The 57,671-nt window shown below is 41.1% G+C and carries 55 protein-coding genes (2 of these 55 cut by a window edge); 18 read left to right on the top strand and 37 right to left on the bottom strand.

Annotated elements, in window-relative coordinates:
* The 5 genes from ASG46_RS18465 to ASG46_RS18445 all read right to left on the bottom strand — a co-directional run.
* A protein-coding gene (locus tag ASG46_RS18465; protein ID WP_007501691.1) for a response regulator transcription factor crosses the window boundary here: on the bottom strand, positions 1–699 show its 5' portion. The gene continues 30 nt to the left of window position 1, outside the view; only the first 699 of its 729 coding nucleotides appear in the window; it begins with the start codon at positions 697–699; its stop codon lies beyond the left edge, outside the window.
* A 187-nt stretch (positions 700–886) separates the two neighbouring features.
* On the bottom strand, positions 887–1,825 hold the full coding sequence (mdh, locus tag ASG46_RS18460) for a malate dehydrogenase (RefSeq protein WP_007501693.1): 939 nt from the start codon (positions 1,823–1,825) through the stop codon (positions 887–889).
* A 34-nt stretch (positions 1,826–1,859) separates the two neighbouring features.
* Positions 1,860–3,131 carry an NADP-dependent isocitrate dehydrogenase gene (icd, locus tag ASG46_RS18455; protein ID WP_008346060.1) on the bottom strand — a complete coding sequence of 424 codons (1,272 nt, stop codon included), beginning with the start codon at positions 3,129–3,131 and terminating at the stop codon, positions 1,860–1,862.
* 146 nt (positions 3,132–3,277) lie between these two features.
* On the bottom strand, positions 3,278–4,396 hold the full coding sequence (gene citZ / locus ASG46_RS18450) for a citrate synthase (protein ID WP_008346063.1): 1,119 nt from the start codon (positions 4,394–4,396) through the stop codon (positions 3,278–3,280).
* A 375-nt stretch (positions 4,397–4,771) separates the two neighbouring features.
* The gene (locus ASG46_RS18445; protein WP_007501699.1) at positions 4,772–5,236 is read right to left on the bottom strand and encodes a DUF441 domain-containing protein; all 465 of its coding nucleotides are present in this window, start codon (positions 5,234–5,236) and stop codon (positions 4,772–4,774) included.
* Between the two features lie 100 nt (positions 5,237–5,336).
* On the opposite strand from ASG46_RS18445, the gene ytvI reads away from it, so the two are divergent.
* Entirely contained in the window at positions 5,337–6,455 is a 1,119-nt protein-coding gene (gene ytvI, locus ASG46_RS18440) for a sporulation integral membrane protein YtvI (RefSeq protein ID WP_008346068.1), read from the top strand.
* A 24-nt stretch (positions 6,456–6,479) separates the two neighbouring features.
* Here ytvI and ASG46_RS18435 read toward each other — a convergent pair whose 3' ends face one another.
* From ASG46_RS18435 to dnaE, 7 genes are all read right to left on the bottom strand, one after another.
* On the bottom strand, positions 6,480–6,869 hold the full coding sequence (locus ASG46_RS18435) for an FxsA family protein (protein WP_007501703.1): 390 nt from the start codon (positions 6,867–6,869) through the stop codon (positions 6,480–6,482).
* A gap of 100 nt (positions 6,870–6,969) precedes the next feature.
* The gene (pyk, locus tag ASG46_RS18430) at positions 6,970–8,730 is read right to left on the bottom strand and encodes a pyruvate kinase (RefSeq protein WP_035701978.1); all 1,761 of its coding nucleotides are present in this window, start codon (positions 8,728–8,730) and stop codon (positions 6,970–6,972) included.
* 27 nt (positions 8,731–8,757) lie between these two features.
* Positions 8,758–9,717: a 6-phosphofructokinase gene (gene pfkA, locus ASG46_RS18425; RefSeq protein ID WP_017358271.1), complete on the bottom strand. Its 960-nt coding sequence runs from the start codon at positions 9,715–9,717 to the stop codon at positions 8,758–8,760.
* Positions 9,718–10,056: 339 nt separating this feature from the next.
* A complete protein-coding gene (gene accA, locus ASG46_RS18420; RefSeq protein ID WP_008346075.1) occupies positions 10,057–11,034 on the bottom strand; it encodes an acetyl-CoA carboxylase carboxyl transferase subunit alpha in 978 nt (325 codons plus the stop codon).
* A complete protein-coding gene (gene accD, locus ASG46_RS18415; RefSeq protein ID WP_017358273.1) occupies positions 11,019–11,894 on the bottom strand; it encodes an acetyl-CoA carboxylase, carboxyltransferase subunit beta in 876 nt (291 codons plus the stop codon). The genes accA and accD overlap by 16 nt, the downstream gene beginning before the upstream one ends.
* 305 nt (positions 11,895–12,199) lie before the next feature.
* Positions 12,200–13,432 carry an NAD(P)-dependent malic enzyme gene (locus ASG46_RS18410; protein ID WP_007501712.1) on the bottom strand — a complete coding sequence of 411 codons (1,233 nt, stop codon included), beginning with the start codon at positions 13,430–13,432 and terminating at the stop codon, positions 12,200–12,202.
* Positions 13,433–13,573: 141 nt separating this feature from the next.
* On the bottom strand, positions 13,574–16,909 hold the full coding sequence (dnaE, locus tag ASG46_RS18405) for a DNA polymerase III subunit alpha (protein WP_056705543.1): 3,336 nt from the start codon (positions 16,907–16,909) through the stop codon (positions 13,574–13,576).
* 137 nt (positions 16,910–17,046) lie between these two features.
* Here dnaE and ASG46_RS18400 point away from each other — a divergent pair, with 137 nt between their 5' ends.
* From ASG46_RS18400 to ASG46_RS18390, 3 genes are all read left to right on the top strand, one after another.
* On the top strand, positions 17,047–17,388 hold the full coding sequence (locus ASG46_RS18400) for a YtrH family sporulation protein (RefSeq protein WP_007501717.1): 342 nt from the start codon (positions 17,047–17,049) through the stop codon (positions 17,386–17,388).
* On the top strand, positions 17,385–17,888 hold the full coding sequence (gene ytrI / locus ASG46_RS18395; protein ID WP_007501718.1) for a sporulation membrane protein YtrI: 504 nt from the start codon (positions 17,385–17,387) through the stop codon (positions 17,886–17,888). The genes ASG46_RS18400 and ytrI overlap by 4 nt, the downstream gene beginning before the upstream one ends.
* A gap of 108 nt (positions 17,889–17,996) precedes the next feature.
* The gene (locus tag ASG46_RS18390; protein WP_008346082.1) at positions 17,997–18,182 is read left to right on the top strand and encodes a hypothetical protein; all 186 of its coding nucleotides are present in this window, start codon (positions 17,997–17,999) and stop codon (positions 18,180–18,182) included.
* 49 nt (positions 18,183–18,231) lie between these two features.
* On the opposite strand, the gene ASG46_RS18385 is transcribed toward ASG46_RS18390, so the two are convergent.
* Positions 18,232–19,173 (bottom strand): DHH family phosphoesterase, encoded by a 942-nt coding sequence (locus ASG46_RS18385; protein ID WP_007501719.1) that lies wholly within the window; start codon positions 19,171–19,173, stop codon positions 18,232–18,234.
* A gap of 147 nt (positions 19,174–19,320) precedes the next feature.
* Between ASG46_RS18385 and ASG46_RS18380 the strand changes: the two genes are divergently transcribed.
* Positions 19,321–19,623, top strand: a complete 303-nt coding sequence (locus ASG46_RS18380) for a YtpI family protein (RefSeq protein ID WP_008343164.1) — start codon at positions 19,321–19,323, stop codon at positions 19,621–19,623.
* Between the two features lie 167 nt (positions 19,624–19,790).
* Here ASG46_RS18380 and ASG46_RS18375 read toward each other — a convergent pair whose 3' ends face one another.
* The 14 genes from ASG46_RS18375 to sppA form a co-directional block, all read right to left on the bottom strand.
* Complete coding sequence (locus ASG46_RS18375) at positions 19,791–21,113, bottom strand: CBS domain-containing protein (RefSeq protein ID WP_017358275.1); 1,323 nt, start codon at positions 21,111–21,113, stop codon at positions 19,791–19,793.
* A 144-nt stretch (positions 21,114–21,257) separates the two neighbouring features.
* Positions 21,258–21,941 (bottom strand): metal-dependent hydrolase, encoded by a 684-nt coding sequence (locus ASG46_RS18370; protein WP_017358276.1) that lies wholly within the window; start codon positions 21,939–21,941, stop codon positions 21,258–21,260.
* Between the two features lie 66 nt (positions 21,942–22,007).
* A complete protein-coding gene (locus ASG46_RS18365; protein ID WP_008343153.1) occupies positions 22,008–22,763 on the bottom strand; it encodes an SDR family oxidoreductase in 756 nt (251 codons plus the stop codon).
* A gap of 95 nt (positions 22,764–22,858) precedes the next feature.
* On the bottom strand, positions 22,859–23,764 hold the full coding sequence (locus tag ASG46_RS18360; protein WP_056705540.1) for a phosphotransferase: 906 nt from the start codon (positions 23,762–23,764) through the stop codon (positions 22,859–22,861).
* Between the two features lie 119 nt (positions 23,765–23,883).
* Positions 23,884–25,257, bottom strand: a complete 1,374-nt coding sequence (gene argH, locus ASG46_RS18355; protein WP_056705537.1) for an argininosuccinate lyase — start codon at positions 25,255–25,257, stop codon at positions 23,884–23,886.
* Positions 25,254–26,465 (bottom strand): argininosuccinate synthase, encoded by a 1,212-nt coding sequence (locus tag ASG46_RS18350; RefSeq protein ID WP_008343148.1) that lies wholly within the window; start codon positions 26,463–26,465, stop codon positions 25,254–25,256. Before ASG46_RS18350 ends, argH begins: the two co-directional genes overlap by 4 nt.
* Before the next feature lie 173 nt (positions 26,466–26,638).
* Positions 26,639–27,154 carry a MogA/MoaB family molybdenum cofactor biosynthesis protein gene (locus tag ASG46_RS18345; protein WP_046526486.1) on the bottom strand — a complete coding sequence of 172 codons (516 nt, stop codon included), beginning with the start codon at positions 27,152–27,154 and terminating at the stop codon, positions 26,639–26,641.
* 99 nt (positions 27,155–27,253) lie between these two features.
* Positions 27,254–28,438, bottom strand: coding sequence for an acetate kinase (locus ASG46_RS18340; RefSeq protein ID WP_007501728.1), 1,185 nt, complete (start codon positions 28,436–28,438; stop codon positions 27,254–27,256).
* Between the two features lie 229 nt (positions 28,439–28,667).
* Positions 28,668–29,642 carry a class I SAM-dependent methyltransferase gene (locus tag ASG46_RS18335; RefSeq protein ID WP_056705534.1) on the bottom strand — a complete coding sequence of 325 codons (975 nt, stop codon included), beginning with the start codon at positions 29,640–29,642 and terminating at the stop codon, positions 28,668–28,670.
* An 88-nt stretch (positions 29,643–29,730) separates the two neighbouring features.
* Complete coding sequence (gene tpx, locus ASG46_RS18330; RefSeq protein WP_007501731.1) at positions 29,731–30,231, bottom strand: thiol peroxidase; 501 nt, start codon at positions 30,229–30,231, stop codon at positions 29,731–29,733.
* Between the two features lie 112 nt (positions 30,232–30,343).
* Positions 30,344–30,796: a GerW family sporulation protein gene (gene ytfJ, locus ASG46_RS18325; RefSeq protein ID WP_007501733.1), complete on the bottom strand. Its 453-nt coding sequence runs from the start codon at positions 30,794–30,796 to the stop codon at positions 30,344–30,346.
* A 14-nt stretch (positions 30,797–30,810) separates the two neighbouring features.
* A complete protein-coding gene (locus ASG46_RS18320; RefSeq protein ID WP_008343138.1) occupies positions 30,811–31,518 on the bottom strand; it encodes a DUF2953 domain-containing protein in 708 nt (235 codons plus the stop codon).
* Positions 31,519–31,617: 99 nt separating this feature from the next.
* Entirely contained in the window at positions 31,618–32,142 is a 525-nt protein-coding gene (locus ASG46_RS18315; protein WP_056705531.1) for an RDD family protein, read from the bottom strand.
* Between the two features lie 14 nt (positions 32,143–32,156).
* Entirely contained in the window at positions 32,157–33,158 is a 1,002-nt protein-coding gene (gene sppA, locus ASG46_RS18310; protein ID WP_008343134.1) for a signal peptide peptidase SppA, read from the bottom strand.
* A 447-nt stretch (positions 33,159–33,605) separates the two neighbouring features.
* On the opposite strand from sppA, the gene ASG46_RS18305 reads away from it, so the two are divergent.
* From ASG46_RS18305 to ASG46_RS18270, 8 genes are all read left to right on the top strand, one after another.
* Positions 33,606–34,409 (top strand): NAD kinase, encoded by an 804-nt coding sequence (locus ASG46_RS18305; protein ID WP_017358281.1) that lies wholly within the window; start codon positions 33,606–33,608, stop codon positions 34,407–34,409.
* Positions 34,410–34,525: 116 nt separating this feature from the next.
* The gene (locus ASG46_RS18300; protein ID WP_056705567.1) at positions 34,526–35,968 is read left to right on the top strand and encodes a DEAD/DEAH box helicase; all 1,443 of its coding nucleotides are present in this window, start codon (positions 34,526–34,528) and stop codon (positions 35,966–35,968) included.
* Between the two features lie 189 nt (positions 35,969–36,157).
* Positions 36,158–37,207, top strand: coding sequence for a fatty acid desaturase (locus tag ASG46_RS18295; RefSeq protein WP_008343127.1), 1,050 nt, complete (start codon positions 36,158–36,160; stop codon positions 37,205–37,207).
* A gap of 117 nt (positions 37,208–37,324) precedes the next feature.
* Positions 37,325–38,461, top strand: coding sequence for a sensor histidine kinase (locus ASG46_RS18290; protein ID WP_056705528.1), 1,137 nt, complete (start codon positions 37,325–37,327; stop codon positions 38,459–38,461).
* Complete coding sequence (locus tag ASG46_RS18285) at positions 38,458–39,057, top strand: response regulator transcription factor (protein WP_007501749.1); 600 nt, start codon at positions 38,458–38,460, stop codon at positions 39,055–39,057. The genes ASG46_RS18290 and ASG46_RS18285 overlap by 4 nt, the downstream gene beginning before the upstream one ends.
* 191 nt (positions 39,058–39,248) lie before the next feature.
* Positions 39,249–40,169 (top strand): iron-hydroxamate ABC transporter substrate-binding protein, encoded by a 921-nt coding sequence (locus ASG46_RS18280; RefSeq protein ID WP_052320471.1) that lies wholly within the window; start codon positions 39,249–39,251, stop codon positions 40,167–40,169.
* A 109-nt stretch (positions 40,170–40,278) separates the two neighbouring features.
* Complete coding sequence (locus tag ASG46_RS18275; RefSeq protein ID WP_017358287.1) at positions 40,279–40,968, top strand: response regulator transcription factor; 690 nt, start codon at positions 40,279–40,281, stop codon at positions 40,966–40,968.
* On the top strand, positions 40,968–41,972 hold the full coding sequence (locus tag ASG46_RS18270; RefSeq protein WP_019743716.1) for a sensor histidine kinase: 1,005 nt from the start codon (positions 40,968–40,970) through the stop codon (positions 41,970–41,972). Before ASG46_RS18275 ends, ASG46_RS18270 begins: the two co-directional genes overlap by 1 nt.
* A gap of 74 nt (positions 41,973–42,046) precedes the next feature.
* Here ASG46_RS18270 and ASG46_RS18265 read toward each other — a convergent pair whose 3' ends face one another.
* Positions 42,047–43,291: an FtsW/RodA/SpoVE family cell cycle protein gene (locus tag ASG46_RS18265; protein ID WP_046344207.1), complete on the bottom strand. Its 1,245-nt coding sequence runs from the start codon at positions 43,289–43,291 to the stop codon at positions 42,047–42,049.
* Positions 43,282–43,626: a PadR family transcriptional regulator gene (locus tag ASG46_RS18260; protein WP_035391131.1), complete on the bottom strand. Its 345-nt coding sequence runs from the start codon at positions 43,624–43,626 to the stop codon at positions 43,282–43,284. Before ASG46_RS18260 ends, ASG46_RS18265 begins: the two co-directional genes overlap by 10 nt.
* Before the next feature lie 298 nt (positions 43,627–43,924).
* On the opposite strand from ASG46_RS18260, the gene ASG46_RS18255 reads away from it, so the two are divergent.
* Positions 43,925–44,686, top strand: a complete 762-nt coding sequence (locus tag ASG46_RS18255; RefSeq protein WP_056705525.1) for an ABC transporter ATP-binding protein — start codon at positions 43,925–43,927, stop codon at positions 44,684–44,686.
* Positions 44,676–46,613, top strand: coding sequence for an ABC transporter permease (locus ASG46_RS18250; protein ID WP_056705522.1), 1,938 nt, complete (start codon positions 44,676–44,678; stop codon positions 46,611–46,613). The genes ASG46_RS18255 and ASG46_RS18250 overlap by 11 nt, the downstream gene beginning before the upstream one ends.
* 40 nt (positions 46,614–46,653) lie before the next feature.
* Here ASG46_RS18250 and ASG46_RS18245 read toward each other — a convergent pair whose 3' ends face one another.
* On the bottom strand, positions 46,654–48,003 hold the full coding sequence (locus ASG46_RS18245) for an amidohydrolase family protein (protein ID WP_056705520.1): 1,350 nt from the start codon (positions 48,001–48,003) through the stop codon (positions 46,654–46,656).
* 105 nt (positions 48,004–48,108) lie between these two features.
* Positions 48,109–48,696, bottom strand: coding sequence for an NAD(P)H-dependent oxidoreductase (locus ASG46_RS18240; protein ID WP_008343104.1), 588 nt, complete (start codon positions 48,694–48,696; stop codon positions 48,109–48,111).
* Between the two features lie 119 nt (positions 48,697–48,815).
* Here ASG46_RS18240 and ASG46_RS18235 point away from each other — a divergent pair, with 119 nt between their 5' ends.
* A complete protein-coding gene (locus tag ASG46_RS18235; RefSeq protein ID WP_008343103.1) occupies positions 48,816–49,247 on the top strand; it encodes a MarR family winged helix-turn-helix transcriptional regulator in 432 nt (143 codons plus the stop codon).
* A gap of 52 nt (positions 49,248–49,299) precedes the next feature.
* Here the strand turns inward: ASG46_RS18235 and ASG46_RS21185 are convergent, their stop codons facing one another.
* The 6 genes from ASG46_RS21185 to ASG46_RS18205 all read right to left on the bottom strand — a co-directional run bounded on the left by ASG46_RS21185 (position 49,300) and on the right by ASG46_RS18205 (position 54,922).
* Positions 49,300–49,470 carry a hypothetical protein gene (locus tag ASG46_RS21185; RefSeq protein ID WP_017367852.1) on the bottom strand — a complete coding sequence of 57 codons (171 nt, stop codon included), beginning with the start codon at positions 49,468–49,470 and terminating at the stop codon, positions 49,300–49,302.
* 244 nt (positions 49,471–49,714) lie between these two features.
* On the bottom strand, positions 49,715–50,329 hold the full coding sequence (locus tag ASG46_RS18225) for a LysE/ArgO family amino acid transporter (RefSeq protein WP_048001839.1): 615 nt from the start codon (positions 50,327–50,329) through the stop codon (positions 49,715–49,717).
* Between the two features lie 137 nt (positions 50,330–50,466).
* Entirely contained in the window at positions 50,467–52,047 is a 1,581-nt protein-coding gene (gene mbcS / locus ASG46_RS18220; RefSeq protein WP_056705515.1) for an acyl-CoA synthetase MbcS, read from the bottom strand.
* Positions 52,048–52,268: 221 nt separating this feature from the next.
* The gene (locus ASG46_RS18215; RefSeq protein ID WP_003216385.1) at positions 52,269–52,481 is read right to left on the bottom strand and encodes an alpha/beta-type small acid-soluble spore protein; all 213 of its coding nucleotides are present in this window, start codon (positions 52,479–52,481) and stop codon (positions 52,269–52,271) included.
* Between the two features lie 88 nt (positions 52,482–52,569).
* A complete protein-coding gene (thiI, locus tag ASG46_RS18210) occupies positions 52,570–53,775 on the bottom strand; it encodes a tRNA uracil 4-sulfurtransferase ThiI (RefSeq protein WP_007501769.1) in 1,206 nt (401 codons plus the stop codon).
* A gap of 4 nt (positions 53,776–53,779) precedes the next feature.
* Positions 53,780–54,922: a cysteine desulfurase family protein gene (locus tag ASG46_RS18205; RefSeq protein WP_017367857.1), complete on the bottom strand. Its 1,143-nt coding sequence runs from the start codon at positions 54,920–54,922 to the stop codon at positions 53,780–53,782.
* Between the two features lie 202 nt (positions 54,923–55,124).
* Here ASG46_RS18205 and brnQ (ASG46_RS18200) point away from each other — a divergent pair, with 202 nt between their 5' ends.
* The gene (brnQ, locus tag ASG46_RS18200) at positions 55,125–56,468 is read left to right on the top strand and encodes a branched-chain amino acid transport system II carrier protein (protein WP_008343088.1); all 1,344 of its coding nucleotides are present in this window, start codon (positions 55,125–55,127) and stop codon (positions 56,466–56,468) included.
* Positions 56,469–56,682: 214 nt separating this feature from the next.
* Positions 56,683–57,671: the 5' portion of a branched-chain amino acid transport system II carrier protein gene (gene brnQ / locus ASG46_RS18195; RefSeq protein ID WP_035391117.1), read on the top strand. It continues 355 nt past the right edge of the window; 989 of the gene's 1,344 nt are visible here — the first part of the coding sequence; it begins with the start codon at positions 56,683–56,685; the stop codon falls past the right edge of the window.

The raw sequence follows: 57,671 nt of genomic DNA, 5'->3' as shown, positions 1-57,671 counted from the left end.
GTAGCCTAAGCCTCGAATGGTTTTAATATATGTTGGTTTTTTCGTGTTCTTTTCAATTTTGTCCCGCAAGTGGCTGATATGCACATCCACAATACGAGTATCACCTGCAAAGTCATAATTCCAAACCGCACTTAACAATAGATCACGCGTAAGGACACGGCCTTTATGCTTAGCCAAATAAAGAAGCAGTTCAAATTCCTTTGGCGTGAGCTCTAGACGTTCTTCTTGGAAATAGACTTCGTAATGTTCAGGTAAAATGCGCAGGTCTCCAATTTTGATTTGGTCTGCAATGATCTCTTCCTTCTCTTCTTGCACGGGAGCCGGCTGAGATTGCTGTGCTCTTCTCAAAATGGCTTTTACCCGAGCACCCACTTCTCTAGGACTGAAAGGTTTTGTCATGTAATCATCGGCTCCAAGTTCAAGACCGAGCACCTTATCAAATTCATCGTCCTTTGCTGTCAGCATTAAAATAGGGAACATCATTTTTTGAATTCTCAGTTGTTTGCACACTTCAATGCCGTCCATTTTCGGAAGCATTAAATCAAGCACAATCAGATCAGGCTGTTCACTTGCTGCTTTTTCAAGCGCTTCTTCTCCGTCTCTTGCTGTGACGACATCGTAGCCCGCCCTTTCAAGGTTATAGCTTAGAAGTGTTACAATTGATTCTTCATCATCCACAACTAATATTTTTTTATTCATGTTGTGCCTCCAATTAGTGATTTCCCCTGCATCCGGTTTTTTGTATCTTATGTGAAAAGCGAGAAGTCATGCTTTCTCTTTCATTTTAACGAAAGCTTAACAAGAGAACAATTTAAAATTTCGACAAGATTGGTTTTGTAAATAAAAAGAAGACTCCTCATACGAGAAGCCTTCTTTTTTATTCATATTAAGACAATACTTTCATGACGTTCTTTACAGATTCAACAGAACGGTCAAGCTGACTTCTTTCTTCTTCTGTCAGCTCAAGCTCGATGATCTGCTCAAGGCCGTTTCCACCTACGATTGTTGGAACTCCAAGGTAAATGCCTTCGTAGCCATATTCACCTTCAAGGTATGCAATCGTCGGCATGACGCGGCGTTGATCTTTTAAGATCGCCTCAACCATTTCAACGAGTGAAGCAGCAGGTGCATAATACGCACTACCGTTACCTAATAGGTTGACGATTTCACCGCCGCCTTTTCTTGTTCTTTCAACAATTGCATCAATTCGCTCTTTAGGAATTAATGTTTCCAGCGGGATACCGCCTGCATAAGAGTAACGTACAAGAGGAACCATGTCGTCCCCATGTCCGCCAAGAACAAAGCCCGTCACATCTTTCACAGATAGGTTTAATTCTTGAGCAACGAACGTACGGAAACGTGCTGTATCAAGAATTCCTGATTGTCCGATGACTTTTTCTTTTGGTAATCCTGATTCTTTATAAACTGCATATGTCATTGCATCAACAGGGTTTGTTAACACAACAATGATCGCTTCTGGAGAATATTTAACGATTTCACGTGTCACACTGCGCATGATTTTTTCATTTGTTGACACGAGGTCGTCACGGCTCATTCCCGGCTTTCTTGCAATTCCTGCCGTAATGACCACGACATCAGAACCGGCTGTATCTTCGTAGTTAGAAGTTCCTGTAATATTCGCATCGAAGCCTTGAACAGGGCTTGCTTCCAGCATGTCAAGTGCTTTCCCTTTTGTCGGGTTCTCAAGCTGAGGGATATCCACTAATACGACATCCGCTAATTCTTTTTGAGCTGTTAGAAATGCTGTAGTTGCTCCAGTAAAGCCTGCTCCGATGACAGATACTTTTTTACGCTTGTTTGCCATTTCCTTTTTCCCCTTTAACTTTAAAGTTTAAGAATCAAGACAAGTTTTTGATGAGCTCGTCAGCAAACTCAGAACATTTCACTTCTGTTGCACCATCCATTAATCTAGCAAAATCGTACGTGACGACTTTAGATGCAATTGTTTTTTCAACAGATTGAATCACTAGATCAGCAGCTTCTTGCCATCCAAGGTGCTCAAGTAAAAGCACGCCTGATAGAAGAACAGAAGATGGATTCACTTTATCAAGACCAGCATATTTCGGTGCTGTTCCGTGAGTCGCTTCAAAAATAGCGTGTCCTGTTTCGTAGTTGATGTTTGCACCAGGTGCGATACCAATTCCACCAACTTGTGCTGCAAGTGCATCAGAGATGTAGTCTCCGTTTAAGTTCATTGTTGCGACAACATCGAACTCAGCTGGACGAGTTAAAATTTGTTGAAGGAAAATATCTGCAATGCTGTCTTTGACAATGATTTTGCCAGCAGCTTCTGCTTCACTTTGCGCTTTGTTTGCCGCATCTTTTCCATCTTGTTCTACAATACGATCATATTGTGCCCATGTAAAGACTTTGTCGCCAAACTCTTTTTCAGCCACTTCGTAGCCCCAGTTTTTGAAGGCTCCTTCTGTAAATTTCATGATGTTTCCTTTGTGAACAAGTGTCACAGATTTACGGCCTTGGTCAATCGCATATTGGATCGCTGCTCTGACAAGACGAGATGTTCCTTCTTCAGAAACTGGTTTGATTCCGATACCTGATGTTTCTGGGAAACGGATTTTATTCACACCTAATTCGTTTTTCAAGAAGTCGATTAACTTCTTCACTTCGTCTGATCCTTTTGCATACTCGATTCCTGCATAGATATCTTCAGTGTTTTCACGGAAGATGACCATGTCTGTGTCTTCTGGACGTTTCACAGGAGATGGTACGCCTTGGAACCAGCGAACTGGACGTAAGCATGTGAATAAATCAAGCTCTTGTCTTAGTGCCACGTTCAATGAACGAATTCCTCCGCCAATTGGTGTTGTCAGTGGTCCTTTGATCGCGATTAAATATTCACGAATGTCTTCAAGTGTTTGCTCTGGAAGCCACTCGCCCGTTTTATTATAAGCTTTTTCACCTGCATATACTTCTTTCCAAGTGATTTGCTTTTCACCTTTATATGCTTTTTCTACAGCTGCTTCAAGAACTCTTGATGCTGCTTTCCAAATGTCAGGACCGATTCCGTCCCCTTCGATAAACGGGATAATTGGATTATTTGGTACATTCAATACGCCGCCAGTAACTGTAATTTTTTCGCCTTGTGACAATGATATTACCTCCCAGGTTATGTAGTGAATATTTGAAACTTCCAAGCTTGATGTCTGCAAGCCAAGAAGTTTTTCACGTGATTCGTTTTTTGTTGATATGGAGGCTGATTGGTTTAGATGGATCAGCCTCCACTATTCTATAAACATTAGTCTCTTTCACTGATCGGAACAAACGTTTGAAGGTCTGGTCCAATATAGTCAGCTCTTGGACGGATCAGACGGTTGTTATCATATTGCTCTAAAATGTGAGCAATCCATCCAGAGAATCGGCTGATCACGAAAATTGGTGTAAACAAGTCATGATCAATCCCAAGACTGTGATAGACAGAAGCAGAATAAAAATCAACATTTGGTGGAAGATTTTTCTCTGATGTCACGATTTCCTCTGCGCGTACAGACATTTCATACCATTTTGGCTCGCCTGTGAGATTTGTTAAGCGCTGGCTCATTTCTTTTAAATGTTTTGCACGCGGGTCACCTTGGCGGTAAACGCGGTGGCCAAAGCCCATAATTTTCTCTTTCTTCTCTAGCTTACCATGAATATAGGAATCTACGTTTTCAACTTCGCCAATTTCTGACAACATCTTCATTACGCCTTCATTTGCGCCGCCATGAAGTGGTCCTTTCAATGCGCCGATAGCTGCTGTTACACCAGAGTAGATATCTGATAGTGTAGCAACACATACACGTGCTGTAAATGTCGATGCGTTTAATTCGTGATCCGCATGTAGAATGAGCGCTTTATCAATCGCTTCAATTTCTACTGGTGAAGGCTCTTCGCCGTTTAGCATATATAAGAAGTTTGCAGCATAGCTGTATTCTTCTTTTGGCTGTACAGGCTCAAGTCCCTTTCGAATGCGTGAAAATGCAGCGACAAGTCCAGAAATTTTCGCTTGTAAGCGAATGGCTTTTCTGTAATTCGCTTCTTTGTCCATAATCTCTGATTCGTCATCAAGCAAACCTAATAAGGATACCGCTGTACGAATCGCAGACATTGGATGAACCCCATCCAGCGAATAAGATTTAAAGTGCTCAATGATCTCTTGCGGAATATGAGCATTTTCATTGAGCTGCTGCTTTAACTCGCTTAGCTCCTGCTCATTCGGCAGCTTTAAGTGCCATAACAGGTAGACAATTTCTTCGAAAGTCGCTTTTTCAGTTAAATCATCGATATTGTACCCTACATAAGTAAGAGTATCATCAATAATTGAGCTTACGGATGAAGTTGTTGCCACGATACCTTCAAGACCTCTTGTTGCTGTCATGTTCAATCTCCCCTTTTTAAAAAGATTCCCCTTCGTTGCAAAATTCTCGCTTTTTGAAAGCGCTATCCAACCAAAATAGGCTGGCAGGTTTAGAAAAGAAAATGCTTACATTTACCTATACGGTTAGAGCGCTTTTAGCCTCATATCTCGTGTTTGATCAATGAGTTCAAAATTAAGCCTATTCCCATTATAAACAATAATCAGACATTTGTTAAATGTTTAACTATAATTTTTTTTGATATTTTTTTTTCCAGCCTTCCGGTTCGGGCATGGAATAAAGGGATTTTGCTTCTTTTAATATATTTAATTATGTTTTTTTGCAAAAGCTCACGTCAGAAAAAATATCAAAAGAAAGTGGCATGAGCCACTCTCTTTTTAACCGCTGAAAAATTTCACTGCTTGCATCGCTAAATAGGCAATTCCAGCACCAATCAGCGGACCAACAGCCACACCTTTGAATAAGCTGACTGCCAAAATCGTACCGAATACAAGTGCTGCGGTGATATGCGGATCGTTTTCGAGTAGCACAATGCCGTTTTTTGCAATTAATGCTACTAATATACCCGCTCCAAGAGCTATCCAAGCATAGGAAGATTTCATCGCTTCTCCAAGCTGTTTAAATCCAATGTCCCCTGTTGCGATCGGTACAAGCACAGCGATCGTGATGACCGTCACACCCCAATTAATACCTTTTGATTGCAGAACCGGGAATATTTTTTGATCCAGGCCAATCAGCTTAATTGCAATCAGCACAGAGACCGCTAAAATTAACGAATTGTTTTTTGCAATAAGTGCAATAACGAGTAAAAGAACCAAAAACAAATTTGCTTGAGTAAACATACGCCGCTCCTTTCTTTCTTTTTATTGCGACCTTTTCATATTACTAATCTTTTTGAATAAAATGAAGTATCGGACATGCTTGTTTTTTGGAGGGGATTGTGTGAATCACACGTATGTGGCCATTTTTTTGCGAAGTTTGATGATTTTCAGCATCGCCGTTTGTGCGGTTGTTTTTTTATATCAGTCTTTTCCGTTTTTATATCCATTTTGGATTGCATTTGCCGTGTCGTGTTTGATTCATCCAGCCGTATGTAAAATCGAAAACATGACCGGGATGCCAAGAGGTTTTGTTGTCATCATTGTGCTATTACTCTTTTTAGTGGTAGCAGCCGGATTCATGACACTTTTAGTAGCGGAAATCATTTCAGGAAGTGCTTATTTAGCAAAGGTACTTCCAGGTCATCTTGACCAAATGATTGGGATCGTGGAACGTTTTTTCACAGATCAGATTTTGCCTTTATATCATGATTTGACTGCTCAATTTAATACTCTTCAAGCAGGTCAAAAGGAATCGATTTTAGGACAAATCCAAGCACTTGGTGACGAAGCAGCGGCAAAAATCGGGACTTTCCTTTCAAAAACTCTTGAATTTATTCCAGCTTTTTTAGGTCTTTTGCCTGATGCAGCAGCGACGCTTTTATTTTCCGCACTAGCGACTTTTTTTATCACAAAAGATTGGTTTACGTTAAAAAAATATGGTTCTCGTATCTTTCCCGCCAAATGGATGCTTCATACACGTGCCATTTTATCTGAAATCAAAAAAGCCATTTCTGGCTTTATGAAAGCCCAGCTTCTCCTTGTTGCCATGACCATTGGTATCGTGCTGATTGGACTTTTCATCTTAAAGGTCGAGCATGCGATTGTGATCGCTCTATGTATTGGTCTAGTTGATTTACTTCCTTACATCGGCAGTGGCACGGTTTTTCTTCCGTGGATCATTTACTCCGCCATGACAGGAAATCTTTCACTCGCCATTGGACTGGGCATTTTGTATATTGTGGTGCTCATTCAAAGACAAATATCAGAGCCAAAAGTCTTAAGTAAATCAATCGGTCTTAATCCTTTAGCAACACTCGTGGCACTGTTTGTCGGGTTAAAATGCTTTGGTTTTCTTGGACTTGCACTCGGTCCCGCTTCTCTTGTCGTTTGGCAGGCGTTTCGTAATGCAGGGGTTTTCAGAGACCTTTATCAGTACATTCGGTATGGTGCGCAAAAGTAAAAGAGACCTGATGCGAAGGTCTCTTTAGCGTATAATCGTATAGCGTTTGCGATTGGACATGTTTCTAAGCCAGCGCTCAAAGAGCGGTTTGATCCGTTTTCTTGTCATGGGAATGAGCAGAACAGCCCCAATCAGATCAGAAAGGAATCCAGGTATGAGCAGCAGCAAACCACCGATCAGAATGCAGAAGCCATCGACAATGGTGGCCCCTGGCATTTTGCCATATTGTAAATCTCGCTGCACTTTCTGAAATGCTTCTATTCCTTGTTTTCTTGCAAAGTAAGCACCTAGTGCACTTGTGAGCACAATGACTAGCATCGTTGGTAAAATACCAATGATGTTACTTGAGATTAAAAATAAACTAATTTCAACTGCTGGGAACAGAATCAATAATAGTAGAAAATATTTTTTCAAGCCATATCACCTCATGGGGTCTCTTTCATCGAAAGCTGTTTACTTTTTTTAGTGTAACATAAAAAAAGAGAGGAGTCAGATAACTCCCCTCGTGTGTGATTTAAAGGACGCTTGCACGGCCTTTGTAGATCGCTCCGCGTGCTGGATCTACTGTAATCTCTTCGCCTTCTTTTAGAAGTGTTGTGGCACTGTCGAGACCAACAATGACTGGAATGCCAAGACTGAGCCCAACGACTGCTGCATGGCTTGTTAAACCGCCTTCTTCCGTGATAAGGGCAGACGCTTTTTCTAAAGCACCCATCATATCACGATCTGTGCAGTTTGCGACAAGAATCGCACCATCGTACATTTTTTCCTCTGCTTCTTTTCCGCTTTGTGCAATAACAACCGGTCCAAATGCAGATTTGCGGCCAATTCCTTGACCCTTCGCAATGATGTCACCGACAACATACACTTTCATTAAGTTGGTTGTACCTGTTTCACCAACTGGCACACCAGCTGTAATCACGATTAAATCACCATGTCTTACATAGCCTGTTTCAATTGACTTTTCTACTGCATTCTCAAGCATTTCATCAGTAGATGTCGTTTTTGAACCGCTCTTTGCAAATACACCGAATACGAGTGAAAGTTTTCTTGCCACTGATTCGTTTGCTGTGACTGCTACGATTGGTGCTTTTGGTCTATATTTTGAAATCATTCTTGCAGTATGACCACTCTCAGTAGGTGTCACAATCGCTGCCACATCAAGCTTCATAGCTGTGTGCGCAACAGATTGACCGATCGCATCTGTAATGCTGACCTCTACTTCTTCGCTTCTGCGAGAAAGGATTGCTTTATAGTTAAGTGCTTCCTCTGAACGTGAGGCAATGTTGTGCATTGTTTGCACAGCTTCAACTGGATATGTTCCTGCTGCTGTTTCACCAGATAGCATGATCGCATCTGTACCGTCAAAAATAGCATTTGCCACATCACTTGCTTCTGCACGAGTTGGACGCGGGTTACGCTGCATGCTATCCAGCATTTGAGTTGCTGTGATGACAGGCTTGCCTAAACGGTTGCATTTTTTGATCAGCATTTTTTGAACAAGCGGTACTTCTTCTGCCGGAATCTCTACACCAAGATCTCCACGCGCAACCATCAGTCCATCTGATACCTCAAGGATTTCATCGATGTTATCAACGCCCTCTTGGTTTTCAATCTTAGGAATGATTTGAATGTCAGCTGCGTTGTTCTTTTCAAGCAGCTCACGAATTTCAAGAACATCAGAAGCTCGTCTCACAAAAGAAGCTGCAATGAAATCGACACCTTGTTCAATTCCGAACAGAATATCATTGGCATCCTTTTCTGTAATACCCGGCAAGTTCACACTAACACCCGGTACGTTGACACCTTTTTTGTTTTTCAGTGTACCTGTATTCATCACTTTTGTGACGATTTCTTTTCGGTCCATATTTAATTCTTTTACTTCTAGACCAATCAGACCATCATCTAATAAGATGGTTGAGCCCACTCCTACATCATGAATTAAATCTTCGTACGTCACACTGATTTTTTCAGTGTTTCCCACAATGTCTTCCATACTCACGATAAGATCAGCACCAGCAACTAACTCAATTGAGCCGTTTTCAACTGTGCGTGTACGGATCTCTGGACCTTTTGTATCAAGAAGGATCGCAATGTCCTTGCCTAAAGTTTTACCTGCTTTGCGAATGTTTTCAATACGTGCACCATGCTCTTCAAAATCTCCATGAGAGAAGTTTAGTCTGGCTACATTCATTCCTGCTTCAATCAATTCAGTCAGCTTTTCAATGCTTTCACTTGCTGGACCGATTGTACAAACGATTTTTGTCTTTCTCATTACTGTTCCTCCTAAGGTCTTCTCGTTTTATATAGAGAGCTCTTGTGAAAGTCGGTACATATTTTGATCGACTGTATGCTTTTTATCTAAGATGTCTAAAATATCGTGATGAACGAGTTCGTTGCTTTGAATGCCTACACAGCGTCCGCCTCTTCCTTCAAGAAGAAGTTCTACTGCATACGCTCCTAAGCGACTTGCGAGCACTCGGTCAAACGCACTTGGAGAACCTCCACGCTGAATATGTCCTAAGACAGATACACGCGTTTCAAGGCTTGTCTCCTCTTCAATTCTCTTACCAAATTCGACACCGCTGCCTACGCCTTCTGCGACGATGATGATACTGTGCTTCTTGCCGCGCTCATGTCCTCTTCTCAATCTGGCAATAATTTCGTCCATGTCATAGTCTGCTTCAGGAATCAAAATCGATTCAGCTCCGCCTGCAAGACCTGACCAAAGGGCAATATCCCCCGCATGTCTTCCCATTACTTCCACTACGTATGTACGTTCATGAGATGTGGCTGTATCACGAATTTTATCAATGGCATCAATGACTGTATTTAGTGCTGTATCAAAGCCAATAGTGAAATCAGTACCTGGAATGTCATTGTCAATCGTGCCGGGAACACCTACACATGGAAAACCGAGCTCTGTTAATTTCTTCGCTCCCATGAATGAGCCATCTCCACCGATGACAACAAGTCCTTCAATACCGAATTTTTTTAAGTTCTCAATCCCTTTTTCACGACCTTCAACTGTCTTGAATTCAGGACATCTTGCCGTGTAAAGTTTTGTTCCTCCACGATGAATGATATCGCCTACTGAACCTATTTCGAGTTTCTCAATTTTACCGTTAATTAGACCTGAATATCCATTATAAATACCGTAAACTTCTACATTATGGTAAATTGCTTTCCTTACAACTGCGCGCACAGCTGCATTCATTCCTGGGGAATCCCCACCGCTCGTTAAAACTCCTATACGCTTCATCTTTTTCACCTCAGAGACCATATATGAATTAAACATACCATTTCCACTGCTTGAAAACAATCATGAGCAAAACCGGATGTTTTCAATACGAATTTCTAAAACCGTACTTATTATACAATTAAATAAAATGTTTTTAAACAAAAGTTAAGAAAGTCATGAAAGCACTTTGTTCAAAAAACAGTTGTTTCAAGTGCTCTAAACCTTGTCAAATCAACGTTTTCAGACGTTTCAAATTTTATGAAAACAAAAGAAAATTATTTTCAAATAGCGCTTACATCAGATCGTTTTGATGAAAAAAGACGAAAAAAATAAACGCCAGCCAAAAGGCTGTACGTTTATTTAGTTTACCCCAATATATTGATTTTCAATCGATACTTTGCCGATTGCTTTGTATTTTTGATATCTTTGTTCGACTAATTCTTCAGGCGATTGTTTGAGCAAAGATGTAAGTGACTGTTTTAATGTTTTTTCAATGTAGGCTGCTTGTTGTTTCACGTCTCGGTGTGCTCCACCTTGCACTTCTTTAATAACATCATCTATAATATCTAATTCTTTTAGGTCTGGAGCGGTAATTTTCATTGATTCTGCAGCTTTTTTTGCAAGTGATGAGTCCTTCCAGAGCAGTGCTGCTGCACCTTCAGGTGAAATCACTGAATATGTTGAGTTCTCTAGCATAAATAGGTGGTTTCCTACGCCTAAGCCTAGTGCTCCGCCACTTCCGCCTTCTCCAATGACAATACAGACAACCGGTACACGAAGTCCTGCCATTTCGAAAAGGTTTTTCGCAATTGCTTCACTTTGCCCGCGTTCTTCAGCTGCTTTACCAGGATAAGCTCCTTTTGTATCAATAAAGCAAATGATTGGACGATTAAATTTATCTGCTTGTTTCATCAAGCGCAATGCTTTACGGTAACCTTCTGGATGCGGCATCCCGAAATTACGGCGCAAGTTTTCTTTTGTGTCTTTTCCGCGCTGATGACCAATGACTGTGACAGGAAGTCCTTTAAACGTGGCAATTCCTCCAACGATGGCTTCATCGTCACCATAAAAACGATCACCGTGACATTCGAAAAAGTTATCAAACAGCTCTTGAATGTAATCGAGAGTTGTTGGGCGCATCGCATGACGAGCAATTTGCACTCTGTCCCACGGCTTTAAATTTGTATAAATGTCTGTTTCAAGCTTACTCAGACGTGTTTCAAGGCGCTCAATTTCCGCACTTAAATCCATCTCTGAGTTTTGTGTGAACTTTTTCAATTCATCAATTTTCGCTCGAAGTTCAATGACAGGTTTTTCAAATTCTAGTTCTCCAGCCACTCTCGTTCACCTCCTGTGCTGTGTAATGCTAAGATTTGGCCTAATGTTTCTTTCATTTCTGCACGGTGAATCACAGCATCTAGCTGACCATGCTTCATTAAAAATTCAGCCGTTTGGAAGTCCTCTGGTAGGTCTTCACGAATGGTTTGTTCAATGATTCTGCGACCAGCAAAACCAATTAATGCACCAGGCTCTGCAAAGTTGTAATCACCGAGAGACGCGAAACTAGCTGATACACCGCCAGTTGTCGGATTGGTCATCACAGAGATAATCAGACCTTGATCCTCGCTGAACAGCTTTAATGCTGAACTTGTTTTTGCCATCTGCATCAGACTAAGAATCCCCTCTTGCATTCTTGCTCCTCCAGATGCAGTGAAGATGATAAATGGCACCTTGTCCGCTTTTGCTTTCTCAATAGCTAGTGTAATCTTTTCACCAACGACCGAGCCCATGCTGCCCATACGGAACGTGGCATCCATGACAGCAATGACAGCACTTTGACCTTTAATTTCACCTTTTCCTGTCACGATGGCTTCATTCAAAGATGTTTTTTCTCTGTCTTTCTCAAGCTTTTCTTCGTAGCCTGGGAAACCGAGCGGGTTCTCAGAAATGAGGTGACCGTTAAATTCTTCAAATGTGCCTTCGTCTACAAGGCTTTCAATACGTTGTTTTGCATTCATTTGCAAATGTCTGCCGCAATTCATGCAAACACGTAAATTTTTATCTAGTTCTTTGGTGAGCATTATTTTTTTACATTGCGGACATTTGGTCATGATGCCTTCAGGCACATCTTGACTTGCCTGTTCAGAGGGTACAGATGCATATTTTTTCTTTTTACTGAAAATATTCTTGATTGACAAATGACTACCTCCCTTTTTGAAGGGTTTTTTCTTTACACGCACATCCACTATTATAGGACATGTCATAACTGTACCGAAACTATTGTACTTTTTTTGTCAAACGCTGTCATCCTTCATTCAATTTTTTCAGTGGGGAATTGATGAGAAATGAGTATAGGTTTGGGGCGCTGAGTAGTTGGTATATGTGAATTGTGAACGTCTACAAAAAAATCTCATTTAGGATGAAAAAAATTTCGTGAAAGAGAGGAAATGGTGCACGTTTTTCCTCCAAATTCAGAAAAAACGTGCACACTTTTCCAATTCGATTACTCGCCGATAATCGTTAATTTTCTTGTTTTTTCTGCAACAGCTTCTGGGTCTACTTTGATTCTTGAAACGCCCGTTTCCATTGCTGCTTTTGCCACTGCTTTGGCTACCGCTGGCGCTACTCGTGCATCAAATGGTGCAGGGATAACGTATTCCGCTGACAATTCTTCATCTGATACAAGGGAAGCAATCGCTTCAACAGCTGCAATTTTCATTTCTTCGTTAATGTGTGTCGCACGTACATCAAGCGCCCCGCGGAAAATACCAGGGAATGCAAGGACGTTGTTCACTTGGTTCGGGAAGTCAGAACGGCCAGTTCCTACAACACTTGCACCTGCTGCATGTGCATCTTCTGGCATGATCTCTGGGTTTGGATTAGCCATTGCGAAGATGACCGGATCTTTTGCCATTTTCCCAACCATTTCTTTAGTTAAAGCACCTGCTACTGAAACGCCGATAAAGACATCTGCGCCTTCAATCACTTCTTCTAAAGAACCTTCTTTACGATCTTGGTTCGTGAATTTAGCTACTTCATTTTTCACTGCATTCATACCATTCGGACGACCTTCATAAATAGCGCCTTTTGTATCACACATGATGATATCACGTACACCGAAATGATAAAGAAGTTTGATAATCGCAATTCCTGCTGCTCCAGCGCCGTTTGCAACCACTTTAATTGAAGACATTGATTTTCCAGACAGCTTCAGTGCATTCACAAGTCCTGCCACTGTTACAATCGCTGTCCCGTGCTGATCATCGTGGAAAACAGGAATGTTTGTCTCTTTTTTCAAACGCTCTTCAATGATAAAGCAGTTTGGTGCTGCAATATCTTCAAGGTTCACGCCGCCAAACGTCGGCTCAAGAAGCTTCACTGTTTCAACGATTTTGTCTACATCGTTTGTTGCAAGTGCGATTGGGAATGCATCAACACCTGCAAAGCTTTTGAATAATACAGCTTTTCCTTCCATTACTGGAAGAGATGCTTCTGCCCCAATGTTTCCAAGCCCTAACACAGCACTTCCGTCTGTGACAACAGCAACCATATTGCCTTTCATTGTATAATCATACACTTTGCTTGTGTCGTCATAAATATCTTTACATGGCTCTGCCACACCTGGTGAGTAAGCCAAGCTCAAGTCTTTCGCATTTTTCACTTGTACCTTTGATTTTGATTCGAGTTTGCCTTGATTCTCTTTGTGCATATGTAATGCTTCTTCTCTTAATGACATGTGATGAACACTCCTTCAAGTGGAAAATGATTTAATGAATTGCTAAGTTGATAAGCACATACTTGGCAGTTTAAATACACAGAATCTTTAAAATGATAACACAATAGGTGAAATTGTAAAACATATTCAGACGATTTGTCATCATTTAATCACAACGTTTTGTTCACCGAGCAGCTCTTTTAACTGGAAAATCACCGCATGATCTGCATGAACTTTGTATGCATCTGGAAGTCTCATCGTCTTTTTTTGCTTTTCATAATACAAATAGACATCTGCTTCTCCGCTGTGCATGGAGATCACTCGTTTCACTTGTTCTAGCAGCTCCTGCGTATGGTTCTCTTCTTTGACTCGAATGTAGACAGATTCTTTTCTTTTAGAGCCCATCTCTTCCAGTAGAACAGCTTCTTGCACGATGATTTGACTGCTCTCATTTCTGACATCTATTCTGCCTTCAACATAAAGCATTGCGCCCTCCTCAAGTAAGGGGGACAGCTTTCTAAATTGCTCTGGAAAGACGACACCTTCCATTTCTCCCGTTTCATCCCCGAATGTGACAAATGCCATCGATTGTCCATTTTTTGTCCGAATCGATTTCACCTTTGTCAAAAGACCACCCATTGAGATCTTTCGCTTTATATAGGAAGAAAGTCTGATGATTTCCACTGCACCATTCTCTCTCAAACGATCTCGATACGCTTGTACTGGGTGATTTGATAAATATAACCCGAGTGCTTCTTTCTCAAATTGCAAGAGATCGACAAGCGGCATTTCTTCTATCTCCGCATATTTTAACTCAAGTGGGAAGGTTGTATCCCCAAGAAAGTCCAGCTGATCCTCAGGTGTTAAAAATGACACATGGTCTAACGCAATATCTATCGATGCTAATAACGAAGCACGATTTGGATGAAGCTCATCCATTGCCCCTGAGAAAATAAGGGCTTCAATCGTTTTTCGGTTGACACTCTTTGTTGATACCCTTGCGCAAAAATCAAATAAATCTTCAAATGGCTTTTCCTGTCTTGCTCTGTATATATCCTTTACAGCTGACACTCCGACATTTTTGATCGCTCTTAAGCTGTAGCGGATCTCCCCTTTTTCAACCGTGAATGGAAATTCGCTCTTATTAATAGAAGGCTTCAACACAGATATCCCTTTTTCCTTTGCCTCATAGAAATATTGAGCCACTTTGTCTTCATTTCCAATCACACTCGTTAAAAGACCGCACATAAAATATAACGGATAATGCGCTTTTAAATAAGCAAGCTGAAAGCCGATCATGCTATATGCAACAGCATGGCTTCTATTAAAACCATAGTTTGCAAATTTGACGATTAGGTCATAAACGTCATTTGCAATGTTAACAGGATACTCCTTTTTTAGGCATCCTTCAACAAAATGGCTTCGCTCTTCATCAAGCACCTTTTTATCTTTCTTTGAAACGGCTCTTCTTAGTAAATCAGCCTCGCCCAGCTTAAAGCCTGCCATCTTTGCTGCAATCAGCATGATTTGCTCCTGATAGACGATAACCCCATATGTATCCTTTAAGATGTCATACAAATCTGGATGCGGGTAGGAGACTTTCACTCTGCCATGCTTTCGGTCGATAAAGAGCGGGATATTCTCCATCGGACCCGGGCGGTATAAGGCATTGACAGCCACGATATCTTCTAGACTAGAAGGTTTCAGTCGTCTCAGCACCTGACGCATACCTTGTGATTCGAGCTGGAAAATCCCCGTTGTATCTCCCGCTGATAACAAATCAAACGTTTTCTGATCTTCATATGAAATGTCACTAAAGTTAATGTGGACGTTTTCCTGTCTTTCAATCTGGTTTTTAATGGATTCAATTAATGTTAAGTTTCTCAAACCTAAAAAATCCATTTTTAAAAGACCGAGATCTTCTAAATAATTCATCGCATATTGCGTCAAATACACTCCATCATGGCCTTCTTGAATAGGCACGACTTGTGTGAGCGGCTCCTCACTTAGGACAACGCCGGCTGCATGTGTTGATGTATGTCTTGGTAATCCTTCTACCTTTAAAGCGGTTTGAAACACTCTTTGCAGCTCTTCAGATTGCTGGAGCAGTGTTTTTAATTCTGAGGAGATCGTCACCGCTTCTTTCAGTGTCGTCCCTGGCTTTGATGGGATGAGCTTTGCAAGGCGGTCTGCTGCTTTTGAATCAATTCCCATCACACGTCCAACATCTCTTAAAGCTGCCTTTGCGGCAAGTGTTCCAAACGTGACAATTTGCGCCACATGCATATCCCCATATTTGTCTTTTACATATGAAATGATTTCATCTCTTCTCGTGTCAGGAAAATCGATATCTATATCCGGCATGCTGATTCGTTCAGGATTTAAAAAACGCTCAAATAAAAGCCCGTGACGGATCGGATCGACATCTGTAATAAACAGAACATACGCAACTAAAGAGCCTGCTGCTGATCCCCGGCCAGGACCTGTGACTATGCCATGATCATGAGCATACTTCATAAAATCCCACACAATGAGGAAATAGTCACTGAAATTCATTTTTTGAATGATGCTCAGCTCATACTCAAGCCTTTTGATATATGTGTCATTTGAAGCAATCTGTCTTCGTTTTATGCCTTCTTGGCACACTCTTCGTAAAAACTGATCAGCTGTTGATTGATCAGGCGTCGGATAAGTTGGCAGTTTCGTCTGACCAAGATTTAAATCGACCTCACAGCGGTTTGCAATCTCAACCGTTCTTGCCAGCAATTCTGGATCATCACCAAACCACTTCATCATTTCTTCGGTCGATCTGAAATGCTTGTCTCCTTGGTCTTCCTCTATTTCTGATAACTGCTGGCCTGCTTTAATGGCCTTTAAACATGTATATGCGGTTTTGTCCTCTTGATGGATATAGTGGACGTCACCTGTTGCCACAAGCGGGATGTTCGCCCTTTTTGAGAGTTCCCGCAGCTTATGAGACAGCTCTTCGTCCTGCTGAAACGGCTGAACGGCTAAATACACATGTTCCTCACCAAAAAGATCTTTTAAATGGCTCGCTGCATCCCTTGCTTCATCTAGCTGATCATGTTGCAGCAGCGTTTCAATATAGCCGGATACGCCTGGTGTGATGGCAATAAGGCCATGATGATAGGCTTTCAGCCATTTCTCTTTCAGGCCGGTTTTTGACTTTGATTTCAAGACACTGCTAATTTTGATCAAGTTTTGATAGCCTTCATTGTTTTTGGCAAGGAGGATCAAAGGATAAGCCTCTGTCTCTTGTTCATCTATGAAGACAGAAGCTGTTAAACCGATAATCGGCTTGATGCCATGTGTTTTACATTCCTTATAAAATTCAACCGTTCCATACATCACATGGTCATCCGTAAGAGCGAGCGCTTGATAGCCAAGTTCTTTCGCCTTTAATACGAGCTCCTTGACCTTCGCTGCACTGCTCAACAAGCTGTATCCACTGTGGACCTGAAGATGAACATAGGACATGCTTAATCCACTCCTTTCGTCTAAATTCATTCTTTCATTATAAAACGCGATGCGGTGAGAAACAAATGTTCTTTCTTTTCCGCTCGTTCATACTTGTCCAGCACACGCCATATATTGAATAGAGTGAGGTGGGAAAAATGGATGTGAAGGAAGCCTTTATTCCAAACTTTATTAGCTGTTATTTTATCGCACTGGGGGTTATTTTGGGCGGTGCCATTATCGGCGGGGTAGGTGCATATTTATCTGGTCAGCCACCGCTATCAATTATTTCAAGTCTTGCCAACCGCTTAAAAATTTGGGCACTTGTTGCGGCAATCGGTGGAACTTTTGATGCGGTCTATAGTTTTGAAAGAGGGATTTTCGAAGGGAACACACGTGATATTTTCAAGCAGATCTTGTTAATTATCTCTGCTATGGGCGGTGCGCAAACGGGGTATCTCCTGATTACGTGGCTCACTCAGGAGCATGTGTCATCATGAGGGTGCCTGAGCTGTATAAACGTCCAGGCTGGCAGCGTTTTTTTGCTGGGATGATGTTCGGCGCAATTATCAGCTGGCTGATTTTTCTCTTTACGTATGGCACCTTTCAAGAGAAGCAAGTGACACTGCTCAGAAGCCAGCAGCACCATATGGACAGTCTGAAAGAACAAATCACACTCTATCGGGAAGATTTGCATAAATTAAATGAAGACAATAAGCAGCGTCTGCTTATTCAGAGCGTAGACGTTCACCTCGTCAACCGTGAGCAGTACAAAATCCCGGAGCCAGATACCTTGAAATTTGAAGATCAGGTGAAAGAGGATATCTCAGAGGTGATCACAAAGGATATTGAAAGTGTCTATAAAACAAAAGAGCTCTTAAAACGGACCGTGGAAAATAAAGAATATACGATTAGAGAAAAGGCATACCGCGCCAAAGTCACAGAGCTGACCATCTATACAAAACTTTCGCTTGAAGTGCGTATTTCCTTTGCTGAATAATAGATGATGTGGAATTTTTATGAATTTCTGCACTCAATGATCGCTTTTCACTTGTTATTTTTATACACTAAAAGAAGAACGAGATGATCAAAGAAAGAGGTGAGAACAATGGAGGTTTACAGCTATCGTCAAATGGCACGAGACAAAGCAAGCCGGATTAAAGACGGCATGTGTGCTTATGCTGAGACAGAAATGATGGCCCATTTAATTAAAAAAGAATTAAAGCATCAAAATCTCCAAGCCTATGAAGATTCAACTGACATCGGCTGCTGGTTTATCCCTGTATCCAAGTAACCCTTTTCTCAAAGCTCAAAAAAGAGAGGGGGAACTTGAAGCCCCTCTCTCACGATGATGATTTACATACTTCTTCTAAATCACGCAAAATCTCATCTGCAACTGCCCAATCATATATGGACGCACCGGCTGCAAGCGGGTGACCTCCGCCATGATATTTTTTAGCAATGGTGTTAATGACGACGCCTTTTGAGCGGAATCTCACACGAATCTGATCGTTCTCTTCCACAAAAAAGACCCATGCCTTAATCCCTGCAATATTTCCAAGTGTCCCAACAAGCTGTGAGGCTTGCTGCGCTGTTGTTTGGAATGACTCCAAAATGTCACGTTTAATAAAAACAGAAGCTACGCCATTCTCTGATAAGGAGATATGTTGAAAAATATAGCCATTTAATTTCACCACATTCAAATCTGTCTCATACAATTGATTGAAAAGGTCTGATGATGAAAACGGATATTCGATGAGTTCACCCGCATATTTGAGTGTCTTTTTCGTTGTGTTTGGGAAAAGGAAACGGCCTGTGTCTCCTACAATGCCGGCATAAATGAGTTCTGCCGCCTTTGTATTCAGCTGATATCCTTCTTCTTTCCCCTCTAAATACAGCTCATAAATCATTTCACTAACAGAGCTTGCTTCTGTATCAACCCAAAGCAAATCACCATACGGATCTTCATTCGGATGATGATCAATTTTCATCAGCTTATCGCCCATTGAATAACGCTGATCATCAATTCTTGCTTGATTCGCAGTGTCACAGACAATGACAAGGGCACCTTTGTACACTTCATCTGGCACCTCATCTAATTCATATAAAAATGAAAGGGATGGCTCAGGGGTTCCTGTCGCATAAATATTTTTTTCTGGATAGGTGGCACGCAAGATTTCCGTAAGGCCGCACTGTGATCCATATGCGTCTGGATCAGGTCTTACATGTCTATGAATGATGATGGTGTCATATAATGATATGGTTCTAATCAGTTCTTTTTTCATAAATACTCCTTCTTATGCGATACTCTTTTTATTATTAAATCATAATCTACCCAGACAGAAAAGTGAGGAATAGACAATTTATTCTAGTAAGCAAGCCTATTTACGTTTAAAATAGGGTTGTAACCACTTACAATGGAGGCTTGGCACATGCTTGTTTTGATTGTGTTTATTATTTGTTCTGCCATGTTTTATTTATACTACAAAGCAAAGAATGTCCGTACGAACCGGCCGGTCGAGAAGAAATTCTGGTCTGCCAAATCAAGTATGGCACTTGGCTGCTTTGTCCTGCTCTTCGGTGTGAATCAATTATTTTTAAACCGCTCGTCACTGGCATTTGTCATTGGGTTTGTTTTTGTTGCAGTTGGTATCGGCAGTACATGGGCCGGATATAAAGCCTATAAGCACTATCTTCCGCTCTTTTTAAAGGAAGGCGAAAAAGACCACGCATAATAGAGCTTCTTTTCAGCGTGATAGAAAACCTTTGCAGCCCTAGGAAGGACGAGTACTGGCGCGGAGCGAATTTGACATTCGTGAGCACCAGCACGCAGGACTGCGGGCGAATGCGAGGGTTTGTTTACACGCTGAAAGGGCGCATTCATGCCGCCCTTTTTTGCCTATTATCCTCTCTCCATCAGCTGCACCATCAACATCGCTTTGCCTACAATATTTGACTGATGGTAAACTTCCACTTCCAGCTTTCCAAACTTGCGCCCAACTTCTAAAATATTCGGTTTGATCTGTATCGTGGATTCCATTTGAACCGGTTTTAAGAAATAGACAGAAAGACTTTCTACAATTAGTTCGCCTTTTTTATGAGACTTTAAGAAGCGGTTGGCTGATTCGATTAAAATTTGTGTAAACACACCATACGAAATATTACCGAGTTGATTTGTCATTTGTGGTGAGACTTCATATTGGTACACCGCATCTGTTTTTGGTTTTTCTGTCTCAGTCTCCTTAAACCCTCGTGACACGACATCATCCAACTTTTCACCGACCTGCGGCTGCTTTTGAATCATTTGCAGCGCCTTCAGCACGTCCTGACGACTAATCATCCCAATCAGCTTCGCATGATCATTTACAACTGGCAGTACCTCAATACCTTCCCACACCATCATTTGTGCAGCTGAAGCGACAGATGTTTTGCCAATAACGGTCAACGGATTTTTTGTCATCACCTTTTCAATCGGTGTAGAACGGTCATGGCCGGCAATATCCTTTGAGGTCAAAATGCCGTGAATTTTCATTTGATCGTCTGCTACCGGGAACCGGCCGTGCCCGGTTTCATAATTCTTTTCATACCATTTCTCAAGTTTGTCTTCTGGCGATAAATAGACGGTCCGTTCTATCGGCGTTAAAATATCCTCCACAAGCACAATTTCTTTTTTAATCAACTGGTCATAAATGGCCCGGTTAATGAGAGCCGCTACGGTAAATGTATCGTAGCTTGTTGATAAAATGGGCAGCTCAAGCTCATCTGCGAGCTGAATAATTTCATCATCTGTTGAGAATCCGCCCGTGACCAACACAGCCGCTCCCGCCTCTAATGCTTGCCGGTGAGCATTGATTCGGTTTCCGACGATTAACAGGTTGCCTGCTGCTGTGTATCGCATCATCGCATCCAGTTCCATTGCACCGATGACAAATTTATTTAACGTTTTATGTAAGCCGGCTCGTCCGCCAAGCACCTGACCATCAATGACATTGACTACTTCCGCATATGTCAGCTTTTCAATATTTTCTTTTTTCTTCTGTTCAATTCGAATGGTACCGACTCGTTCAATGGTGCTCACGAACCCTTTATTTTCAGCATCCTTAATAGCCCGGTAAGCCGTGCCTTCACTGACTTTCATTTCTTTCGCTATACGCCGGACAGAAATTTTCTCTCCGACATCCAATGAATCAATATACGATAAAATTTGCTCATGCTTTGTCGCCAATCCCGTTCACCCTTTTTGTTTTCAGCGTTTTCATCTATATTTCATTATAAAGGCAGGAGGCTTTTAATAGCAATTTGTCTTTTACACGAGCACGATACAGGCAAATAAAAAAAGCCGGTTGGATGCCGGCTTTTCTTCCTATTATTAAATATCGATGGATTCTCCGCTGTTTAATACGTGACCCACGCCGCCATGCAAGCTGTCTGCAAAGGCATGAGGATCTTGCTCAATCGGCGGGAATGTACTGTAATGAATCGGTACGACTTGTTTCGCACGAAGCCACTCTGCTGCGATTCTCGCATCGTCTGGTCCCATCGTGAAGTTATCACCTATTGGCAGGAAGGCGAGCTCAATATGATTCAGCTCCCCAATGAGTTTCATATCCGAGAAGAGAGCCGTGTCTCCAGCATGATAAATTGTTTTGCCTTCAGCAGTAAATAAAATACCGGATGGCATCCCTGTATACGTAATCGTTTTGGATTCTTCATCAATGACCGCTGAGCCATGGAACGCTTGCGTCAGCTTGACTTTACCAAATTCAAATTCACGTCCGCCGCCAATAGAAAGCGGGTGTGTTTTCACCCCTTGCCAGCCTAAATAAGTGGCAAGTTCGAATGGCGCAATCACGAGTGCGTCATTGTTTTTAGCGATTTCAACCGTGTCTCCGACGTGATCTCCATGCCCGTGCGTGAGCAAAATCACATCTGCTTTCACATCTTGCGGTTTGATATCCGTGTGCTTATTTCCATTTAAAAATGGATCAATCCAAATATGGTATCCGTTTGTTTCAATGTGTACGACTGAATGTCCATGATATGTAGCTTTCATGTAAATATATCCACCTTTCGAATTTGATCTCATTTTGTCTATTCCCTCTATAAAAAGCTGAAAAACTTAGTGCCTGTGAATCACATTAAGACCACCTGTTGCTTCAATGACGGTTCCTGTAATGAGGTCTGAACGGTCATCACATAGAAATGAAATGATACGACCGATATCCTCACCTGTCCCAGACCGACCAATCGGTGTTTCATCGTCTTTTATCTGACGTGCTTCCTCTATCGTTGATTCTTTCATGTCTCCAACGATTTTGCCTGGACACACCATATTAGCGGTGATGCCGTTTTCGGCTTCTTCAATCGCAATGGTTTTCGTCAATGACGCAAGGCCCACTTTTGCCGCTCCGAAGGCTGATCTATGCATCCATCCTGGCGCATGGTCTGCACCTTGGAAGCCATATGTGATAATCCGGCCAAAGCCTTGTTTTCTCATCATAGGGATCACCATTCGGAACAAATGGAACACTGCGGATAGGTTGCCTTCCATCATTTGATACCATTCGTCTTCAGAGTAATCCGCGAGTTTTTTTCGTTCAAAAATATAAGGTCCAGCATTATTGATCAAGGCATCAATCCGCCCAAATCGCTCTGCTGCCAGCTCGACCATGTTTTTTAAATCTTCTTTGTTTGTCACATCGCCTTGGACAAATTGAAGCTTTTCTTCGTATTCTTGCAGTTCTTCTTTCATCTGCCGGACAGCTTCATCATCACTTCGATAATTCACTGTCACAGAATACCCCATATTCAGTAAAGACTCGGTGACTTTCCTGCCAAGTCCTTTAGAACCCGCTGTTATTAATGCGTGTCGCACACAATCTCCTCCTAAAGCAAAGGTTGCAAGTTCATGTGTTTCTTTTGTTATCTTTACTTTACTATAAACCGGCTCCCTTCGCACTTTTGAACCCTTTAACAATGAGGGGAAAACCGTATAGGGTGATTCATCCACTTTTTCATATCCCATGAACCATGGATATCGAGAAGCAGCGAAACAAACCGATAGCATTCTCTCACCTCATGAAGCTGGCGAGGAAGCGGGCAAATCTCTTCATATCCTAATTGAACCGCTTGTGCAGCTTCTTTCGTCAAAAGGTATTCGAGTGCAATCAAATCAAACGCAGCTGGTCCAAATACGACATATTCCGTATCAACTAGACTCGCCACTTGATCATCGTCTTCAATATATTGCGATGGGTCTAAATCAATTAAAATGAGACTGGCTGAATCAGGAGGACTTAGCTTTTCAAGCTTTTGCTGCACCTTTTCTGCATAATCCTGATATTCAGGCTGATCAGCGTAATAGCGGCTGATAAGTTTGGAAACTGCCTTTTTTAACAGCGCATGGAATTCTCTCAAATGTCTCTTTTCTCCCCCGTATACTGCACCGAAAAAGTTAGTTTGATATGAATGAAGATGCGCTAGTTTCCTCCCGTAATCCCTATAGAATTGTGCTGAACGGCCCTCAAAAGATGTTAAAGGGATTCCTTCTACTTTTTCCATGACATAAAAGTGTTTCCCCGCCTTCTTCACTTTACGAACAACTTTCGGAATATGAAAGGAATTCGTATGAGCCAGCTTTTCATTGATTTCATCAAGATGCTCCTGTACAGTACGGGCATCTACTCCATAAATCATGTTGATCCCATACATAAATTCACTTTCTTCTTTTGCAGTTTTAGGAGATTTCACTACATATTCCGTTTTGTCTTGTAAGGAAATCAGCCACACATCATTAGCCCGGCCATCGTATGGTTCTCCTAACGTTTTCACTGATACGATAGGCTGATCAAACAAAGTCTGAAGCGTTTTCTTCATGAACTGTTGTCACTCCTTATTCAGCTTGACACTGGTATGCTTTCATTTTCTTCAGTGAAGATCAATCTCCTTTTTCCCATGACAAAAAACCATCCGTATAAACGAATGGTTTTGGCGAATTATGCTAGGCAGGCTTTTGCTTTTTCTAAAGCGAGTTGAATTTGTTTAAATCCAGTTCCACCTGCACTTGTTCTTTTTTCAACAGCAACATACGGATCAAGAACAGTGTAAATGTCTTGTTCAAAGAGGCCGCTTGCTTCTGTAAATGTTTCAAATGGAAGGTCACTTAAATAGATGCCTTTTTGAATGCATGTATACACAAGCTTCCCAACGATTTCGTGTGCTTCACGGAATGGCATGCCTTTTTTCGCAAGGTAGTCTGCCACTTCGGTCGCATTTGAGAAATCTTCTTTTGTTGCTTTTTTCATGACATCTTCGTTCACTGTCATTGTTTGAATCATGCCTGTGAAGATTTGCAGACTGCCAGCGATCGTTTTCACCGTATCAAACATGCCTTCTTTATCTTCTTGCAAGTCTTTGTTATACGTAAGCGGCAAGCCTTTCATAATGGTGAGCAGCCCCATCAGGTTGCCATATACTCGCCCTGTTTTTCCGCGGATCAATTCAGCCATATCTGGGTTTTTCTTTTGCGGCATCATGCTGCTGCCTGTTGCGTACGTGTCATCGAGCTCAATAAATTTGAATTCTTGAGAGCACCATAAAATGATTTCTTCACAAAGACGTGAGAGATGCATCATCACAAGGCTGCTATTGGACAAGAACTCTAAAATGAAATCACGATCACTCACGCCATCAAGGCTGTTCTCGTAAATATGGTCAAAGCCAAGAAGCTCTGCTGTATATTCACGATCAATTGGGAATGTCGTTCCTGCTAACGCCCCGCATCCAAGTGGTGACACATTAATCCGCTTCAATGAATCTTGAAAACGCGCTTTGTCCCGTTCAAGCATCCAAAAGTAGGCGAGCATATGATGAGCAAAGGAGATAGGCTGTGCACGCTGTAAGTGCGTATATCCTGGAAAAATCGTTCCAACGTGCTGTTCAGCTTTTTCTACAAGCACTGTTTGAAAAGAAGAGATCAGCTCAATGATATGCTCTACTTGGTTATTCAAATATAAATGCATATCGGTTGCGACCTGATCATTCCGGCTTCTCGCTGTGTGCAATTTGCCGCCAAGCGGACCAATCTCATCAATGAGCATTTTTTCAAGGTTTAAATGAATGTCCTCATAATCCACTGAGAATTCAAGTTCATCCGCCTCTGCCTTTTTCATGAGCGTATTCAGTCCGTCTTTGATTGCAGCGGCCTCCTCATCACCGATGATACCGCATTTATTCAGCATACTTGCATGGGCAAGGGAGCCGGTCAGATCTTCTTTGACTAATTGTTTGTCGAAATGAATGGATGCACCAAACTCATCGACCCATTTTTCTGGTGTTTTTTGAAATCGGCCTCCCCAAAGCTTTTTCATGCTTTAACCTGCTCCTTTTTGTTCACGATGCTGTTTACTTTTGTTGGTAAACCCCAAAGGTTAATAAATCCTACAGCTGCATCATGATCGAATTCATCTGCTTTTGTGTAAGTTGCTAGATTTTCATCATAAAGTGAGTATGGTGATTTACGTCCTTCTACAATGGCATGGCCTTTAAATAGTTTCACACGTACAACACCTGTTACGTTCTTTTGCGTTTCTTGTAAGAATGCATCTAGTGCTGATTTAAGTGGTGAGAACCATAAGCCGTTGTATATTAATTCAGCCATTTTTTGTTCAACGATTGGTTTAAAGTGTGCTACTTCTTTGACAAGCGTTAAGTCTTCAAGTTCTTTGTGTGCTTTTAATAGGGTAACTGCACCTGGGCACTCATATACTTCACGAGATTTGATTCCAACAAGACGGTTTTCAACATGATCGATTCTGCCTACACCATGCTGGCCAGCAACTTCATTTAAATGAAGGATGAGATCAGATAATGAATACTGGATTCCGTCAATGGCTGTTGGTTTTCCTTTTTCAAACGTGATTTCAATGATTTCAGGTGTGTCAGGTGTTTTTTCAAGTGGATTTGTCAGATCATAAGCACCTTCTGGCGGCGCTGCCCAAGGATCTTCTAAAATACCACATTCGTTACTTCTGCCCCAAAGGTTTTGGTCAATTGAATATGGGCTGTCTAAGTTAATCGGAATTGGAATACCGTGCTTTTGTGCATAGTCGATTTCTTCATCACGAGACCATTTCCATTCACGCACTGGTGCAAGAACTTCTAAGTCTGGATTCAATGCTTTGATTGATACTTCAAAACGAACTTGGTCGTTTCCTTTCCCTGTACATCCGTGTGCAACAGCTACTGCATTTTCTTTCTCTGCGACTTCCACTAACTTTTTGGCAATGAGCGGACGAGATAGTGCAGACACGAGTGGGTATTTCCCTTCATACATCGTATGTGCTTGCAGTGCAGCAAGTGCAAATTCTTCAGCAAACTCTTCTTTTGCGTCGATCATGTAAGATTGAACAGCTCCGACTTGAAGTGCTTTTTGTTGAACGAATGCTAAATCTTTTCCTTCACCTACGTCCAGGCAGCAAGCAACAACTTCGTAACCTTGCTCCTGTAACCATTTAACTGCAACAGAGGTATCAAGACCTCCGGAATATGCTAATACGACTTTTTTATTTTGTGACATGTTTGAAAAGCTCCTCTCGCTTGTTTTGATTCTGTGAATGTTTTTTGCATAAAAATAAGTTTTAATTTATAAACATGCATTTAGTATGTATACACTGTAACAAGGAAAAATTGTTTTTTCAACCCCTTTATGAAAAAAACTCTGCCAAATTTTCTTGGCAGAGTCATTTTGGGCTATTTTTGATCTTTTTCAAGCTCTCGCAAGACATGAGGAAGCTCTGGAATAATGAGTTTGGTCATGGCTAACCGAACTGCTCCGGTAGAACCTGGTGTGGCAAAAACGGCTTTTTGGTTAATCACCCCTGCCGTCGCTCTAGATAAGATAGCGGCTGATCCAATATCTTCTGTATAGCTCAGCATGCGAAAAATTTCTCCAAAGCCCGGCAGCTCTTTTGAGAAAAGAGGTGTAATGGATTCAATCGTGACGTCCCTTGCTGCAATACCAGTTCCCCCGTTTAACAAGACGGCATCAATCTTCGCTTCACTTGTTCCTTCTAAAACGGCGTCTTGAATCGCTCCAATGTGATCTTTCACAATATCGTATGCAAGAATAAGGTGCCCTTGTTCTTTGAGCAAATCAATCATCAGACGGCCGCTTTTATCTGTTTCTTTTGTCCTTGTATCACTGACGGTAATGACTTTTACATGAAGCCTCGTTTTCGCTTCGCGTTTATGTTCTTGGGCGCTCATCTCTTCACACCGCTCCTTTCATATTGCCTCACATTATAGCATGCTAATTTCAATTGAAAAAAGCCCTTTTCCGTTGAGGAAAAGAGCTTTAAAAGGATGTTACGCTAAACGCATAACGTCTCTTGCAATCATGACTTCTTCGTTCGTTGGAATCACGATGACTTTTACAGGAGAGTGAGGGTAGCTGATGAATGCTTCTTCGCCTCTCATGTTGTTAAGAGATGGATCCCAGTATACGCCCATGAATTCTAGACCACGAAGTACACGTGCTCTCACTTCTGAGCTGTTTTCACCGATTCCAGCTGTGAAGATGATGGCATCTACACCATTCATTCTCGCTGCATAAGAACCGATGTATTTATGAATACGGCTTGCAAAAATATCTAGTGCTACTTCTGCACGGTCGTTTCCTTCTTCTGTCGCTTCTTCGATATCACGAAGATCACTTGAAAGACCAGACACACCTAAAAGACCACTCTTCTTATTCAAAGTAGAAAGTACTTCTTCCGCTGTATGTCCTGTTTTCTCCATAATAAATGGAATAAGGGCAGGGTCAATGTTACCTGAACGTGTTCCCATTGCAACACCCGCAAGTGGTGTGAAGCCCATTGACGTATCGATTGATTTTCCGCCTTCAACTGCTGCGATACTTGCACCATTTCCAAGGTGGCAAGAAATCAAACGAAGCTCTTCAAGAGGACGGCCTAATAGCTCTGCTGCACGCTCTGTTACGAACTTATGGCTTGTCCCGTGGAATCCGTATTTACGAATACCAAAGTTTTTGTAGTAGTCGTACGGAAGGCTGTATAGGTAAGACTGCTCTGGCATTGTTTGGTGGAACGCTGTATCGAACACAGCAATCGCTGGTACGTCAGGCAGAATTTGTTTAAATGCTTTGATTCCTACAACGTTTGCAGGGTTGTGAAGTGGTGCAAGCTCTGAAAGCTGATCAATGTCATTGATGACTTCATCTGTTAATACAACAGAATCGCTGAATTTTTCTCCGCCGTGAACGACGCGGTGTCCTACGCCATCAATTTCATTAAAGTCTTTGATGATGTTAAATTCAATTAGTTTTTCAAGCAGCATTTTAACCGCTACTGCATGATCTGGAATATCTGTGACTTCTGTTTTCTTTTCTCCATCTACAGAAATCGTGAAGATACTGTTGTCCATTCCGATTCTTTCAACAAGACCTTTTGTTAAAACGGTTTCTTCTGGCATGTCGAACAATTGGAATTTAAGAGATGAGCTTCCTGCGTTGATTGCAATAATTTTGGACATTACTGTCGCTCCTTTTACTCAGTTGTTATATAAGGTTTCACGTTTTTTCGGTGCTATATTCAACCTGTTTGAACGGGTCTTTTATAGTTTAACGATAAGTCCGAAAAATATCTGACTTTTTCATTTAAACATTGAAAACTTTGCATTTCAAGTACACCTTCGAACTGTTACCGCTTACATCAATAAGTCGTTATTTTCTGAATAATAAAATAGCCAGACATCACTCTGGCTATTCTTTCGTTTCTTTTTCTTCTATAAACCATTGGTCTAATTTTCTCATGACGCCAACCATTGCTTCCTTCTGTGAGAAAGATGGCAGATTGGCAAATAGCATACGTTTCGGTGCTTCGAGCCCCTCTTTTTTCTTTTGCATCACAAATAAGCTTTTGGCGTGCTTTTTGTCTTTGAACATAGAGACTGGCAGCTGAATTAACGCATTCATATATGCATGTTCTTTGATGAAATCCTTTAATTGTACGCTTTCTTTTCCTTCAAACAAATCGTTTGGAATGATGAAGAATAAGAAGCCGCCTTCTTTCGTGTAACGAAGACTTTGCTCAATGAATAGATAATGCGCAAAGGAATGACCTTCTTTTGCCTTTAATTCATAGTCTTTAGCGCGCTCATCATTTGGATAATACCCGACAGGAAGACTGCATACAGCAACATCTGCTGGTGAGATAAGAAGCGGCTCAAGGCTGTCCTGGTGGAAAAGCTCTACTTCTTTTTCTTCTAAGTTCGCTTGTGCCCACGCAATTTTAATGAGCACGTCATCAATTTCAGAGGCAAAACCACGTTTTGTTTCTGCTGTTACATTGTTGAGGACCGCAAGCAGTAAATTCCCTGTTCCCGCTGCTGGATCAAAGACAACCAGCTCTTTTTGTCCTTCTAAAAATTTATTGACCAAATAGCTGACAAACAGACCAATTGTATCAGGTGTCATCTGCCGGTTTGGATGTGAAATATCTTTTTGTCCTTTCAGTACGGCGAGCTGAAACGCTTTACGAATCTGCTCATGATCATAAGAGGCGAAATCTGCTTTCTCTATTAAATCTTTTAGTAAACCGTTTCGATCATTTGCCTGGAAAAAGGCTTCTCCTGCTTCTGCCAATGCTTCAATATAGGAAATGTTCTGTTCCTTTTTTAAACGAATTGAAGCTGTATCGAGCAGCTCAAAAATCGTACTCACTTGATCTTTCTGCAATGCTTTTCTCTCCTCGCTTTGTTAAAAGCTATATGTTCTCATTGAAAAGAGCCCCAGTATGAAGCCGGAGCTCTTGTCGATGCTGCTTTTATAACAGTGATTTCGCAGCCTCAATGGCTTTTTCATAATTTGGATGATTGGTTGCTTCGCTTACATACTCAGTGTAAACGACTTTTCCGCTTGGGTCTAATACGAAGACCGCACGCGCCAATAAACGCAATTCTTTCATATATAAACCAAACGCTTCACCAAATGACATATCTCTATGATCAGATAATGTTTCGACATTTTCAATTCCGTTTGCTCCGCACCAGCGTGCTTGTGCAAATGGTAGGTCTGCACTAATGGTATAAATATTGACCGGACCTAAGCCGGCTGCCTCTTCATTGAAACGTCTTGTTTGTGCGTCACACACACCTGTATCAATAGAAGGAATCACTGAGATAATCGTCACTTTTCCTGTTAAATCAGAAAGTGAAACTTCCCCTAGTGAGTTCGTTAATACCGTGAAATCTGGAGCCTGCTCGCCTACTTTCACTTCATTTCCTACAAGCGTTACTGGGCTCCCTTTAAATGTGATCGATGCCAAAACAATTCCTCCCTTATCAAATGTATGGTTCTATCATAGTAGAGAAAGCAAAAAACTGCAAAGCCTAATCGTCCATTTTGAAAAAAAAGTTAACTGCAGGGCAGCTAACTTTTTAAAGGTCTATGTCATCTAGTTTTCGTTCTTTGTGACGATGCTCCCGTTCATCCTTCTTAAACATGTGCTGAAGACGTTCAATTGCTTGAGGAGCAGAATCCAATATTTTATCGAGCAGATGTGTGTGTTCATCCAAATGAAGCATTCTAACGCCATTTGTTCCCACAATTAAAAAGGCGATTGGTGTAATCGATACTCCGCCACCGCTTCCGCCTCCAAATGGGAGTCTCGGTTCTTTTCGTTCTTGTTCATCAGACCGTTTTTCTTTCTTTTGGTTACCGTTGAATTCACTGCCGCCGGCTGCAAATCCAAAACCAACCTTTGACACAGTGAGAATGACACTGCCGTCAGGGGTTTCGACTGGATCGCCGATGATCGTGTTCACATCAATCATTTCTTTTAAGTTTTCCATCGCTGTCTTCATCAGACCTTGGATTGGATGATCTGCCATTTTCGGGTTCCTCCTTAAACAGATGATTCATTCTTCGTTGCTTGAAGAGAGGCATTTTTCCTCGCCTTTCTCCCTTTTAACCAATGGACAAGTAATCGAATGGCTGCAAGCATAGCATGTCCAATCCGAAAATAAGCTATACATGCAAAGTGTGTCTGTGATACATTGTGCTGAAAAGCGGGAATCACTTCATAGACGGGTTTGTGCTTAAAGGTGAGATGCTCCTGCATAAAGGCAAGAAGTGCTCCTTTGACTGACCACACACCACCGGCTGCTACACCTGTTAAAGCTGCGTCATGAAAACCAATCCATGTGGACCAGTGAAATGAGACGATTTTTATATGAATGAAGAACTTTCGCATAATCCGGTTTAGATCGACAATCTCTTTTGTAATACGCTCCATTTGATGAAGGATTTCTTTCACATCACGTTTTCCCACTTTTTTATGCATGGTTTCTTTTTCTTGATTAGGCGTTTTGGTGCTGGCCATTTTCTTTTCACGAATATCAATCGTTTGATCTTCCGTATTCACTTTCACCATCGGAATGTCTTTCTTCAGTCTGACGATTCCATATAAGGTGATGATCTTCACCGCAATATGGTCATTGTCATTTGCATGTGAATAGTCCAGTGAAATGGTCACTTTCATAAAGATCAATAAGATCACAAGGAACAAAAAAGCTGCGATCCAAACGTACAGCACTGTGCTCACTTCCTCCATAACAAATGATGCTTCCTCTACGATTATGGCTCTCCTTCTGGATTTTATACCCAATCACACAAAAAAGAGTTTGACCGGTATCGGCCAAACTCTCTTTGGTTATGCGTTTGATTCTGTTTTTTCATATAAATGTTCATGAACAACCACCGTATCTGCAAAGTAGTCATGAACCCCTTGCTTTTTCGGCGTGAACCCAACCACAGCATAGAGAACAAAAAGCGTATTAATATATCGCCCCACAATTTCTCTAAAGAAAATGACATCCCATGACAGCTTCTTCTCCGGCTGAAGTGAGACGACTTTGATTCCAAACACCATCTTTCCAAGTGTTTGTTGGAAAATCTTCGTCATGATCGCAAAATAAAGCAGAAAGACAATTGTCGTTGTGACGGAAAATGGGGAAAACCAACCTCCACCTTTTGACCAGCCAAAGAGACTAAAGATTGGAGAAACCGTCAAATGGTTAACACCCCATACGACGAGCCAATCTAGGATAAATGCCCAAAATCTAATCCAGAAACCTGCAAAGGCCTGCGCTTCAATTGAAGTGCGCTTCGCAAGAGTCGGCCTTGATTCTCCCTCTTGGCTGAGACTTTCCGTTACTTCATCGAATGTAGAATCCATCTATGATCCCTCCTTTATTTTGAATAGAGATACATCGGTTTAGACCCATTTGAGCCAGCCAGTGTTTCTTTTAAGTTCAGAAAATCAATTTCGCTTTTAAAGAGCTTGCTTGCACTCATATTGAAAAGAGAGTTCCAGCCAAAGCTTTGTGAATAGCTGATAACCTTTGCTCCTTTTAGGCCTTTTTCATTTTTCTTCATTGCTTTTAGTGCATCTTCATAGTACCCAAGCTCATCCACTAATCCGTTCGATTTCGCCTGTGTTCCGTCATAGACCCGGCCGTCAGCAATTTTCTTGACGTCCTGCTTAGACATGCCGCGTCCTTCAGAAATGACTTTCACAAAGCCTTCATAAGAGTTGTCAACCATGCTTTGCATGATAGCACGCTCATCTTTTGTCATATCACGATTTGGAGACATGATGTCTTTGAATTTTCCACTTTTAATGGTTTCATATTTGATGCCTAAATTATCTGCCAGCTTTGCATAATTCAAACTTTGCATGATGACCCCTAGAGAGCCTGTTAACGTTTCAGGTGAAGCAAAGATTTTTTTCGCTGGAGTGGATACATAATAGCCGCCAGAAGCCGCCATTGAACCCATGGAAACATAAATTGGCTTCTTCGCTTTCTTTACTTCTTCTAATTTTTTATGTATTTCAGCACTTTCATAGACACCGCCGCCAGGAGAGTTGACACGCAGCAAGACACCTTTCACAGACGCATCGTCTTTTGCTTTGTCTAATTCTTTTAAGAACGCACGATGATCATATGCTTCCCCGCCTAAAAGGCTGGATGCACCACCGTTATCTTGAATCGTACCATTAATCTCAAGTACAGCAATTTTACTCGCTCCGCTGCCATCCTCTAGTACCTTTTCTTCGATTTCGTCCCCGAATTGATAGCTCATCTTATTATCATTGAAGCTTTCATACAAGGCCGTCGTGATACTAATCACAATCGAAAAGCCGAAAACACCAAGTGCAATGATTAAGGCTACCCATCTTTTCGCATTCATTTCTTTCTCCTCCTTTTTGTCTCACTTCGTTCATACGAATACACACATGAAATGTTTCACAGGAACTGTGGTTTTTTTACATTTCATTTCAACATATGATAGCACCGATGTGAAATGACGATCAACTTTACATCTTCTATCATTTGCTCATCATGACGAAAAATTGGTTATTTTATCCTCTTCCTACATCTAATAGCTCAGATCATCTCCACAACGAAACGCCCAGACCTCTCTAGCCTCCAAAATGAGCTATTAAATTATGCTCAAAGTCAGCGTTGTCTAATCACTTACAATGACTCATTTCTCAAATGGAAGCCTCTATCATGATGAAGCGTCTTTCTAATATTTTTACTTTCATATGAAAAAAGTGTAAAATGTGAGCAAGGGTTTTTATGTAAGCCCTTTACTACTCGAAATCTATTTTTGACAACAAAGGGGAGAACGTCAATGACAGACAATCGTCGCAATGTATTTTTCTTTTACAAAAAAGATCATGAATTGGATGGACACATTTCTTCTCTGGAGAAGCTCGCTACCGATCAAGGCTTTCACGTCGTAAAGCGTGCAGAAGATGCCCATATCATTGCTTCAATTGGTGGAGATGGTACATTTCTTCAAGCGGTTCGCAAAACGAACTTCCGGGATGACTGCTTGTATGTAGGGGTATCAAAAACAGAGAATTCGCACCTATACTGCGATTTTTCGTTAGAACATTTTGATCAAATGATTGATGCCATGAACACTGAACAAATTGAAGTGAGAAAATATCCGATCATCGATGTAAGCGTTGACAGTACAAACCAGTTCCATTGCTTAAACGAACTGTCGATCCGCTCTAGCATCATTAAAACATTTGTCATCGATGTGTATATAGATGATTTCCATTTTGAAACCTTTAGAGGCGACGGGATGATTATTTCCACTCCGACCGGTTCAACGGCCTACAATAAATCTGTAAACGGCGCCGTGGTGGATCCGATGCTTCCGTGTATGCAAGTAACCGAGCTGGCATCGCTGAATAACAACTCATACCGTACACTTGGAGCTCCTTTCATTTTAAGCAGTGACCGCAAGCTGACACTAAAGGTTGTTCAGGACGGTAACGACCATCCGATTATCGGTCTTGATAACGAAGCGCTAGGTACAAAACATGTCAAACAAATTGATATTGGCCTTTCTGGTAAAGTGATCAAAACGGTCAAATTAAAAGATAACTCCTATTGGGAAAAAGTAAAACGCAGATTCCTTTAATCATTGACAAGCTCCTTTACGGGGCTTTTTTTCATGCCTTTTCATTCAAGGTCATGGTGTCTTTGAAAAGATATGGTATGATGTCACAAGTATACATGTACGAAAAGGAGAACACGATGCCATTACAACATTTTGATCAATATCCATTAAGCGATGAATTGAAACAAGCGCTAGAAGCGCTTCATTTCCATACACCTACACCCGTCCAGCACGAGACATTATCCGTTGCTTTTTCAAAGCAGGACCTCATTGTCAAATCTCAGACAGGCAGTGGCAAAACAGCAGCCTACGGTCTGCCAATTTGTGAAATGGTGGATTGGGCTGAGAATAAACCTCAAGCCCTCATCCTCGTCCCAACAAGAGAACTTGCCATGCAGGTCAAACAGGATCTGACCAGCCTCGGACGATTTAAACGAATCAAAGCGGCCGCCATTTATGGAAAAGCTCCATTTCAAGCACAAAAAATAGAGCTTGCACAAAAGAACCACATTGTGTGCGGAACGCCAGGACGAATATTGGATCACCTCGAAAAAGGGACACTTTCTTTAGACAATCTGTCATTTTTCGTGTTAGATGAAGCAGACGAAATGCTGAACATGGGATTTATTGATCAAGTCTCTTCTATTATTCAGCATCTGCCGCCAAAGCGGATGTCGATGTTATTTTCAGCGACGATGTCTGATGAAATGAAGGATTTGAGTGAGCAGTTTTTACAATCGCCAAAAGTGATAGAGATTGCTCGGGAGGAAACGACGAAGCAGCAAATCACCCACACGTTGATTGAAACCGAGGAAGAAGGCAAGTTTTCATTACTTCAACGAACGATTGTCATTGAAAATCCAGATAGCTGTATCATTTTTTGCAATACGCAGGAGCGAGTGAATGAGCTGACGATGAAGCTAGATGAGTGGGATGTTCCTTGCGATAAGATTCATGGCGGGATGAGGCAGGAAGACCGCTTTGCCGTCATGGATGAATTTAAAAACGGGGAATTCCGTTATTTGATCGCAACAGATATTGCAGCCCGAGGAATTGATGTCAGTGATATGACACATGTCATTCATTACGACTTGCCATATGAAAAAGAACGCTACATTCACCGGACTGGAAGAACTGGCAGAGCGGGTAAAAGCGGAAAAACGATTGCGTTTATGACAAGGCACGGGCAGCCGCTCATTGAAGAATTAAAAGAGGAAGCTGGCATTCATTTTCAAATTCAGCCTTATCCTACAAAAGAAGAAGCAGAACAGCATGTGGCAAGCTTTGAAGAAAAAATTGAAACACCGATTCAAAAGGAAAATAAGCAGGCCGGCATAGAAAAAGATATTATGAAGCTGTATTTTAATGGCGGGAAGAAAAAGAAACTCCGGGCAGTTGATTTCGTTGGAACGATCGCCAAAATAGACGGCGTTGCGTTTAATGACATTGGGATTATTACCATTCAGGAAACGAAAACATATGTAGATATTTTAAATGGCAAAGGCCCTCTTGTGCTAAAAGCCATGCGGCACACAACGATTAAAGGCAAGCAGTTAAAAGTACATGAAGCACGTGCATAAAAAGTGAAGGCTAAGCGCCTTTACTTTTTTTATTTAAAATAAAATAAGCTTACAACCCTTGAACCATCAGCCTTTCCCGCGTCCAACATGACAAATGTCATATTGAATACATGATGGGTGCTACTATGAGCATGACACCTTTCCTTCTATACTTTGAAGTAGAAAGAAACGGAAAGGACTTGAACGTTCATGACGACTTCAACCAACACACAGCAGCAAGCCACTTTAAGAAAACAAGTTGGCCAATTCTCTGGTGCTAATTCGAAAAAAAGTATCATTCAACTCTTTAATACATTCATTCCATTTTTGGGGCTTTGGTTTCTTGCCTATTATAGCCTGAACATCTCCTACCTTTTAACCCTCTTCTTTGCGGTTATTGCAGCTGGTTTTTTAGTACGTGTCTTTATTATTTTTCACGACTGCTGCCATCAATCCTTTTTTAAACAGAAGCCGCTGAATCACCTGTTCGGTTTTGTAACGGGCGTACTCACCCTTTTCCCTTATCTTCAATGGCAAAGAGATCATTCAATTCACCATGCCACAAGCAGTAATCTAGACAAACGAGGTACTGGCGACATTTGGCTCCTGACAGTCAAAGAATATCAAGAAGCTTCAGCTTGGACGAAATTTCGCTACAGATTTTACCGTAATCCTTTTGTGATGTTTATTTTAGGACCGATCTTTGTTTTTCTCTTAAAAAACCGTTTCAACGTCAAAAATGCTCGTAAAAAAGAGCGCTGGAACACGTATTTCACAAACGTGAGCATCATTGCGCTAGCAACTGCAACGTGTCTTCTTTTTGGCTGGCAGGAGTTCCTGCTTGTCCAAGGTCCAATCTTCCTGATCTCAGGGTCAATCGGTGTATGGTTATTTTATGTGCAGCATACATTTGAAGATTCTTACTTTGAAGCAGATGAACATTGGAATTATGTGCAGGCAGCTGTAGAAGGCAGTTCTTTTTACAAATTGCCAAAGCTTCTTCAATGGTTAACAGGCAATATTGGTTACCACCATGTCCATCATTTAAGCCCGAGGGTACCGAATTATCATTTAGAACATGCCCATGAACACAGTGAACCACTTAAAAATGTGCCAACCATCACGTTAAAGACTAGTATTGAGTCGATGAAATTCAGACTATGGGATGAAGAGACGAAAGCATTTGTGACCTTTAAAGAAGCACGTCAGACTAGAATCACCCCTGTCATAAAAGGAGACATTCTGAAGAAGAATGCATAATTGGCGCAAGCTCTTTCTTACAATAGAAGGAGCTTGTTGTATTTGCAGGATGCGCTCATCTGTTCAATTTGATAAAGTAGTGAAAAAGACTGAAAAAATGAAAAAGGTGAATCACGGATGAAAAAACAACTTAAAATTCAAAAACTGCATGGGATTTCCCCATATATTTGGGCGATTTTTTTCATCCTGCCCTTTTATTTTATCTTTAAGACCCCTTCGACTTTAGGCATTGTGATCGGCATTATTTTAAACGTCGTCTTTTTTGCGGTCTACCGTTTTGCCTTTGTCTCAAAGGGCTGGTCGTTATATGTATTCGGCCTTCTATTAATCGCCATTTCGACTGGTTATGTGATGCTCTACAGCTACATTTATTTTGCTTTTTGTATCGCCTATTTCAACGGGCATATCAAAAGAAAAGTCCCTTTCTATATCTTATACTATATTCATCTAGGGAGCGCCGCCGTAGCAGTGAACTTTAGCTTGATTTTAAAAAAGGGATGGTTTCTCACACAAATTCCGTTTGTCGTGATTACACTGATCAGCGCCATCCTCCTCCCTCTTAGCATTCGAAGCAGGAAGGAACGTGAACGGCTAGAAGAGAAATTAGAATATGCCAATGAGCGGATCGCCGATCTTGTCAAAATTGAAGAGAGACAGCGCATTGCTCGTGACCTGCATGATACACTTGGACAAAAACTCTCTCTTATCGGTTTAAAGAGTGACCTTGCCCGTAAACTCGTGTATAAAGACCCTGAACAGGCACGCGCCGAATTAAAAAGCGTCCAACAGACAGCTAGAACGTCTCTTAATGAAGTGCGGAAAATTGTTTCTTCCATGAAAGGCATTCGGATCAAAGATGAAATATTGAATATCAAGCAAATCCTTGAAGCCGCCGATATTGACATGATTTATGATGAAAAGGAAGCGCCGAAACACATCTCTCTTCTGAACGAAAACATTGTGAGCATGTGCATCAAAGAAGCCGTAACGAATGTCGTCAAACATAGCGACGCCACTGTCTGTCAAATCACCATTCATCAAAAGTCAAAGGAAGCTGTCATTACAGTTGAGGATAACGGCACATTTAAAGGCGGTGATCCATCCTCTCAAACGAAGGGACATGGCCTTTTAGGGATTAGAGAAAGATTGGAATTTGCAAATGGACGCCTGCACATTGAAACAAAAGACGGGACGAAGCTGATCATGAGTATTCCAAATGATTCAGCAGCGAAAGATAAGGAGGAAATAAAATGATTAACATCTTTATCGCAGAGGATCAGCAAATGCTGCTCGGTGCTCTTGGATCGCTTCTCGATTTAGAAGACGATATGACGGTTGTTGGAAAAGGTACAAACGGCCAGGACGCCATTGATTTTGCTCAAAAACATCCTGTCGACATTTGTTTAATGGATATTGAAATGCCAGGAAAATCTGGTCTCGATGCCGCTGAAGAACTTAAAAAGTCTGATGTGAAGATCATCATTTTAACAACCTTTGCCCGTTCTGGCTATTTTCAAAGAGCACTGAAAGCTGGCGTTAGCGGCTACATGCTGAAAGACAGCCCAAGCGAGGATTTAGCAAGTGCCATCCGAAGCGTGATGAAAGGGAAAAAGGTGTACGCCCCTGAATTAATGGAAGACTTGTATAGCGACGAAAATCCTTTAACTGAACGAGAAAAGTCGGTTCTAGAACTCGTCGCAGATGGAAAAAACACAAAAGAAATCGCCAAGGAACTCAGCATTAAAAGCGGCACTGTCCGAAACTACATATCCGTTATTTTAGATAAACTAGAAGTCAAAAACCGAATTGAGGCCATTACTCGTTCCAAAGAAAAAGGCTGGTTTAAATAAGAAAAAAGATCAGGTCATACCACTGCCTTGATCTTTTTTTCTTTTTATCAGAATTCCTCTATCCACTGCTAAAATATCATTGACAACAAACCTCACTTCTATGGTATGATATCTGAGTGATAATAATTATCATTATCACTCATACAACCAAATACACGGCTGATGTGCCGATTTCAAAGGAGTTTACATTCATGAAGAAAATATTGTTCCCTCTGATGCTCATCTTCGTACTTGCGTTGAGCGCATGTGGCAATAGCAGCAACTCTTCCTCAAATAAAGGAAAGCAATCAACGTCATCGGACACGATTACATATCAATCTGAAAATGGACCTGTGAAGCTGCCAGCAAATCCAAAACGTGTTGTTGTTCTCGCCTCTTATACAGGAAATGTCTTGTCACTTGGTGTGAACCTTGTGGGTGTTGACTCTTGGTCAAAAAAGAATCCACGTTTCAAAAAGAAATTAAAAGATGTGGAAGAAGTATCCGATGAAAATGTAGAAAAAATCATGAAGCTAAAGCCTGATGTCATCATCGGTTTAAGCGGTGCAAAAAATGTAGAAAAACTGAAAAAAATCGCCCCAACTGTTTTATTCACGTATAACAAAGTCGATTACCTTCAGCAGCATATTGAAATTGGAAAAGTCTTAAACAAAGAAAAAGAAGCAAAAGCATGGGTCAAGGATTTCAAACAGCGTGCAGCTGAAGCTGGCAAAGAAATCAAAGCAAAAATTGGTGAAGATGCAACCGTATCTGTCTTTGAAAGCGGCACAAAAGACCTTTACGTCTTTGGAGATGCATGGGGTCGCGGAACAGAAATCCTCTACCAAGCAATGAAACTAAAAATGCCTGAAAAAGTAAAAGAAAAAGCATTAAAAGCTGGTTATTATGCGGTATCACAAGAGGTCATCCCTGAATTTGCCGGAGACTATATGATCATTAGCAAAAACAGCGAGATGGACAATTCCTATCAAAACAGTGAAATCTATAAGTCCATTCCTGCTGTGAAAAAACATCGTGTGTATGAAGCAAATGCGGAAGAGTTTTACTTTAATGACCCACTCACACTTGAATATCAATTATCATTCTTTAAAAAGCACTTTTTAGGTAAATAAACCGAAGCAAGGGATCTCTTCCCTTGCTTTTTTACTGTCTGCTTCTAGCGGGAGTGCCTGTTTTCCGCTACAATGATGTACAAGTAATTCAAAAAGTGTGGTGCTCGTTTTGTTTAAAATTTTGCTGATTGAGGATGATACAACCCTCTTCCAAGAAATCAAAGAACGTTTAGTCAACTGGTCTTATGATGTGTATGGGATCAACAATTTTCAACAGGTCATGCAGGAGTTCACTTCCATCCAGCCTGATTTAGTCATTATTGATATTCAGCTACCAAAGTACGATGGCTTTCATTGGTGCCGGATGATTCGGCATCATTCTAATGTGCCCATCATCTTTCTTTCCTCTCGTGATCATCCTGCTGATATGGTCATGTCGATGCAGCTTGGAGCTGATGATTTTGTACAAAAGCCCTTTCACTTTGACGTTCTCATCGCCAAAGTAAGTGCTGTTCTTCGCCGAGTCCATGATTACAATGCGGAACCAGCCAACTTAAAAGTCTGGTGCGGCGCTACCCTTGACCTCGAAAATAATACAGTGACAAATGAAAACGGTGAGATTGAATTAACAAAAAATGAGTTTTTTATTCTCAAAGAATTGATTCAGCATAAAAACCATATCGTCAAAAGGGAATCTCTCATCCAAGCTTTATGGGACGATGAACGATTCGTGAGTGACAATACACTCACTGTAAACGTCAACCGCCTTAGAAAAAAACTAGACGAAATCTCCCTTGGCACCTTCATTGAAACAAAGGTGGGTCAAGGTTATCTTGCAAAAGAAAAGGATGATCAATGATGCTGCAAGCATTTCTAAAAGAACGAAGAAGCTGGATCTTGTTCTTTCTTAGTTTGCAGCTTCTCATTCTCTTTGTTGCATATTTGGATACAACGATTCCACTCGCTTCTCTTTTTTATATCGTGCTTTTGTCTACATTACTCTTCATTGTTTTTCTTTTTTTTCGTTACCGGAAAGAAACTGCTTATTACATGCAACTGAAAGAATGGGACGAAAATATAGACCATCAAATGCGTCTCAAACCCTCTTCCCCCTTTGAACAAATTGTACAGGAGGCAGCGTCAGAGCAAATCGACCGATACCGCCAGATGACGGCTAAGCAAAAGACTGCGCTGGAAGAAGAAAAAGATGAACTGCTCTCATGGATACATGAGGTGAAAACGCCGCTCACGGCGATGCACTTAATGATTGACCGCATAACAGAACAGCCGCTCAAATCAAATATGACATATGAATGGCTTAGAATACATTTACTCCTTGATGCACAGCTGCATCAAAGCAGGATCCAACATATTGAAAATGATTTATTTATTGAAAAACTGGATCTCCAAAACATGCTAACGAAAGAAATCAAAGCGCTCCAATCGTGGTGTATGCAAAAAGGAATTGGCTTTGACCTTTTATTAGAAGAGCGAGACGTATTAAGTGACACAAAATGGTTATCCTTTATGATCAGACAAGTGCTGACAAACGCCGTCAAGTACAGCCAATCATCTGACATTATCATCGAAAGCAAACAAATGAACGAACAAGTGGTGCTCACCATCACAGATCAAGGCAGAGGAATTGACCCAAGAGACGTGTCCCGTATTTTTGAAAAAGGCTTTACCTCCACAAGACATCACAATGACACGGCCTCCACAGGCATGGGGCTCTATTTAACAAAAAAGGGAGCTGACGCTCTTCATATCACGATCGAGGTCAACTCCACATTAGATCAAGGGACAACTTTCACCTTTATTTTTCCGAAAAAGAATGATTTTGTGCATATTGCAAGCATGTGAACATACAGTTCAAGAAACCCAATCTCTTCATCCAACGATGCATTGAAGAGATTGGGTGATTTTATACAGCCATATCACGCTACTTCACGGCATATTTCTCCTAGCTGTTTCCTTCTATAAATACTCATTAGCAGCCCGACTGACATCATTTCTAGAAGAATATGAGATCCCCCATAGCTCATAAAAGGCATGGAAACTCCTGATATAGGCAATAATCCAAAGTTTGTGAAAATACTTAAGATAAATTTTGCTGCAAATGTGGTTGCCAAACCAATCATTAATATTTTGCCATAAGCAGATTGAACTCGTTTCGCTGTATGAACTACTCTATAAATCAAAGTCACAAACAACATAAGAACGGCCAATCCTGCAAACCATCCGAATGAATAAATGATATACGTCAACATCCAATCAGTGTGAACATCATACAATGCGTACGGATTTATTTGAAAACCATTTGAGCTAAATTCATGAAGTGAGTATTGGTAAAAGTGGGCCATATCAGCTTGATACAGAGAAAATAATTGAACAATGAGATAGACAATACCTGCTGCTGTAAACGGAATAAGCTGTCTCATTCTTGCATGAGATACATACATCATCGTTATGCATATGACCATAAAGGTGATGGTTGCAGAAAGAGATCCGACTATATGTAATAAAATAATGGGTAAAGTGACAATCGCTAACCCTAGCCAGGACTTGAAACCATTCTTCCAATTCCAAGATTGATAAATGCCAGCTAACGAAATAATCATCAGAAATGGAAAAATTTCAGTCAGATTGATCGATCCATTATTTAAGCTTAAAAAGAGAATACCGTTCACTCTTGTCCCAATCATCATTGTAAGAATCAGCATTCCAATCGTTCCTATGTATAAATGCCATGAATAGGGTAAAAAGCGCCGATAATCAAAAGCAAACAGTCCAAGCATCAACGCAAGACCAAATACATAGTAAATGAGACTTTTATAAAAGATATTCGTGTCTTGAAAATGAAGTAAATGAGAATGAAACTGAAAATAATACATTACAAACAGCCCAAATAAACAAGTAGCTAATACAAGAAGTATCGTTTTAAAGTCAACTTGAGTTTTGTGTGTTTCATGAAGCTGCATTCCGAGTATGGCTGCATCTCCAATTTGATCGAGCGCTTGATCTACCGCCTCTTCTTCTGACATGCCCGCACTGACCGCTTCCTCTTTCAGCGTGTATAAATGATCACGAAGCTCAAGCTTTATACTTGCATGTACGTCTTTATTTTTGATTCGTTTACACACATTTTTGATATATTGTTCAAACTTTTTCTCTAGTCCCATACGACTTTCTCCCCGTTCAAAACGCCATCTACTGCATCTTTAAACACAGTCCATTCTTCTTTCTTTTCCTTCATAAACGCTTTGCCTTGTTCATTAATCCGATAATACTTCCTTTTTCGATTGCCATTCCCTTCGCCCCAGTAAGACACAATAAATCCTTTCCCCTCCAAAGTGTGCAAAATAGGATATATCGTCCCCTCTTTAAAGCTAAAAATCCCTTCGGATTTCGACTCCAATTCCTTAATCATTTCATATCCATACATCGGCTTTTCATTTAACAAGCTTAAAATAAGGGTAGCTGTACTCCCCTTTAGAAGCTCTTTACTCACTTTCATCCATGGTCACCCCTAATACATAGATTTACTATGCATATATTTGATATGCATATCTTACATGAAATCAAATACTCTGTAAAGGTTCATCAGAAAAAAACAAGAAATTTGATACATCATAGCGAAAAACAGATAAAATAATTGAATAACAATCTGAATTCTACATAAGGCTTTGACATATGAAACAAGCATGTGACAACAATGTCACATGCTCGTCTGTTTTGTTCGCCAAATCGCAGGAAGTCTGATCGGCTTCTTTTTATACTAGAGATATCAATTAAATAAAAAAGGGGTTCGACAGATGAACATTTTAGAAGCTCGCAAGTTATATAAAAGCTATGGAAATAAATTCAATAAACAAGAGGTGCTGAAAGGCATTGATTTGACGATAGAAGCTGGAGAATTTGTCAGCATCATGGGGCCATCAGGCTCGGGGAAAACGACCCTTTTGAACGTATTGTCATCGATTGATCATGTGTCCAGCGGATCGATTCGGATCGCGGATGCAGAAATGACGCAAATGAAAGATCAGCAGCTCGCTGAATTTAGAAAGAAACAGCTTGGCTTTGTTTTTCAGGATTATAACTTACTTGATACACTCACGGTTAAAGAGAACATCCTCTTGCCATTATCCATCTCCAAAACGCCTAAAAAAGAAGCTTTTGAACGCTTTCAACAGCTTGCAGAGGATATGGGGATTTATGAACTACGAGACAAATATCCAAATGAACTGTCTGGGGGACAAAAGCAACGGACATCTGCGGTTCGTGCCTTTATTCACGAACCAAGCCTCATTTTTGCTGATGAACCAACCGGAGCACTTGATTCCAAATCTGCGTCTGACTTACTGAACAAGCTGCAAGAATTCAATCACAAGCGCCAAGCAACCATTGTCATGGTGACCCATGACCCTGTTGCAGCCAGTTATTCAAGACGAGTGATTTTTATCAAAGATGGACAGATCTATACACAATTGAATAAAGGCGCACTAGAGAGAAAGATGTTTTTCGAGGATATTATGAAAACGCAAGGTGTTTTAGGCGGTGTGAAGCATGAACATTAATCAGCTCGTCTTCCGCAATCTGAAGAAAAACTTAAAAAATTACTATTTATACGTGTTTGCACTTGTATTTAGTGTGGCGCTCTATTTTTCCTTTGTCACCTTGCAGTATTCACCAGCACTTGATGATGTAAAGGGGTCCATTAAGGGCGGTGCGTCGATTAAAGCCGCTTCAGTACTACTCATTGCCATTGTAGGAATCTTCCTGTTATATGCGAACAGCATTTTTATTAAACGAAGAGGGAGAGAAATAGGTCTCCTGCAGCTCATTGGCATGACGAAACAAAAAATTGCCAAACTACTCAATGCAGAAAACTTTATCCTATACGTGGTCTCCATGGCTATTGGTATCATAGCTGGATTTATCGGTTCAAAACTCATGCTGATGGTGCTATTTAAAGTAACCGGCGTGAACGCCATCGCCAACCTGCATTTTTCAGGCATGGCCCTTTTGCAGACACTGATCGTCTTTTTCGTCATCTATGGATTAATTATGTTAAGAAATCGATGGTTTATTAATAGACAGACGATTTTATCTTTATTTAGAACCACGTCTTCTACAGAACAGCGTGTGAAAAAAATCTCTGTGTTTGAAATCATCATTGGGGTTCTAGGCATTGCATTCATCAGCTCAGGCTATTATATTTCTTCTCAGCTTTTTACCGGCACATATACGTCCATGCTTGCGTTACTTTTAGCGATGATTTATATTCTAGCCTCTGTCATTATCGGTACCTTTCTTTTCTATAAAGGCTCTGTTTCGTTCATTGCCAATATCGTACGCAAACGAAAAAATGGCTATCTCGCCATTCATGAAGTCCTGTCTCTGTCATCTATTATGTTCCGGTTAAAATCAAACGCACTGCTTTTAACGATTATTACAACGGTATCTGCGCTTGCCATCGGGTTGTTATCTTTAAGCTACATTTCCTATTACTCAGCAGAAAAAACCGCTGAACAACAGATCCCTTCACATTTCGTCATGGGATCTGAGAAAGAAGCCAACACCTTTACTCGTGCACTTTCTGACAAACATATTGCGTATGAAACAAAGCAGTTCAAGGTCATTCAAGCGAAGTTTGACGCAAAAAAGATCATGGATTCAGAGATTAAAAATATGAATAATGATCCAGGTGTCTTAACTCTACCTGTGATCAGTGAAAAAAACGCACCAAATATTCATGTGAAAAGCAACGAAGTCATCTTAAGCGGCTACAGTGATTTATTGAAGAAATTCATGCCGATTCAAAGTTCAGGTGATGTGAAACTACTTATTAAGAAACCCCTTGATTTAAAGGTCATTGATATGAAAAAAGATTACCTCATTTCTTACAACTTCACGTTTGGTGGTCTACCTGTTGCTGTCGTCAGTCAAAGTGTCTTTGAGCAGCTTGACCAGCAGAAAGATCCTAAACTTCAGATTGAGAATAATCAATATCACGCAGTCAATATAAAAGATGATCAAAACCTTGAACAAGCGAATGATGTGTTTACTTCTTTAAAACTAGGTGACAACAGCATGTCTCAATTGGCTTCAGCTCAGCAGCAAAAACAAACCATCGGATTGATGATGTTTGTAGTCGGATTTTTAGGTCTCAGCTTCCTTGTCACATCAGGCTGTATTTTATACTTTAAGCAGATGAATGAAAGCGAAGAGGAACAAAGCTCATACACGATTCTGCGTAAGCTTGGTTTTACGGAGACAGATCTCTTAAAAGGCATTCGGCTCAAACAGCTTTTCAACTTTGGCATTCCGCTTCTCGTTGGGCTCTTGCACAGCTACTTTGCTGTACAATCTGGCTGGTTTTTATTTGGTAGCGAACTGTGGACACCTATGCTGATTGTCATGGCGATTTATACCGTTTTATACTCCGTCTTCGGATTCCTATCTGTCCAATATTATAAAAAAGTCATTAAAGAATCGTTGTAAAGTATTCCCCATAGGCAGTGGCCTATGGGGATATTGCACGTCATTTTGTTGATTCAAACTGATGCGATAAAATATGATCTCTTGCCGCATAAGCTTTTTGTTTGACCTCTTCTAAGTTCACTCCAACTAGCTTCCCATTTTGTTTCACTGCTTTTCCAGCCACATAGACAGAATCAACATTTGAAGGGTGTGCCGTTTGCACAACTGCCCCAGCTGGATCTGTCATCGGAAGAAGATTCATGCTTGTCCGATCGATCAAGATAAAATCAGCTTCTTTTCCAGGTGTGAGCGAGCCGATTTTGTCATCAAGCTTCAAGGCATGAGCCCCGTTTATAGTGGCTGCTTCAAGCATTTGCTGTGCAGACAATCCAAGTTCAGGCCCTGGCATCGTCCCTTCCATCAATAAAGATTGATTTTGAATCGCTCGTTCCGCCTGTAGTCCGAATTTCATTTGAGCAAACAAATCTCCGCTTGTCGCTGTCACCACATCTACACCAAGCGTTGGCAGAACGCCATTTTCAATGGCGAGCCCTGTGACAGGATATCCGTGTCCCATCATCATTTCAATCTCAGGTGTAATCGAGATGGAGCTTCCGCTGTCAGCTAACATCTTCATTTGATCTGCATCAATTGCATTGATATGCACCATATTCAAATCAGGCCCGAGCAGCCCTGCTTGATGAAGCCGCTCAATCGATCGATCCGCTGCTCCCCAATTTCCAAAGCCAATGTGCATACTGCATAATGCATCTAGTGATCTCGCTGTTTCAATTTCAAAGACAGTCGTCTCCCATGAAGAAAATTCAGGTCCACGAATGGCAAGTCCCATCGTCAACAGCTGATCCGATGATTGAAAATGTTTTTGTTTCACGCGGGCTGCGTCTTCCATATTCGTGAGCGTACTCTCTCTGTCCCAATACGCTGCATCTCCAGAGGTACCAAAACCAAAGACCGCTCGAATACCCGCATCTTTTAAACCTCCAATGAGTTCTTCTGTATGATCCATAGAATTGATCATCGTCCAGTCGAAAAACGTGGTCACTCCTGCATCTAATGCCTCTAATGCGCCTAAATAATTAGCAATTCGATCATCTGATGGACGTCTCATCGCCCCATAGTTGCCATAATAAATTTTGCTCAAATACGTTTGCAAAGACCAATCTGTTCCGATCCCCCGTATGACAGACTGCCACACATGACGATGGGTATCCACAAGCCCTGGCATGATGACCATGTCAGACGCATCCACAACATCAGCACCACTTGCTTCAATCGAAGGTCCGACTTCTACAATATGTGCCCCTTCAATTAATAGATCTCCCTTCTCCAGAAAACCTAAAGATGGATCAAGTGTGATAAGAGCCGCATCTTTAAACAATGTTTTCTTCATCCATATCCCCCTTTTCAAATAAAGAGAATGATTCACTCACTCTCTCTGTCATTTTAAGACATAACAGGTTCAAATTAGAAGAAAAGTGACTCAAGGAATGTGGTTTTATGAGCTGATATTCCGAAAATAGTTGTATATCCGTTTTAATTTCACGTCATGCTTCCCTTTTGGACTTTCCATCATGCCAAATTCAAAGAATTTCACCGGTTTAATCCCGACATATTGTAAAAGAGCTCGTTTCATTAAGATTTTGTGGGCATTTTGCAAAAAGAAGAAAGGATAGTGGGTCGGTCCTTGCATTGTCGAAACACATACAGCCCTCTTTCCTTTTAACAAGCCTTCTGGAAGCAGCCCGCCTGTTTGACGATAAGCAAAGTTCGCTGCAAACATGCGATCAATAAAACCAAGCAACATGGCTGGCGGCCGCCCCCACCAAATCGGATAAACAAACACGATGTTGTCTGCCCATTTGATTTTCTCTTGATATTCTTGAATCTCAGGGTCCTTATGCATATCACGTCTTTTTTTCTCTTCATTAAAAATAAGTACAGGATCAAATTTGTCTTGGTATAAATCGATGATTCTCACTTCTTGAACGTTTGGATTTTCTTCACTGCCCTTTAGGATTTCTTTAAAAAAAGCACCATTTAAACTATTGTGATGGGGGTGAGTATAAATAATGAGTACATTCATGGCTCGGCTCCTTTAGTTATCATTTGATAACCAAAAGCATACACCCCTCTTTTTTAGTTGTCAAATGATAATTGTTTTTTGATAATAAATTTGGTATGGTACGTAGGAGGTGAAACATAATGAAAAACCCACATTTTTTCAAAGAGTTTGTCACATTTGCTTCTACTTTTTCTGAGCTGAAACATGCTATGATGAGCAAGATCAAACCATCTGATCTAACCACTCTACAATATTTGATTCTGGAGCAGTTAGCCGTCAGTGAGCCGCTAACACCTAGCGAAATCGCCGATTGTCAGCACATGTCTCTTCCGAATGTCAGCAGAGAATTGAAAAAGCTTCACGAAAAACAATTCATTGATAGACAAGAAGATAAAGATGACAAGCGAAAACATGTCATTATGCTGTCTAAAAAAGGCCGTGCGTGTATGGACAAAGCATTTCAACAAATTGAATCCATGCTCATGGACAGCCTTTCTTCCTCTGACCGAAATCAAATGGATGATATCGTACAAGCTCTCCGTCTATTAAATCAAACCATCTTCAAAAAATGATCGAATGAAAAAAGCATGAGCGTATCGCTCATGCAAATGATTTTTGAACACATTAGTAAAGAGATGCTAAAAGATACGTGATGAAACCTACTATTGGAATAATCGGGATCATCAGCTTCAATGTTTTATTCGTATTCTTATATAAATTCCACAGCAAAACTGGTACACCAAACGTATCCAAGACAGCAAGCACTGCCCCTTTATGCTGTTCTTTATGAGCCATTTGAAAACCTCCACATCCAATAAAATACATTTTTTTATAGTGTAGCATACATTCTATTTTGATCATTTCCTTCAGGTAATTGAATTGTCAGTATGTCTGAGATAAATGAACGGGGTGTAACTGATGCTTGCCCCGAGACAGTAGACAACAAAAAAGCGCCAGATGTTTTCCATCCAACGCTTTTTCCCATGACATGTTCAGCACTCATTTTCATGCATCACGTCTCTTTTGCTCTATGTATCCTTTATCCAATAAGCTGATAGGCGATATATAATGCAACCAGCCAGATCATGACGGCTGATGCTTTATTGATCCGGTTCATCCACTTGCCGTTTGTATCTAGCTTTCCTAACATTTTCCCGAGAAGGGCAAGACCCATAAACCATAACCACGAGACAATGATACAGGCTGCGGTAAATGCCACCTTTTCCGCCCCATGATATTGAAGAGAGTTCGTCCCTATCACTCCTATTGTATCGAGAATCGCGTGAGGATTTAATAGGGAAACGGAACAGGCAAATACGATTTGTTTTCTCATAGGCATCAAGTCCATCTTTTCTTGATTACCTGTTGCGGAGCTCGTGTTCCAAACTGACCACCCCATATAAAGTAAAAAGAAAAATCCAATGATAAAAAGACCTATTTGCAAGATAGGAATGGTGAGTACAACAACCGAAACCCCAATGACAGCTAAAGTAATTAAAAGTGTGTCGCAGAGAGCAGCTGTAATGACCACAGGCAGTACGCGATATAATCGAGGCTGAAGGGCTCCTTGCTGAAATACAAATACATTTTGTGCGCCCAAAGGTAAAATAAGACCAAAGGCAAGCACAATCCCATGAATTATCGCAATCGACATTTTCAGAACATTCTCCTTTTTCAAGTCATCCTTACACATTTTAACATAAAACATCATGAACCAATTTTACATATTTGATTTGTCCAATAAAAAAAGCGCTAGATGATTTTCCATCCAGACGCTTATTGTTTCTACTGTTATGATGATTTTCGTGCAAGCTCTCTTTCTCTCAGCTCAACACGTCGAATTTTCGCTGACGGAGTTTTTGGTAGCTCGTCAATGAATTCGATTTCTCTTGGATATTTGTACGGTGCTGTTGTATTTTTCACGTGTGTTTGCAGTTCTTTAATCAGCTCATCGCTTTGTGCAGATGCATCTCGCAGGACGACGTATGCTTTCACGATTGATCCTCTGATTTCATCTGGACTTGCCACAACCGCACATTCTTTCACTGCTGGGTGTTTAATCAGTGCATCTTCGACTTCAAATGGACCAATTGTATAACCTGAGCTGACGATGATGTCATCCCTGCGGCTTTCAAACCAAAAATACCCGTCTTCATCTTTTTTCGCACGGTCACCGGTAATAAAGTAATCCCCGCGGCGCTGCGCCTTTGTACGCTCTGCATCTTTGTAGTATTCCTTGAATAAAGCCGGCGTTTCAAGATGAACGGCAATGTCACCTATTTCTCCTGGAGCACAGATCTGGCCATTCTCATCAATGATCTCTACTTCATTGCCTGGTGTTGGTTTGCCCATGCTGCCTGGCTTGATGTCCATTCCTTTCAGCACCCCGACTAGCAGTGTGCTTTCTGTTTGCCCGTAACCATCTCGCACTTCGATATCGAAATGTTTTTTGAACGTATCGATGACTTCACGGTTGAGCGGCTCTCCCGCAGAAACAGCACTATGCAATTTGGGTAGCTCGTACTGACTGAGGTCATCCACTTTTGCCATAAATCGATATTCTGTTGGTGTACAGCATAGAACATTGATTTCATTTTTTTGAAGCAGCTCTAAGTACGTATCCGGATTAAACTTTCCTCCATAAACAAAACCTTCTGCTCCGCTTCCTAAAACAGATAAGAGAGGACTCCACACCCATTTTTGCCAGCCTGGTCCTGCTGTTGCCCATACTTTATCCCCTTCATTAATGGAGAGCCATGCTTTGGCCGCTGTACGTAAATGTGCATACGCCCAGCCGTGTGTATGAACAACCCCTTTGGGATTACCTGTTGTGCCTGATGTATAAGAGAGAAATGCCATGTCCGTACGTGTTGTGTCTGCCAATTTCAACTCGCTTGACTGCTCTTCCTTTTGCGCAACAATGTTTGTCCAGCCATGATCATTCTCACCAATCGAGAATGTTTTGAAATCTTTTGGCTGGTTGGTTCCTTCAAACGATTGAATGAATGATGCGTAAACAATCGCTCCTTTTGCTTCTGCATGCTCAATTCGGTAATCTATATCTTTAGCGCGAAGCATTTCTGAACAAGGAATTACAACCATTCCTGTTTTTAAAATGGCTAAATAAATGCTGTATGCCTCTAGCATACGAGGCACCATCACAATGATTTTATCGCCTTTTTTAAAGCCTGCATTTAATAGAACATGACCAATTTTATTCGCCTCTTCTACTAATGCTGCATATGTCACATGCGCTTCATGGCCATTCCCGTCCTGCCAGTGCAGGGCGATTTTCTCCTGGTCATGACTGAACGCTTCAATCTCACTGACTAAGTTATATTGTTCTGGTGCAATTAAGTCTTCTCTTTTCATGGTACAGCTCCTTTTAGCCTCTTTCTATGAAACGAATCATGTTTCAATTTACCTATTCTAACACTCATAACTGAAAAATGCTTGAATTAGGACCTACTCCTAGTATTATGCCATAATTTTTTCATTTAGTCTTCTTTTTTAAAAATATTCTAACAATTTATGTACAAAAAAAAGAGCGGGAATAAACCCGCTCATAAGCCATAGCTTTTTAATTGTGTGTCTTAGAAAGATCCGCCACCCATATGTTGTTGAGCGTAAGATACAAGACGCTTAGTGATTTCTCCACCAACTGATCCGTTAGCGCGAGCTGTTGTTTCTGGTCCAAGGTTTACGCCAAATTCTGAAGCGATTTCGTACTTCATTTGGTCGATCGCTTGTGCAGCGCCTGGAACGACTAATTGATTAGAACTGCTTTGTCTGTTTTGTTGAGCCATGTGTTCTCACCTCCTTGTGAATATAGAATGTGTAGAAACACATGACTTCATGCGATTGATTTTATGGTAATTATTATGAAATTTTTATTTAGAATAAATCAGCGAATTTGTCAGCTGCTTTCTTTTCATTTGTGACAACGATTGTTTCGATCTGCTCCACTGCCTCATCAAGCATTGGCTCGAATTCAGCAAAGCTTTCGTAGCGTTCTACTTTTTCAAGTTTTGGTTTTGTTTTTGGAGATGGCGGCGTAAAGATCGTGCAGCAATCCTCAAATGGCTGAATGCTTGTCTCATATGTGCCAATTCGTCTCGCTTCTTCGATAATGTCATTCTTATCCACGGCAATCAGCGGGCGAATGATCGGTGTGTTTGTGACATGATTAATGGCATACATGCTTTCAAGTGTCTGACTTGCCACTTGACCAAGGCTTTCACCTGTAATAATGGCAAGCGCATCACGCTTGGCTCTTATTTTATCTGCAATTTTGAGCATCATTCTTCTCGTTGAAGTCATCGTATAGTTTTCTGGTACTTGTTTGTGAATGAGCTCTTGAATTTTTGTAAAAGGAACGATGTGAAGCTTGACTTCGCCTCCATAGGCAGCTAAGCATTCCGCTAGATCAATGACCTTTTGCTTGGCACGCTCACTTGTATAAGGTGGGCTAAAGAAATGAACAGCTTCAATTTGAATGCCTCGTTTCATTGCCTGATAGCCGGCCACTGGGCTGTCAAAGCCGCCAGAGAGCATCAGCATCGCTCTTCCGCTTGAACCAACTGGCAGTCCGCCTGCACCTTTTACATCTTTAAATGTAATGTACGTCGCGTGTTCTCTTATTTCAATTCGCAAGTGAACATCTGGCTGTTTCACATTAACGGTTAAGTTGTCTGTATTCCTTAGAACATGTCCACCAATTTCTCGGTTCATTTCATTTGAATCAAGCTCAAATTGTTTATAAGAGCGTTTCGTTGAGACCTTAAATGTATTTCCTTGTTCATACACTTCCTGAACCGCTGAGAGTGCCGCTTCTTTGATGGCATCAAGATTTGTCTCACATTTCACAGCCAGGCTAAAGCTTTGAATGCCAAATACACCTTTAAGCTGTTCTGAAATCGGTTCAGGGTCTTCTCCGTTTAGCATGATCGTAATGCGGTCTCTGTCAGATGCATACTTTAATGCTTCAAAGTCTTTTAATACAAACCGGATATGCTGTCTTAGTTTTTCGATAAATTTCTTTCTATTTTTCCCTTTTGTTGAAATCTCACCAAAACGGACTAAAATATGGTCATACTTCATGTTGTTATCTCATTCCTTTTAATTTTTTCACACTTTGTGCGATCGATGTGATGATTTGCGGCGCTAGCTCTGGTCCTTGTCCATATGTCAAACTGATTCTCATGCTGCTTTTGGCTGCTTCTTCTGATTTTCCCATCGCCAGCAGGACACGGCTTGGTTCCTTTTTCTTAGCAGAACAAGCAGACGTTGTCGAAACGTAAATGCCTTCTTTTTCGAGCATATGCAGAAGGACTTCAATTTGAATACCTGGCACTGAAAAATTCACAATGTGCGGTGCGCTATGCGTCAGCGGTGTGTTTATGACGACGCCTTCTATCTTTCCAAGCTGCTGCTCTAGCTCTGTTTTTAAAGCGATCATCTCATCATGATGCTTGTTTAAATGTTCAAATGATTGCTTGATGGCTTTTGCTAAGCTGACAGCTCCAGCAGGGTTCTCAGTCCCTGAGCGAAGGCCAAGTTCTTGCTCTCCTCCTGTGATAAAAGGGGCAAGCACGATCTCTTTCTTTAAAAAGAGGGCACCTGTTCCCTTCAGGCCGTGAATCTTGTGGCCTGACATCGTTAAAAGATCAATATCCATCTCTTTAGGCAGCGGAACCTTGCCAATTCCTTGTACGCCGTCGACATGAAAAATCGCCTCTTTGGCATACGTGCGAATGATGCTTGCCGCTTCCTCTATCGGCTGAATCACGCCTGTTTCATTGTTTACATGCATGAGACTGACAAGCACTGTATCAGGGCGAAGCACTTCTTTTAAATGCGTCATATCTGCACGGCCATGCTCATTTACTTGAATATAGGAAATATCAAAGCCAAATAATGTTTTCAGCTGTTCAAACGATTCAATGACAGATGGATGCTCAATCGCTGTTGTGACAATATGTCTGCCTCGGTTCATCTTGGCAAGAGCAGCCCCTTTGATGGCAATGTTATTTGCTTCTGTTGCACCTGAAGTAAAAATAATCTCATATTGTGTAAAGCCTGTATAGTGAAGGATTTGTTTTCGCGTTTCACTTAATAGACGGCTGGCATCAATTCCAAGTTGATGCAGCGAAGACGGATTCCCAAAAAAACGCTCACTCACTTGCTGATGTACTTGTAAAACCTCTGGATAAGGCTTTGTTGTGGCACTATTATCAAGATAAATCATATCTTAAACTCCTTACAAAAAAACTTAAAAAATAAATGCATTTATATGTTACCATAATGAAGTCAGACAGAGAATTTTCTGAAAATGGCAGTTGACAACTTTTCATTTTCACTATATCATCCATAGTGCAATTGTCATATAAACACCTAAATTGTCAGAATATTTAAATTTGACACAATACACTGATTGAGGAGGGACTATTTTGAAAAATAGTTTAAGTATAAAAGAAACATTGGCTATTGGACTAATGCTTTTTGCATTATTCTTTGGCGCAGGAAATATGATTTTCCCGCCTGTTCTTGGACAATATGCTGGTGAAAACGTATGGCTTGCCATCGGCGGATTCCTACTTACAGGCGTAGGTCTTCCACTATTAGGGGTTATTGCTGTCGCCCTTACTGGTACCGGAGCCAAAGGCCTTGCCGATAAAGCACACCCTAAATTCGGGACTATCTTCACCGTGATTCTGTATTTATCCATTGGACCATTTTTCGCCATTCCGCGAACTGGTACGGTTTCGTATGAGATAGGATTAGCTCCATTTCTCTCAGGTGCCCAAGCCACTTCATGGGTACCACTATTCATCTTTACCGTAGTGTTTTTCACTATTTCATACTTGCTTGCGTTAAATCCTTCAAAGCTGGTTGATCGTATTGGTAAAATTTTGACACCGATCTTATTAACTGTTATTGCTATTATTGTCATTAAAGCCATTGCTACGCCAATGGGAATGATCGGTGCTCCAGATAAAACATATGAGGCAAATCCGCTTTTCACTGGATTTTTAGAAGGCTATAAAACAATGGATGCACTTGCTTCTATCGTCTTTGGAATCGTCGTGGTGACAGCTGTTAAGGACAGAGGCATCACAGAGCGAAAATCTCTTGCAGCAGCTTGTATTAAGGCAGGACTCGTAGCAGCTGTTGGACTGGCACTCGTGTACATTTCACTTGCTTATGTGGGCGCTTCAAGCCCCGATGCCACGGGAATGGTTGGAGCAAATGAAGGAGGAAAACTACTTTCACTTTCTGCCAACTTTTTATTCGGTTCTGCTGGTAACATTGTTCTTGGCGCAGCCATTTTATTCGCTTGTTTAACGACTAGTGTTGGACTTATTTCATCTTGTGGAGAATATTTTTCAAAGCTCTTCCCTAGCCTGTCTTATCGCACAGTCGTTCTGATCGTCTCTTTATTTAGTACACTGGTTGCAAACCTTGGACTCGCACAGATCATTTCTCTGTCGGTGCCTGTACTCGTAGCGATCTATCCACTGGCCATTGTCATTATTTTATTATCGTTCCTTGACCGCTGGATTAACGGCAGAAGAATCATTTATATTACTTCTCTCATCTTTACTGGTTTCTTTGCCATTATTGATGGATTATTAGCTGCCGAAGTGAATCTAGGCGGATTGCCTGGCATCTTGAAATCAATTGTTCCGTTTTACGATTTAGGCATTGGCTGGATCATACCAGCTATTATCGGTGCTGTGATTGGTGTACTTATTTCCATGTTTACCAGCCCACCAAAGCAACTTGCCTCATAATCATCGCAAATCAAAACATCCCCTTCCAAAGAAGAAGGGGATGTTTTTTTATTGTTCTTCATATACTAAAATAGAAAAATTCATGACTTTTGTACGAAAACACATGTTGACATCAGGCGTACATCCTTTATAATTAGTGATTGTTAATGATGAACGGTTACCTAGCAACTAATTAACAGAATATTTCAACATAATAATGGAGGCTTTAAATGCAATGAAGGCAACTTTGTCGACGAAAGATACGGTTATCATAGGTTTTATGCTGTTTGCTCTATTCTTCGGCGCCGGTAATATGATTTATCCACCAGAGCTTGGGCAATATGCTGGGCAAAATGTGTGGAAAGCAATGGGCGGATTTTTATTAACAGGTGTCGGTTTACCTCTTCTAGGGATTATTGCAATCGCTTTGACAGGTCGAGATGCGAAAGGATTAGCTGATAAAGCTCACCCAGCTTTTGGAACAGCGTTTACCGTCATTTTATATTTATCTATCGGGCCACTTTTCGCTATTCCTCGTACAGGAACGGTTTCATATGAAATTGGTGCACTACCCTTTTTAGCTGGTGTACCAGCTTGGCTCTCACTTTTTTTATTTACACTGGCCTTTTTTGGTATTACGTATTATCTTGCGCTAAATCCAACGAAAATTGTGGATCGTGTAGGGAAAGTGTTAACACCGATTAAATTTACGATCATTTTGATTATTATCGTCAAAGCCATTTTGACACCGATGGGCGTCATTGGCACACCTGATGTGTCCTATAGCAATGGATCATTTTTCAAAGGGTTTTTAGAAGGCTATAAAACCATGGACGCTCTTGCATCTATTGTGTTTGGGGTTGTTGTCATCAACGCCATTAAAGGACGTGGTGTAACAAGTAAAAAGGCACTCACTTCTGCTTGTATCAAAGCAGGTCTAATTGCAGCTTGCGGATTAACATTTGTTTATCTATCACTTGCTTATTTAGGTGCTTCAAGTACACACGCCATTGGTTTTGTTGGAGATGGTAGTAAAATCTTGGCTCAGTCTTCACAATTTCTTTTTGGCAGTTTAGGTAATATTGTGTTAGGCGCGGCGATTACGGTTGCCTGTTTAACCACAAGTATCGGTCTTGTGACATCGTGCGGAGAGTATTTCTCAAATTTATTACCTAAACTTTCTTATAAAATGGTCGTTACACTCGTCACATTATTCAGTTTTAT

Source organism: Bacillus sp. Leaf49 (genome assembly GCF_001426125.1).
GTDB classification, from domain to species: Bacteria; Bacillota; Bacilli; order Bacillales; family Bacillaceae; genus Bacillus; species Bacillus altitudinis.
Note: the sequence above shows the minus strand (reverse complement) of the source record. Positions and strands in the feature narration are given on the sequence as shown.

Coding starts and splice junctions, on each gene's coding strand:
- ytfJ (WP_007501733.1), bottom strand. CDS start 30,796: ATGGCAGATCATCCAATCCAAGGTCTGATGAAGACAGCGATGGAAAAC.
- ASG46_RS18240 (WP_008343104.1), bottom strand. CDS start 48,696: ATGAATGTACTCATTATTTATACTCACCCCCATCACAATAGTTTAAAT.
- ASG46_RS18370 (WP_017358276.1), bottom strand. CDS start 21,941: ATGAAAGCTACATATCATGGACATTCAGTCGTACACATTGAAACAAAC.
- ASG46_RS18385 (WP_007501719.1), bottom strand. CDS start 19,173: ATGAAAAAAGAACTGATTAGAACCATATCATTATATGACACCATCATC.
- ASG46_RS18345 (WP_046526486.1), bottom strand. CDS start 27,154: ATGAGCGCCCAAGAACATAAACGCGAAGCGAAAACGAGGCTTCATGTA.
- pyk (WP_035701978.1), bottom strand. CDS start 8,730: ATGAGAAAGACAAAAATCGTTTGTACAATCGGTCCAGCAAGTGAAAGC.
- ASG46_RS18225 (WP_048001839.1), bottom strand. CDS start 50,329: ATGTCGATTGCGATAATTCATGGGATTGTGCTTGCCTTTGGTCTTATT.
- ASG46_RS18250 (WP_056705522.1), top strand. CDS start 44,676: ATGAACATTAATCAGCTCGTCTTCCGCAATCTGAAGAAAAACTTAAAA.
- ASG46_RS18255 (WP_056705525.1), top strand. CDS start 43,925: ATGAACATTTTAGAAGCTCGCAAGTTATATAAAAGCTATGGAAATAAA.
- ASG46_RS18305 (WP_017358281.1), top strand. CDS start 33,606: ATGACAGACAATCGTCGCAATGTATTTTTCTTTTACAAAAAAGATCAT.
- ASG46_RS18320 (WP_008343138.1), bottom strand. CDS start 31,518: ATGGAGGAAGTGAGCACAGTGCTGTACGTTTGGATCGCAGCTTTTTTG.
- thiI (WP_007501769.1), bottom strand. CDS start 53,775: ATGAAGTATGACCATATTTTAGTCCGTTTTGGTGAGATTTCAACAAAA.
- ASG46_RS18270 (WP_019743716.1), top strand. CDS start 40,968: ATGCTGCAAGCATTTCTAAAAGAACGAAGAAGCTGGATCTTGTTCTTT.
- ASG46_RS18410 (WP_007501712.1), bottom strand. CDS start 13,432: ATGTCATTAAGAGAAGAAGCATTACATATGCACAAAGAGAATCAAGGC.
- ASG46_RS18235 (WP_008343103.1), top strand. CDS start 48,816: ATGAAAAACCCACATTTTTTCAAAGAGTTTGTCACATTTGCTTCTACT.
- ASG46_RS18245 (WP_056705520.1), bottom strand. CDS start 48,003: ATGAAGAAAACATTGTTTAAAGATGCGGCTCTTATCACACTTGATCCA.
- ytrI (WP_007501718.1), top strand. CDS start 17,385: ATGAGGGTGCCTGAGCTGTATAAACGTCCAGGCTGGCAGCGTTTTTTT.
- ASG46_RS18445 (WP_007501699.1), bottom strand. CDS start 5,236: ATGTTTACTCAAGCAAATTTGTTTTTGGTTCTTTTACTCGTTATTGCA.
- ASG46_RS18380 (WP_008343164.1), top strand. CDS start 19,321: ATGCTTGTTTTGATTGTGTTTATTATTTGTTCTGCCATGTTTTATTTA.
- ASG46_RS18290 (WP_056705528.1), top strand. CDS start 37,325: ATGAAAAAACAACTTAAAATTCAAAAACTGCATGGGATTTCCCCATAT.
- ASG46_RS18315 (WP_056705531.1), bottom strand. CDS start 32,142: ATGGATTCTACATTCGATGAAGTAACGGAAAGTCTCAGCCAAGAGGGA.
- ASG46_RS18360 (WP_056705540.1), bottom strand. CDS start 23,764: ATGAAGAAAACGCTTCAGACTTTGTTTGATCAGCCTATCGTATCAGTG.
- ASG46_RS18285 (WP_007501749.1), top strand. CDS start 38,458: ATGATTAACATCTTTATCGCAGAGGATCAGCAAATGCTGCTCGGTGCT.
- citZ (WP_008346063.1), bottom strand. CDS start 4,396: ATGACAGCAACAAGAGGTCTTGAAGGTATCGTGGCAACAACTTCATCC.
- ASG46_RS18280 (WP_052320471.1), top strand. CDS start 39,249: ATGAAGAAAATATTGTTCCCTCTGATGCTCATCTTCGTACTTGCGTTG.
- ASG46_RS18295 (WP_008343127.1), top strand. CDS start 36,158: ATGACGACTTCAACCAACACACAGCAGCAAGCCACTTTAAGAAAACAA.
- ASG46_RS18340 (WP_007501728.1), bottom strand. CDS start 28,438: ATGTCCAAAATTATTGCAATCAACGCAGGAAGCTCATCTCTTAAATTC.
- ASG46_RS18265 (WP_046344207.1), bottom strand. CDS start 43,291: ATGGGACTAGAGAAAAAGTTTGAACAATATATCAAAAATGTGTGTAAA.
- mbcS (WP_056705515.1), bottom strand. CDS start 52,047: ATGAAAAGAGAAGACTTAATTGCACCAGAACAATATAACTTAGTCAGT.
- ASG46_RS21185 (WP_017367852.1), bottom strand. CDS start 49,470: ATGGCTCATAAAGAACAGCATAAAGGGGCAGTGCTTGCTGTCTTGGAT.
- argH (WP_056705537.1), bottom strand. CDS start 25,257: ATGAAAAAGCTTTGGGGAGGCCGATTTCAAAAAACACCAGAAAAATGG.
- ASG46_RS18300 (WP_056705567.1), top strand. CDS start 34,526: ATGCCATTACAACATTTTGATCAATATCCATTAAGCGATGAATTGAAA.
- ASG46_RS18390 (WP_008346082.1), top strand. CDS start 17,997: ATGGAGGTTTACAGCTATCGTCAAATGGCACGAGACAAAGCAAGCCGG.
- ASG46_RS18260 (WP_035391131.1), bottom strand. CDS start 43,626: ATGAAAGTGAGTAAAGAGCTTCTAAAGGGGAGTACAGCTACCCTTATT.
- pfkA (WP_017358271.1), bottom strand. CDS start 9,717: ATGAAGCGTATAGGAGTTTTAACGAGCGGTGGGGATTCCCCAGGAATG.
- ASG46_RS18350 (WP_008343148.1), bottom strand. CDS start 26,465: ATGTCACAAAATAAAAAAGTCGTATTAGCATATTCCGGAGGTCTTGAT.
- mdh (WP_007501693.1), bottom strand. CDS start 1,825: ATGGCAAACAAGCGTAAAAAAGTATCTGTCATCGGAGCAGGCTTTACT.
- ASG46_RS18215 (WP_003216385.1), bottom strand. CDS start 52,481: ATGGCTCAACAAAACAGACAAAGCAGTTCTAATCAATTAGTCGTTCCA.
- dnaE (WP_056705543.1), bottom strand. CDS start 16,909: ATGTCCTATGTTCATCTTCAGGTCCACAGTGGATACAGCTTGTTGAGC.
- sppA (WP_008343134.1), bottom strand. CDS start 33,158: ATGAATGCGAAAAGATGGGTAGCCTTAATCATTGCACTTGGTGTTTTC.
- ASG46_RS18400 (WP_007501717.1), top strand. CDS start 17,047: ATGGATGTGAAGGAAGCCTTTATTCCAAACTTTATTAGCTGTTATTTT.
- ASG46_RS18205 (WP_017367857.1), bottom strand. CDS start 54,922: ATGATTTATCTTGATAATAGTGCCACAACAAAGCCTTATCCAGAGGTT.